General features: G+C 69.7%; 61 protein-coding genes (1 of these 61 running past the window's edge). 46 read left to right on the plus strand and 15 right to left on the minus strand.

Going from position 1 to position 54587, the window contains the following annotated elements; all coding sequences use genetic code 11:
* Window positions 1-421 precede the first annotated feature (421 nt).
* A complete protein-coding gene (locus VF632_RS14540; protein ID WP_331023634.1) occupies window positions 422-922 on the plus strand; it encodes a hypothetical protein in 501 nt (166 codons plus the stop codon).
* A 66-nt stretch (window positions 923-988) separates the two neighbouring features.
* Here VF632_RS14540 and VF632_RS14545 read toward each other — a convergent pair whose 3' ends face one another.
* Window positions 989-2029, minus strand: a complete 1041-nt coding sequence (locus VF632_RS14545; protein ID WP_331023635.1) for an inorganic phosphate transporter — start codon at window positions 2027-2029, stop codon at window positions 989-991.
* A gap of 7 nt (window positions 2030-2036) precedes the next feature.
* Window positions 2037-2726 carry a DUF47 domain-containing protein gene (locus VF632_RS14550; RefSeq protein ID WP_331023636.1) on the minus strand — a complete coding sequence of 230 codons (690 nt, stop codon included), beginning with the start codon at window positions 2724-2726 and terminating at the stop codon, window positions 2037-2039.
* A gap of 171 nt (window positions 2727-2897) precedes the next feature.
* On the opposite strand from VF632_RS14550, the gene pstS reads away from it, so the two are divergent.
* From pstS to VF632_RS14655, 21 genes are all read left to right on the plus strand, one after another.
* Window positions 2898-3992, plus strand: a complete 1095-nt coding sequence (gene pstS, locus VF632_RS14555) for a phosphate ABC transporter substrate-binding protein PstS (protein ID WP_331023637.1) — start codon at window positions 2898-2900, stop codon at window positions 3990-3992.
* A gap of 347 nt (window positions 3993-4339) precedes the next feature.
* A complete protein-coding gene (gene pstC, locus VF632_RS14560; protein ID WP_331023638.1) occupies window positions 4340-5335 on the plus strand; it encodes a phosphate ABC transporter permease subunit PstC in 996 nt (331 codons plus the stop codon).
* 20 nt (window positions 5336-5355) lie between these two features.
* Entirely contained in the window at window positions 5356-6237 is an 882-nt protein-coding gene (gene pstA / locus VF632_RS14565; RefSeq protein WP_331023639.1) for a phosphate ABC transporter permease PstA, read from the plus strand.
* A 67-nt stretch (window positions 6238-6304) separates the two neighbouring features.
* Window positions 6305-7093, plus strand: a complete 789-nt coding sequence (pstB, locus tag VF632_RS14570; RefSeq protein ID WP_349263907.1) for a phosphate ABC transporter ATP-binding protein PstB — start codon at window positions 6305-6307, stop codon at window positions 7091-7093.
* Complete coding sequence (gene phoU, locus VF632_RS14575) at window positions 7090-7806, plus strand: phosphate signaling complex protein PhoU (protein WP_331023641.1); 717 nt, start codon at window positions 7090-7092, stop codon at window positions 7804-7806. The genes pstB and phoU overlap by 4 nt, the downstream gene beginning before the upstream one ends.
* Window positions 7807-8414: 608 nt before the next feature.
* Window positions 8415-8978 (plus strand): type IV toxin-antitoxin system AbiEi family antitoxin domain-containing protein, encoded by a 564-nt coding sequence (locus tag VF632_RS14580; protein ID WP_331023642.1) that lies wholly within the window; start codon window positions 8415-8417, stop codon window positions 8976-8978.
* Window positions 8972-9835 carry a nucleotidyl transferase AbiEii/AbiGii toxin family protein gene (locus VF632_RS14585; protein ID WP_331023643.1) on the plus strand — a complete coding sequence of 288 codons (864 nt, stop codon included), beginning with the start codon at window positions 8972-8974 and terminating at the stop codon, window positions 9833-9835. The genes VF632_RS14580 and VF632_RS14585 overlap by 7 nt, the downstream gene beginning before the upstream one ends.
* Window positions 9836-9925: 90 nt before the next feature.
* Window positions 9926-10369 (plus strand): peroxiredoxin, encoded by a 444-nt coding sequence (locus VF632_RS14590; protein WP_331023644.1) that lies wholly within the window; start codon window positions 9926-9928, stop codon window positions 10367-10369.
* Entirely contained in the window at window positions 10362-11030 is a 669-nt protein-coding gene (locus VF632_RS14595) for an MBL fold metallo-hydrolase (protein ID WP_331023645.1), read from the plus strand. Before VF632_RS14590 ends, VF632_RS14595 begins: the two co-directional genes overlap by 8 nt.
* A 28-nt stretch (window positions 11031-11058) precedes the next feature.
* Window positions 11059-11655, plus strand: a complete 597-nt coding sequence (locus VF632_RS14600) for a hypothetical protein (RefSeq protein ID WP_331023646.1) — start codon at window positions 11059-11061, stop codon at window positions 11653-11655.
* 122 nt (window positions 11656-11777) lie between these two features.
* A complete protein-coding gene (gene purN / locus VF632_RS14605; RefSeq protein ID WP_331023647.1) occupies window positions 11778-12476 on the plus strand; it encodes a phosphoribosylglycinamide formyltransferase in 699 nt (232 codons plus the stop codon).
* 23 nt (window positions 12477-12499) lie between these two features.
* Entirely contained in the window at window positions 12500-14065 is a 1566-nt protein-coding gene (purH, locus tag VF632_RS14610) for a bifunctional phosphoribosylaminoimidazolecarboxamide formyltransferase/IMP cyclohydrolase (RefSeq protein ID WP_331023648.1), read from the plus strand.
* Between the two features lie 484 nt (window positions 14066-14549).
* Window positions 14550-15719, plus strand: a complete 1170-nt coding sequence (gene larC / locus VF632_RS14615; protein ID WP_331023649.1) for a nickel pincer cofactor biosynthesis protein LarC — start codon at window positions 14550-14552, stop codon at window positions 15717-15719.
* A gap of 73 nt (window positions 15720-15792) precedes the next feature.
* On the plus strand, window positions 15793-17055 hold the full coding sequence (locus VF632_RS14620) for a tetratricopeptide repeat protein (RefSeq protein ID WP_331023650.1): 1263 nt from the start codon (window positions 15793-15795) through the stop codon (window positions 17053-17055).
* A gap of 178 nt (window positions 17056-17233) precedes the next feature.
* Window positions 17234-17776, plus strand: a complete 543-nt coding sequence (locus VF632_RS14625) for a DUF2007 domain-containing protein (RefSeq protein WP_331023651.1) — start codon at window positions 17234-17236, stop codon at window positions 17774-17776.
* A gap of 133 nt (window positions 17777-17909) precedes the next feature.
* Complete coding sequence (gene der / locus VF632_RS14630) at window positions 17910-19235, plus strand: ribosome biogenesis GTPase Der (protein WP_331023652.1); 1326 nt, start codon at window positions 17910-17912, stop codon at window positions 19233-19235.
* Window positions 19232-19891, plus strand: a complete 660-nt coding sequence (plsY, locus tag VF632_RS14635) for a glycerol-3-phosphate 1-O-acyltransferase PlsY (protein WP_331023653.1) — start codon at window positions 19232-19234, stop codon at window positions 19889-19891. Before der ends, plsY begins: the two co-directional genes overlap by 4 nt.
* Entirely contained in the window at window positions 19888-20898 is a 1011-nt protein-coding gene (locus VF632_RS14640; protein WP_331023654.1) for an NAD(P)H-dependent glycerol-3-phosphate dehydrogenase, read from the plus strand. Before plsY ends, VF632_RS14640 begins: the two co-directional genes overlap by 4 nt.
* Window positions 20895-21233, plus strand: coding sequence for a MerR family transcriptional regulator (locus VF632_RS14645; protein ID WP_331023655.1), 339 nt, complete (start codon window positions 20895-20897; stop codon window positions 21231-21233). The genes VF632_RS14640 and VF632_RS14645 overlap by 4 nt, the downstream gene beginning before the upstream one ends.
* A 273-nt stretch (window positions 21234-21506) precedes the next feature.
* Window positions 21507-22391 (plus strand): outer membrane lipoprotein chaperone LolA, encoded by an 885-nt coding sequence (lolA, locus tag VF632_RS14650; protein WP_331023656.1) that lies wholly within the window; start codon window positions 21507-21509, stop codon window positions 22389-22391.
* A gap of 467 nt (window positions 22392-22858) precedes the next feature.
* Window positions 22859-23359, plus strand: a complete 501-nt coding sequence (locus VF632_RS14655; protein WP_331023657.1) for a YajQ family cyclic di-GMP-binding protein — start codon at window positions 22859-22861, stop codon at window positions 23357-23359.
* A gap of 75 nt (window positions 23360-23434) precedes the next feature.
* Here the strand turns inward: VF632_RS14655 and VF632_RS14660 are convergent, their stop codons facing one another.
* The gene (locus tag VF632_RS14660) at window positions 23435-23632 is read right to left on the minus strand and encodes a hypothetical protein (RefSeq protein ID WP_331023658.1); all 198 of its coding nucleotides are present in this window, start codon (window positions 23630-23632) and stop codon (window positions 23435-23437) included.
* 25 nt (window positions 23633-23657) lie between these two features.
* Between VF632_RS14660 and hemL the strand changes: the two genes are divergently transcribed.
* The 19 genes from hemL to VF632_RS14755 all read left to right on the plus strand — a co-directional run bounded on the left by hemL (window position 23658) and on the right by VF632_RS14755 (window position 42512).
* Window positions 23658-24974, plus strand: a complete 1317-nt coding sequence (hemL, locus tag VF632_RS14665) for a glutamate-1-semialdehyde 2,1-aminomutase (RefSeq protein WP_331023659.1) — start codon at window positions 23658-23660, stop codon at window positions 24972-24974.
* Entirely contained in the window at window positions 24946-26325 is a 1380-nt protein-coding gene (locus tag VF632_RS14670; RefSeq protein ID WP_331023660.1) for a SpoIID/LytB domain-containing protein, read from the plus strand. The genes hemL and VF632_RS14670 overlap by 29 nt, the downstream gene beginning before the upstream one ends.
* A 719-nt stretch (window positions 26326-27044) precedes the next feature.
* Entirely contained in the window at window positions 27045-27749 is a 705-nt protein-coding gene (locus VF632_RS14675) for a hypothetical protein (protein WP_331023661.1), read from the plus strand.
* Complete coding sequence (locus VF632_RS14680; RefSeq protein ID WP_331023662.1) at window positions 27749-28756, plus strand: Gfo/Idh/MocA family oxidoreductase; 1008 nt, start codon at window positions 27749-27751, stop codon at window positions 28754-28756. The genes VF632_RS14675 and VF632_RS14680 overlap by 1 nt, the downstream gene beginning before the upstream one ends.
* A gap of 49 nt (window positions 28757-28805) precedes the next feature.
* Window positions 28806-29234, plus strand: a complete 429-nt coding sequence (locus VF632_RS14685; RefSeq protein ID WP_331023663.1) for a ferritin-like domain-containing protein — start codon at window positions 28806-28808, stop codon at window positions 29232-29234.
* A 313-nt stretch (window positions 29235-29547) separates the two neighbouring features.
* The gene (locus tag VF632_RS14690) at window positions 29548-30642 is read left to right on the plus strand and encodes a hypothetical protein (RefSeq protein ID WP_331023664.1); all 1095 of its coding nucleotides are present in this window, start codon (window positions 29548-29550) and stop codon (window positions 30640-30642) included.
* Window positions 30639-31217: a hypothetical protein gene (locus VF632_RS14695; RefSeq protein ID WP_331023665.1), complete on the plus strand. Its 579-nt coding sequence runs from the start codon at window positions 30639-30641 to the stop codon at window positions 31215-31217. Before VF632_RS14690 ends, VF632_RS14695 begins: the two co-directional genes overlap by 4 nt.
* Before the next feature lie 56 nt (window positions 31218-31273).
* Window positions 31274-31468, plus strand: coding sequence for a hypothetical protein (locus tag VF632_RS14700; RefSeq protein WP_331023666.1), 195 nt, complete (start codon window positions 31274-31276; stop codon window positions 31466-31468).
* 269 nt (window positions 31469-31737) lie between these two features.
* Window positions 31738-31941: a 50S ribosomal protein L31 gene (rpmE, locus tag VF632_RS14705; RefSeq protein ID WP_331023667.1), complete on the plus strand. Its 204-nt coding sequence runs from the start codon at window positions 31738-31740 to the stop codon at window positions 31939-31941.
* Between the two features lie 125 nt (window positions 31942-32066).
* Window positions 32067-33137, plus strand: a complete 1071-nt coding sequence (gene prfA / locus VF632_RS14710; protein ID WP_331023668.1) for a peptide chain release factor 1 — start codon at window positions 32067-32069, stop codon at window positions 33135-33137.
* A 111-nt stretch (window positions 33138-33248) separates the two neighbouring features.
* Window positions 33249-34118 carry a peptide chain release factor N(5)-glutamine methyltransferase gene (prmC, locus tag VF632_RS14715; RefSeq protein ID WP_331023669.1) on the plus strand — a complete coding sequence of 290 codons (870 nt, stop codon included), beginning with the start codon at window positions 33249-33251 and terminating at the stop codon, window positions 34116-34118.
* A gap of 13 nt (window positions 34119-34131) precedes the next feature.
* Entirely contained in the window at window positions 34132-34488 is a 357-nt protein-coding gene (locus VF632_RS14720) for a YlbF family regulator (RefSeq protein ID WP_331023670.1), read from the plus strand.
* 17 nt (window positions 34489-34505) lie between these two features.
* Window positions 34506-35141: a CDP-alcohol phosphatidyltransferase family protein gene (locus VF632_RS14725; RefSeq protein ID WP_331023671.1), complete on the plus strand. Its 636-nt coding sequence runs from the start codon at window positions 34506-34508 to the stop codon at window positions 35139-35141.
* 34 nt (window positions 35142-35175) lie between these two features.
* Window positions 35176-36522, plus strand: coding sequence for an inositol-3-phosphate synthase (locus tag VF632_RS14730; RefSeq protein WP_331023672.1), 1347 nt, complete (start codon window positions 35176-35178; stop codon window positions 36520-36522).
* A 548-nt stretch (window positions 36523-37070) separates the two neighbouring features.
* The gene (locus tag VF632_RS14735; RefSeq protein ID WP_331023673.1) at window positions 37071-38432 is read left to right on the plus strand and encodes an amidohydrolase family protein; all 1362 of its coding nucleotides are present in this window, start codon (window positions 37071-37073) and stop codon (window positions 38430-38432) included.
* Window positions 38429-39352 carry a cation diffusion facilitator family transporter gene (locus VF632_RS14740; RefSeq protein WP_331023674.1) on the plus strand — a complete coding sequence of 308 codons (924 nt, stop codon included), beginning with the start codon at window positions 38429-38431 and terminating at the stop codon, window positions 39350-39352. The genes VF632_RS14735 and VF632_RS14740 overlap by 4 nt, the downstream gene beginning before the upstream one ends.
* On the plus strand, window positions 39349-40062 hold the full coding sequence (locus VF632_RS14745; RefSeq protein ID WP_331023675.1) for a methyltransferase domain-containing protein: 714 nt from the start codon (window positions 39349-39351) through the stop codon (window positions 40060-40062). The genes VF632_RS14740 and VF632_RS14745 overlap by 4 nt, the downstream gene beginning before the upstream one ends.
* On the plus strand, window positions 40059-41225 hold the full coding sequence (locus VF632_RS14750) for an NAD(P)/FAD-dependent oxidoreductase (RefSeq protein WP_331023676.1): 1167 nt from the start codon (window positions 40059-40061) through the stop codon (window positions 41223-41225). Before VF632_RS14745 ends, VF632_RS14750 begins: the two co-directional genes overlap by 4 nt.
* 369 nt (window positions 41226-41594) lie before the next feature.
* Complete coding sequence (locus VF632_RS14755) at window positions 41595-42512, plus strand: serine hydrolase (RefSeq protein ID WP_331023677.1); 918 nt, start codon at window positions 41595-41597, stop codon at window positions 42510-42512.
* 19 nt (window positions 42513-42531) lie between these two features.
* Here VF632_RS14755 and VF632_RS14760 read toward each other — a convergent pair whose 3' ends face one another.
* From VF632_RS14760 to VF632_RS14775, 4 genes are all read right to left on the minus strand, one after another.
* Entirely contained in the window at window positions 42532-43050 is a 519-nt protein-coding gene (locus tag VF632_RS14760; RefSeq protein WP_331023678.1) for a GNAT family N-acetyltransferase, read from the minus strand.
* 101 nt (window positions 43051-43151) lie between these two features.
* The gene (locus VF632_RS14765; protein WP_331023679.1) at window positions 43152-43325 is read right to left on the minus strand and encodes a hypothetical protein; all 174 of its coding nucleotides are present in this window, start codon (window positions 43323-43325) and stop codon (window positions 43152-43154) included.
* Window positions 43322-43516, minus strand: a complete 195-nt coding sequence (locus VF632_RS14770; protein WP_331023680.1) for a hypothetical protein — start codon at window positions 43514-43516, stop codon at window positions 43322-43324. The genes VF632_RS14765 and VF632_RS14770 overlap by 4 nt, the downstream gene beginning before the upstream one ends.
* Window positions 43513-43707, minus strand: coding sequence for a hypothetical protein (locus VF632_RS14775; RefSeq protein ID WP_331023681.1), 195 nt, complete (start codon window positions 43705-43707; stop codon window positions 43513-43515). Before VF632_RS14775 ends, VF632_RS14770 begins: the two co-directional genes overlap by 4 nt.
* 231 nt (window positions 43708-43938) lie before the next feature.
* Between VF632_RS14775 and VF632_RS14780 the strand changes: the two genes are divergently transcribed.
* From VF632_RS14780 to VF632_RS14800, 5 genes are all read left to right on the plus strand, one after another.
* Window positions 43939-45501, plus strand: a complete 1563-nt coding sequence (locus VF632_RS14780; RefSeq protein ID WP_331023682.1) for an amidohydrolase — start codon at window positions 43939-43941, stop codon at window positions 45499-45501.
* A gap of 32 nt (window positions 45502-45533) precedes the next feature.
* Window positions 45534-45905, plus strand: a complete 372-nt coding sequence (locus tag VF632_RS14785; protein WP_331023683.1) for a hypothetical protein — start codon at window positions 45534-45536, stop codon at window positions 45903-45905.
* Complete coding sequence (locus tag VF632_RS14790; RefSeq protein ID WP_331023684.1) at window positions 45902-46675, plus strand: NAD-dependent deacylase; 774 nt, start codon at window positions 45902-45904, stop codon at window positions 46673-46675. Before VF632_RS14785 ends, VF632_RS14790 begins: the two co-directional genes overlap by 4 nt.
* A gap of 255 nt (window positions 46676-46930) precedes the next feature.
* On the plus strand, window positions 46931-48418 hold the full coding sequence (locus tag VF632_RS14795) for a hypothetical protein (RefSeq protein ID WP_331023685.1): 1488 nt from the start codon (window positions 46931-46933) through the stop codon (window positions 48416-48418).
* A gap of 239 nt (window positions 48419-48657) precedes the next feature.
* On the plus strand, window positions 48658-49347 hold the full coding sequence (locus VF632_RS14800; RefSeq protein WP_331023686.1) for an aspartate/glutamate racemase family protein: 690 nt from the start codon (window positions 48658-48660) through the stop codon (window positions 49345-49347).
* A 73-nt stretch (window positions 49348-49420) separates the two neighbouring features.
* On the opposite strand, the gene VF632_RS14805 is transcribed toward VF632_RS14800, so the two are convergent.
* From VF632_RS14805 to VF632_RS14840, 8 genes are all read right to left on the minus strand, one after another.
* Window positions 49421-49693: a hypothetical protein gene (locus VF632_RS14805; protein WP_331023687.1), complete on the minus strand. Its 273-nt coding sequence runs from the start codon at window positions 49691-49693 to the stop codon at window positions 49421-49423.
* Window positions 49694-49908: 215 nt separating this feature from the next.
* The gene (locus VF632_RS14810; protein ID WP_331023688.1) at window positions 49909-50280 is read right to left on the minus strand and encodes a metal-sensitive transcriptional regulator; all 372 of its coding nucleotides are present in this window, start codon (window positions 50278-50280) and stop codon (window positions 49909-49911) included.
* 30 nt (window positions 50281-50310) lie between these two features.
* Complete coding sequence (trxA, locus tag VF632_RS14815; protein WP_331023689.1) at window positions 50311-50652, minus strand: thioredoxin; 342 nt, start codon at window positions 50650-50652, stop codon at window positions 50311-50313.
* A 99-nt stretch (window positions 50653-50751) separates the two neighbouring features.
* Window positions 50752-53163, minus strand: coding sequence for a heavy metal translocating P-type ATPase (locus tag VF632_RS14820; protein WP_331023690.1), 2412 nt, complete (start codon window positions 53161-53163; stop codon window positions 50752-50754).
* Between the two features lie 16 nt (window positions 53164-53179).
* Complete coding sequence (locus VF632_RS14825; RefSeq protein WP_331023691.1) at window positions 53180-53557, minus strand: cupredoxin domain-containing protein; 378 nt, start codon at window positions 53555-53557, stop codon at window positions 53180-53182.
* Window positions 53557-53766 (minus strand): heavy-metal-associated domain-containing protein, encoded by a 210-nt coding sequence (locus VF632_RS14830; protein WP_331023692.1) that lies wholly within the window; start codon window positions 53764-53766, stop codon window positions 53557-53559. Before VF632_RS14830 ends, VF632_RS14825 begins: the two co-directional genes overlap by 1 nt.
* A 154-nt stretch (window positions 53767-53920) precedes the next feature.
* A complete protein-coding gene (locus VF632_RS14835; protein ID WP_331023693.1) occupies window positions 53921-54166 on the minus strand; it encodes a hypothetical protein in 246 nt (81 codons plus the stop codon).
* Window positions 54167-54187: 21 nt separating this feature from the next.
* Window positions 54188-54587 carry the 3' end of a ribonuclease D gene (locus VF632_RS14840; RefSeq protein ID WP_331023694.1) on the minus strand. The gene runs 731 nt beyond the window's last position, so the window shows 400 of its 1131 coding nt (coding positions 732-1131); its start codon lies beyond the right edge, outside the window — the gene reads right to left on this strand; its stop codon occupies window positions 54188-54190.

The following is a 54587-nucleotide window of genomic DNA, read 5'->3' on the forward strand; positions in this document are numbered from 1 at the left end:
CCACCTGCCAGCAGCAGAAGGTGCACCCGCTCGACTTCATTGCTCTTTCCATCGCCGCCCTGCGCTCCGGCAACGCTGCACCCAAGCTCCTGGCTGCTGCCACCTGAACGGTTACGTCGCGGCAACAAAGGCCCAAAGTCCTCCTTCGCGGACTGCATCCGCGGCAGGGGTGCACGAGGCCAGCGGACGTGCAGGTCAGGTCTCCCCCTCCCCTGCGCAGCGGGGGACGGGGGCTGGGGGGAGGGGGCTCCCAGAGGAATGCACCGGCAGCCCGTCGAACCCCGACTGAAGTCTCCCCTCTCCCGGCGCAGTTTGCCGGGGGAGGGGCGGGGGAGGGGCCACCCGCGGCATGCACCGAGATCCATCGAAACGCCCCCGAACCCGCGAAGCCTCGCGCACCATCAGAAATCGACAAAGCTCCATGAGGCGGCCTCCCATCCCCCTAATCCTCCCACTCCTCGCGTTCACCCTGCTCGCCGGCTGCGGGCCCAGCGACGAACTCCGCGGTGGCGCGCCCTCCGTCGAAGCACTGGGCCGCGAGGTGGTCCAGGCGCTCGTGGCGGGCGACACGGCGGCCCTGGAAGCATTCCGCACGACGGAGCACGAGCACAACGCCGTGCTCTGGCCTCGCTTTCCCGCCGCGCGCTCGGGTGACCCCGTGCTGGCGTGGGACAACGTACAGATGCGCAACGCGGGAGCCCGGGCGGAGTGGATCGGCGCCTTCCGCGGCCGCCGCGTGCGGTACGACCGCGCCGAATGCTCGGGCAAGGTGGAGGAGTACGGGAGCTTCCAGATCCTGCGCGGCTGCTCGGTGACGGTGACGGACCTCGACGGGCAGCGCGCCTGGACCCCGCGGCCCTTCGACCGCGTGGTCCGCATGGGCGGGGTCCACAAGGTGATCCGCTACGTCGAGGTGGATTGAGGGCAGAACGAGCGGAGGCGCAGAGACCGGGTCTCTGCGCCTCCGCGTCCCTGCGATTCCGCCGGTCTACAGCGTCGGCGCGAACGTGGCCAGGATCAGGTAGCTGATCGCCGACATCAGCGCCGCCGCGGGAATCGTGAGCACCCAGGCCCACACGATCCGCCCCGCGATCCCCCAGCGCACCGCCGAAAGCCGCGTCGTGGCACCCACGCCCACGATGGACCCCGTGATGGTGTGCGTGGTGCTCACCGGAATGCCGAAGTTGGTGGCGATCAGGATGCTCATGGCCCCGCCCGTCTCGGCGCAGAACCCGCCCACCGGCTTCAGCCGGGTGATGCGCGACCCCATGGTGTGCACGATCCGCCACCCGCCGAACAGCGTGCCGACGGAAAGGGCGGTGTAGGCGCATACCTCCACCCACAACGGGATGGTCTCGGCGTTGGGCACGTAGAGCAGGTGCAGGAACCCCGTCTCCTGCGCGAAGATGTGGTTCACCGACACCAGCAGCGAAACGATGATGCCCATCGTCTTCTGCGCGTCGTTGGCCCCGTGCGAAAGCGAAAAGAGCGCCGAGCTGGCCAGCTGCGCGCCCTTGAAGAAGCGGTCCGCGGGGCCGCGCGGCACCCGGTGGAAGAGCCAGCTCACCAGCACCATCAGCCCGAAGCCCAGCAACATGCCGATCAGGGGCGAAAGCACGATGAACGCCAGCGTCTGGATCCACTTGGTGCCCCACTCGATGGCCCCCATCCCCGCCGCCGCCACGGCCGAGCCCGCGTAGCCGCCGATCAGCGCGTGCGAGGAGCTGCTGGGAAGCCCGTACACCCAGGTGATCAGGTTCCAGATGATGGCCCCGGACAGGCCGCCCAGGATCACCGTGGGCGTAACCACGTCCAGGTCGATCATCCCCTTGCCGATGGCCTTGGCCACGGCCGTGCCCACGATGAACAGGGCGGCGAAGTTGAAGAACGCGGCCCACAGCACCGCCGGGAACGGCTTCAGCACGCGGGTGCCCACGACCGTGGCGATGGAGTTCGCCGAGTCGTGGAAGCCGTTGATGAAGTCGAACGCGAAGGCGACCAGGACGATCAGGACGACGTAGGTGACCACGGCGGCCCTACCCGTTCTTCAGGGCGATGCTTTCCAGCACGTTCGACACGTTGTCGCACTGGTCGATCGCGTCTTCGAGCTTGTCGTACAGCTCCATCCACTTGATCACTTCCAGCGGGTCGGGGTGCCCGGAGAACAGCTCGCCCACGGCCTCGGCGTAGATGGCGTCGCCCTCCTCCTCCAGCGCCTTGAGAGCCCGGGTGTGGTCCAGCATCATCTTGGGCTTCTTCATGTTGCGCACGGCCGTCTCGATCTGGCTGGCCGCGCGCTTCAGCACGTCGGCCAGGCGCGCCGCGTGGACCGGGGCGGCCGTCAGGTGAAACATCTGCGCGCGGCGCACGGTGCCGTCCAGCAGGTCGATCACGTCGTCCAGCCGCGAGGTGAGCAGGTGGATGTCTTCGCGGTCCAGCGGCGTGATGAAGCTGCGGTCGATGCGCACGATCACGTCGTGGGTGATCTCGTCGGCCTCGTGCTCGCGCTTCTTGACTTCGGCCGCCAGCTCCGTGAGCCGCGCGGGATCGGCGAACAGCTGCGCGACCAGGTCGGCGCACTCGCACAGGAGGCGCGCGAGGTCGTTGAACATCGGGAAGAACTTTTCGTCACGCGGAATCAGGCCCACGTCGTCCTCCAGAAACTCGAGTTTTGTAACGGCCGCCGGCGGGTTCGCCGGATGCCGCGCGTCCGCGGCTGCCCACACGCCGCGCTCCGCCTCGCCAAACCGGCCTTGGGCCGGATGGCTGCGGGATGTTACAACCGTTACGGCGCCGTTACAAGTGTCGTGATGCCTTCTGTTACACTCGCGTTACGCTCGGCCGGTAGGTTCCGGCACGTCAGGTTTCTGTCCTGTCCCGAACCGGCCAGTGCACGGATGAAAAGAGCAACCGGAACCATCGCCGCGTTCGCGGCGTTTGCCCTTTCGGCCTGCGGAGGCGGCGACGCCAGCCCCGCGGCCATGAAGCAGAAGCAGCAGTCGTCCGCCGCGGGCGGAACCGTCACCCTCACCGGCGCGGGCGCCTCGTTTCCGCGCCCCATCTACGACCGCTGGTTCGCCGACTACGCGGGCGCCAACCCCGTGCGGGTGAACTACCAGGCCATCGGCTCGGGCGGCGGCATCCGCCAGGTCACCGAGGGCACGGTGGACTTCGGCGCCTCGGACGCGCCCATGAGCCAGGAGGAGCTGGCCAAGGCCCCGGGAACGGTGCACGTGCCCACCGTGCTCGGCGCGGTGACCATCGCCTACAACCTCCCGGGGCTCGCCCAGCCGCTGCGGCTGGACGGGGCTTCGCTGGCCGGCATCTTCGGCGGCACCATCAAGAAGTGGAACGACCCGGCCATCGCCGCGCTGAACCCGGGCGTGCAGTTGCCGGCCACCGACGTGATCCCGGTGCACCGCACCGACGGCAGCGGCACCACCTTCATCTTCACCGAGTACCTGGGCGCCGTCAGCCCGCAGTGGAAGCAGGGCGTGGGCGTGGGCAAGACGGTGAACTGGCCCGCGGGGCTGGGCGGCAAGGGCAACGAGGGTGTCACCGGCCAGGTGAAGCAGACGCCGGGCGCCGTGGGCTACGTGGAGCTGGCGTACGCGCGCGAGGGCAACCTGCCCACCGCCGCCGTGCGCAACGCCGCCGGCCAGTTCGTGCAGCCTTCCGTGGAGGCGACCACCGCCGCCGCCGCGAACCTGCAGCTGGGCCCCGACGGCGACCTGCGCGCCTCGCTGGTGAACCTGCCGGGTGCGCAGACCTATCCCATCGTGGCGTGGACGTACCTGCTGGTGCCGCCGCACATGCAGGACTGCACCAAGGCGCGGGCGCTCGCCGGCCTCGTCCGCTGGTCGCTGACCGAAGGCGCCGCCACCGCGCGCCAGCTTCACTACGCGCCGCTCCCCGACGCCGTGCGCGCCCCGGCCCTGGCGGCGATGGACGGCGTCACGTGCGGGCCGAACAAGGAGCGGGTGGGGCAGTAAGGGAGGGGGTTGCCCAAGGTCCGGTGCTCGGGCCGGCGCCCCCCATACCCAACCCTTCCCCCGCAAACTGCGCGGGGGAAGGGAGCCAGTAGAGTGCGCGAGGCCAGCCGGAGCGCGATTCAGGTCTCCCCCTCCCCTGCGCAGCGGGGGCCGGGGGCCGGGGGGAGGGGGCGGCCCCGGCATTCGCCACCGCCGGTCGACCCCGACCGAAGTTTTCCCCTCTCCCGGCGCGGTTTGCCCGGGGAGGGGCGGGGGAGGGGCCCGCCCTCGGCACATGAGCAAGCAGACACGCGAGGGCGCGGCGAGAAGGGTCGCCGCACCCTCCTTCATCAGGACCAAAGGAACGGATGCAACCCGTACCTGAGCAGGCGGGCGCACTGGCGACAGGCCCCCGCTCGTTCGCATCACGGCTGCTCCCTCGATACGCGCAGGGAAACGTCGCCGACCGCAGCTACGCGCTGGCGCTGGGGGCGTTCGGCCTGGCCATCCCGGTGCTCTTCGCGTTCATCGTCGTGCGCGTGGGCGTGGCCTCGTGGCCGGCCATCCAGCGCTTCGGCCTGGGCTTCGTGGGCGGGACCACGTGGGACCCGGTAGCCGGCCAGTTCGGCGCGCTGCCGTTCATCTTCGGCACGCTGGCCTCGTCGCTCCTTGCGCTGCTGATCGCCGTCCCGCTTTCCATCGGGCTGGCGATCTTCCTTACCGAGCTGGCGCCGCGCTGGCTGGCCGCGCCGATCGCCTTCGGCACCGAGCTGCTGGCCGCCATTCCCAGCGTGGTCTACGGCCTGTGGGCCATCTTCGTGCTGGTGCCCTGGCTGCGCACCGCCATCCAGGAGCCCGTCGCCAACGCCATCGGCGACAAGGTGGGGCTGTTCGCCGGGCCGGCGTACGGAAGCAGCATCATGGCCGGCGGCGTCATCCTGGCCATCATGATCGTCCCCTTCATCTCCGCCGTGTCGCGCGAGGTGCTGGCCGCCGTGCCTGTCGCCCAGCGCGAGGCGGCGCTGGCCCTGGGCGCCACGCGCTGGGAGATGACCTGGCAGGTGGTGCTTCCCTACGCCGTGCCGGGGATCATCGGCGCGATCATCCTGGGACTGGGCCGCGCGCTGGGCGAGACGATGGCGATTACGATGGTGATCGGAAACCGGGCCGAGGTGGCGACGTCGCTCTTCGCCCCGGGTGCGACGATGGCCAGCGTGCTGGCGAACGAGTTCGCCGAGGCCAGCGACGACCTTCACCTGGCGGCGCTGATGTCGATCGGCCTGCTGCTGTTCGGCATCACCATCGTGGTCAACTCCGTCGCGCGCTTCCTCGTCTGGCGCGTCAGCCTGCGGGGGGGCAAGTGAGTGGGCCGGCGATCGGGCCCATGACGGCGCCGCAGCACGCGGCGCCGCTTGACCAGCTGTCCTTCCGCGACCGGCGGCGGCGCATCTCCAGCCGGGTCTGGCTCGCGCTGACCGGGGTGGCGGCGGCGCTCACCGTGCTGCCGCTGTTGCTGATCTTCTTTCACCTGCTGCGCGCGGGGCTGGGCTCGCTGAACCCCGAGTTCTTCACCAGCGTCCCGGCCCCGGTGGGCCAGCCGGGGGGCGGGGTGGGGAACGGCGTGCTGGGCACCTTCCTGCTCGTGGGCCTGGCCGGGGCCATGGGGCTGCCCGTGGCCATCGGCGCGGGCGTCTACCTGGCCGAGGCCGAGGGCGGCCCGATGGCCAACGGCATCCGCTTCATCACCGACGTGATGAACGGCATTCCGTCCATCGTCATCGGCATCTTCGTCTGGGCGTGGGTGGTCGTAGCGATGGGCGGCTTCAGCGCCTTCGCCGGCGGCGTCGCCCTCGCCATCATGCTGCTGCCGATGGTTACGCGGACCACGGAAGAGATGGTTCGCCTGGTTCCCCGCGAGATGAAGGAGGGCGCCCTGGCGCTGGGCTTCACCCGCTGGCGCACCACGCTGGGCGTGGTGCTTCCCGCGGCGCGCAGCGGCATTCTCACCGGCGTGCTGATCGCCCTTGCGCGCATCGCGGGCGAAACGGCGCCGCTGCTCTTCACCGCGTTCGGCAACCCGTTCTGGTCCGCGGGGCTGAGCGAGCCCATCGCCGCGCTGCCCGTGCAGATCTTCCAGTACGCCATCAGCCCGTTCGAAGAGCAGCACAAGCAGGCCTGGGCCGCGTCGCTGCTGCTGATCGCGCTGGTGCTGGCCATGAACCTGGCCGCGCGATTCCTGATCCGCAGCCCGTACCGGAGCCGCTGACATGCAAGACCTTACCGCGCAGGCCCCCGTGCAGCGGGCGCCCGCGCTTCCCCTGAACGACGCCGCGATGCCCACGGAAACGCCCACGCAGGCCCCGGCGGAGCTGGCCATCCGCGCCGACGACTTCTCGTTCTGGTACGGCGGCACCCGGGCGCTGAACGACATCACGCTCGAGATGCCGCAGAAGCAGGTGACGGCGCTGATCGGGCCGTCCGGCTGCGGCAAGAGCACGTTCCTGCGGTCCATCAACCGCATGAACGACCTGATCCCCGGAATCCGCCACGACGGCGACATCACCCTGCGCGGCGAAAGCGTGTACCGCACCGGGCTCGACGTGGTGCAGCTGCGCAAGCGGGTGGGGATGGTGTTCCAGAAGAGCAACCCGTTCCCCAAGTCCATCTACGAGAACGTGGCGTACGGCGCGCGGGTGAACGGGCTGGCCAAGGGCCGCCGCGCGCTGGACGACCTGGTGGAGCACTCGCTGAAGCAGGCCGCGCTCTGGGACGAGGTGTCGGACCGGCTGGACCGCAGCGCGCTGGGGCTTTCCGGCGGGCAGCAGCAGCGCCTGTGCATCGCGCGGGCGCTGGCGGTGCAGCCCGAGGTGCTGCTGATGGACGAGCCGGCCAGCGCGCTGGACCCCATCGCCACACAAAAGATCGAGGAGCTGATCTACGAGCTCAAGGACCAGTACACCATCGTCATCGTGACCCACAACATGCAGCAGGCGGCGCGCGTGTCGGACTACACGGCGTTCTTCTACATGGGCTCGCTGGTGGAGATGGGGCGCACCAACACGCTGTTCACCAACCCGCGCGAAGAGCGCACCGAGGCCTACATCACGGGGAGGTTCGGATGAGCCCGACGCCGGGGTTCCGCCACTTCCACGAGGAGTTGGCCAAGCTCAAGAACCAACTGCTCGACATGTCGGGGCTGGCCGAAGACCTGGTCACCCGCTCGCTGCAGGCGCTGCGCGACCGCGACGGCGAGCTGGCGCAGGAGGTCATCCGCCGCGACAACGACCTCGACGCCATGGAGGTGGCCGTCGACGACGCCTGCATCCACCTGCTGGCGCTGCAGCAGCCGATGGCGCGCGACCTTCGCCTGATCACCATGGCGATGAAGATCAGCAACGACCTGGAGCGCGTGGGCGATCACGCGGTGAACATCGCCGAGGCCGTGCGCCACCTGGCCGAGCAGCCCATCTACCTGGAGTTTCCGGAGATCGAGGAGATGGGGCGGCTGGCGACGGAGATGCTGTCGGACGCGCTGGACACCTTCGTCCGCGCCGACGCGGCGGGGGCCCGCGAGGTGTGCCGCCGGGACGACCGCGTGGATGCGCTGCACAACTCGCTCTTCCGCATCCTGCTGACGCACATGATGGAAGACCCGCGGCGCATCGGCGCGTCGATGTCGCTCTTCCTGGTCAGCCGCAACCTGGAGCGCATCGCCGACCTGGCCACCAACATCGCCGAGGACGTGGTGTTCCTGGTGGAGGGCCGCAGCATCAAGCACGGCGCCGAACGCTCCCCCGACGAGCGCCGCTCCGGCGGGGAGCGCCGGGCGAGCTGACCCGGCGGCGCGCTCGACGCATAGGTTGACGCACGTTGTCCGGTCTGATACCTTTGTGGCGTGCCGAAAGCCTCGTGCTTACGGCACGCGCCCGCGCCGCAAGGCGTTCGGGCCGGCCTGCGCCTCGTGAGCCAAGTTTACAATCACGAGGCACGCATCACCCCGCCCATCGGCTCGATGGACGGGGTGATGTGTTTTTTCCTCTTTCCACTCCCAGATTTTTTCATCCGCACGGCCGTCCCGGGGCGTTCCTCGCGGTGGAGTGCAATTAGGCCTCGCAGATCTCTCCGATCCGCCTCCTGTCCCCAATTCGTCGCTTTTCGCGGACCGCGCACAGACCTCTTGTCGATGCGCCCGGAGTGTATATGTTTTCACTGTCGACAGCCTGACCCTTCCGCGTGTGAAAGGCTGGTCTGCACGCGAACTGATTCGTTTGAGAGTCTACGTTTCGTGGACTGTTAGGCGACATGATGTTCTTGGTCAACTCGTTGGATGCTTAAGAGTCTACAAAACGTAGACTCTTGTACAATGAAAACATGCTGAGTACAGTGGGGGGACAAATGAGCCGATAAAGCTCTTGGGTAAGAACAAGGTCACCGGAGAATAGTATGCCGGGAGAGCGATACAACGCTGTTTACGAACTTGCCGTCGAGAATTTTGGCTACTTCACAATTGAACAGGCGACGGAAGCGAATGTCTCGCGTAAAGCCCTCAACGCGATGACTCGGAGAGGTACCCTGGAACGGGTGAGCACGGGCTTGTATCGCGTCCCAGCGATTCCACTGTCTCCATTCTCGGAGTACATGGAGGCGAGCCTCTGGCCGCGTGGGCTCCAAGCGATCATCTCGCACGACAGCGCGCTCGTGCTCCACCAGTTGTCCGACGTGAACCCCGCACGGATTCATATTACCGTTCCAAAACGGCACCGGATTCAGCGGGCGGTTCCCAAGCTCTACAATGTACATCGAGCCGATCTGGATGCAGGGGATGTTGGGTTCGTGGAGGGAATCCCCGTCACTACGCCTGTTAGAACGATCGTGGATTGTCACCGCGCCCACCTCGGGGCTGCGCTGGTGGAACAGGCGATCGAGGATGGAATCCGGCGGGGGGTGCTCAAGCGTGCGGAGGCCCAGTGGCTCACCACCGAGTGCCTCGGCAGAAAGGAATGCTGATGACGGAGTCGGGGCGCCTGAGAAGGCCGACTACACCGAAAACAAAAACGGTGCTCGATCAAATGGTGGGCCGGTACTCAAAGCATTATCAGATCCCACAAGCGCGAATCCGGAACTGGATCTCGTTCATGGTAGTGGCTGGGGCGCTGGAGCGCGTGAGTGATGAGCGCGGTACCACAGCATTTGTGGTGAAGGGCGGCGTCGCGCTGGAGCTTCGGTTACGCATGCGAGCGCGTGCAACCAAGGACTTCGACGCGGTTTTCCGTCACGAGTTCGGCGAGTTGACCGACGTGCTGGACCGCGCCTTCGCGGAGCCATATGGTGACTTCCGCTTCGAACGCCTGGGCGAGGCACGCGATCTGAGAGGGAAGGCGACGCGCCTCGAAGTACGCGTCGAGTATCGCGGGAAAGCATGGGCGACGGTCCAACTCGAGGTTTCGGTGGCCAAAGGACACGTTGTCGAATCCGAACGGGTGCGAGCGACAGACCTCTCGGAACTGGGACTGGACGGTCCCGAGTTTATCCCCTGTCTTTCTGCACGGTTCCAGATTGCGCAGAAGATTCACGCGGTCACGACACCAGAGCGGGAGGGACGGGAAAATACTCGACATCGGGATCTTGTAGACTTGTGGCTGCTGCGGGAACTCGGAACCGAACTGAGCGATTTGCGGAGTGCCTGCGAGGAGGTATTCCTGACGCGAGGGATGCACTCGTGGCCGCCCGAGGTGCGAGTGCCGGAGGAGTGGGCAGAGCCGTTCTTTCGCCTTGCTCACGAGATCGGCATGCCGATACAGGACGTGCATGAAGCAGCGGCCGGCCTGCGGGAGTGGATTGCGGAGATCGATAGGGCGAAGTGACACCCCAGGCAAACCCGTTTGCCTCGCCGCCCACGCACCGCCATCTTGCCGATGCCGATTCGCGGCGCGTATGACAACGATGGAGGGACGATGGCCGAAGGACTGCTGCCGGTGGGGAGCGAGGCGCCGGTGTTCACGGCGGAAACGACGGAGGGCGGGCGCGTCGCGCTCCCCGACTTTCGTGGGAAGCAGGCGGTGCTGCTGATGTTCTATCCCCAGGACGACACGCCCGGCTGCACCCGGCAGATGTGCACCGCCCGCGACGAGGGCTCGCGCTACGCCGAGGCCGGAATCGTCCGCTTCGGGGTGAACCCCGGCAGCCTTTCCAGCCATCGCGAGTTCGTGACCAAGTACTCGCTGGATTTTCCCCTGATCGTGGACCAGGACGCGGAGATCGCGTCTGCGTACGGCGTCCTCCGAGCGGGCGACGAGGTGGGGCGAGCGACGTACCTGATCGACCGCGACGGGCGCATCGCCTACGCGGCCGCCGGCGCGCACGGGGCCGACGAGGTGCTGGAGGCGCTGCGTGGCTGAGGGCCGCGGCGAGGTGGCGGTCCGCTCCTTTACCGGCGGCGCCTTCGCCCAGAACACCTACCTGGTGTACTGCGCACGGACCCATGCCGGCATCCTGGTAGACCCGGGAGCCGCCACCGCCCAGGCGCTGCAGGCCGCGCGTGCCGCCGGGGTGACCATCGAGCAGATCGTGCTGACCCACGCGCACCTGGACCACGTGGAGGGCATCCCCGTCGCCCGGGCGGAGATCGACGCGCCCATCCTGCTGCATCCCGACGACATGATGCTGTACGGCGCGGCCCCCACGCAGGCTTCCTGGTTCGGGATGAGGATGGACCCCCTGCCGCCCGTGGACGGAGAGCTGGCTCACGGCGGAGTGGTTTCGTTCGGCGACTGCAAGATGGCGGTGCGCCTGGCGCCGGGACATGCGCCGGGGCACGTGATCCTGGTGGGCGACGGCGTGGCGGTCGTGGGCGATGTGATCTTCAACGGCTCCATCGGCCGGACGGACCTTCCGGGGGGCGATCTTGGTACGCTGATGACGTCCATCCGCGAGCAGGTGCTGACCCTGCCGGATGAAACCACGCTGCACACCGGCCACGGCGACGACACCACCGTGGGCCACGAGCGCCGAACCAACCCGTTCGTCACCGGCGTGTACGGCGGCGGCGGGTTCGCCTGATCCGCCGATTCCCCTGATCGCATCTGACATGCGTCGACTCCTGTTTGCCGCGGCGCTCCTCCTGGCCGCCCCGCTCCAGGCCCAGGTGGTCCTGGCCGACACGCTCGTGCGCGATTCCGTCCGCGCGCAGGCTGACTCGGTATGGGTGGTGGACGAGGAGCGCGTCAACGCATACCTCGGCGACTTGGTGAGCATCGAGGGTGTGGCGTGGATCGCGGCACTGGGGCTTTGGGACCACGTGCGCACCGAGCCCGACGAGTGGGGCGGCGGCGCCGATGCGCTGGCCGCGCGCATCCTGTCTCGCAGCGGCGGGCACGTGGTCCGCACGTCGGTCCACCACGGCTTGGCTGCGGCGCTGGGACGTACGACGGAGTACCGCCCGTGCGGCTGCGACGGGCCGGAGCGGCGGATCGCGTACGCCATCACCGAAACGTTCACCGACTACGACGTGCAGGGGCGGCGGCGCCTTTCCACCCCCTTCCTGGCCGGCACCTACGCGGGCGCCCTCGCCCCCGTCCTCTGGCACCCGGACGCCGACGCCGCGGAAGCGCTTCAGTCGGGCACCATCTCCCTCGTCTGGGCCATCGCCAACAACATCCTGAACGAGCTATGGGCATCGCCCTGAGCCCGGCGACCTGCATCCGCTCAGCGCACTTTCGTCCCGCCTCGCCCGCCACTCCCGCTCGTTGACGGCTCCGGACGCCCGGTCTACATTCGCCGCGCAATTTTCCCGTTCCGGAGAGCCACTTGCCCGATCCCGCACGCCTCGCCGTTCTCGCTAGCGGCGGGGGCAGCAACCTGCAGGCGCTGATCGACCGCTTTCACCGCGACCCGGCCAGGGCCCCGGCGCGTGTGGAACTGGTGGTCGGCAGCCGCGCGGGGATCGGCGCGCTGGCGCGGGCGGAGCACGCGGGCGTGCCGCACGTTGCCCTGGACGCGCGCGAGCTCGGCGCCGACGCATTCCGCGATCGGCTGCTGGACGCGCTGGATGCGCACGGCATCGGCCTGGTGGTCCTCGCCGGGTGGCTGACGCTGCTTCCGGCCGAGGTGGTGGCGCGCTACGCGGGGCGGATGATCAACGTGCATCCCGCGCTGCTGCCGGCCTTCGGGGGCCACGGGATGTACGGGATGCGCGTTCACCGCGCCGTCATCGCAGCCGGCGTGCGCGTTTCGGGCGCGACGGTGCACCTGGTGGACGAGCGCTACGACGAGGGCGCCATCCTCGCACAGTGGCCCGTCCCCGTGCTCCCCGGCGACACGGCGGAAACCCTTGCCGCCCGCGTCCTGGCGGTGGAGCACCGCATCCTGCCGCTGACCGTCGCGGCGCTCACGGGGGGACGCACGGCTGCGAGTCCGACCGCTCCGCTGGCGTTCGACCTGGTGCCTTCGCTGATTCCCGTCGACGGCTCCATCGCCAGGACGATGCACCTGCCCGACGGGCACTGATCCAGATCCAGAGGACCTACGAAATGCCGCGGGCACTGCTCAGCGTATCCGACAAGACGGGCGTGGTGGACCTTGCCCGCGAGCTCCACGGGCGGGGATGGACCCTGCTTTCCACCGGCGGCACGGCGCGCGCTCTTCGCGATGCGGGGCTGCCGGTCACCGAGGTCAGCGAGGTGACCGGCCACCCGGAGATGATGGACGGCCGCGTGAAGACGCTGCACCCCGCCGTCCACGCCGGCCTGCTGGGCCGCCGCGGCCACGCGGACGACGCCGCGCAAATGCAGGCGCACGGCTACGAGCCCATCGACCTCGTGGCCGTGAACCTCTACCCCTTCCGCGAGACCGTCGCCCGGCCCGACGCCACGCTCGACGAGGCGATCGAAAACATCGACATCGGCGGCCCGTCCATGCTGCGCTCCGCCGCCAAGAACCACGCGGGCGTCTGGGTGGTCATCGACCCCGCCGACTACGCGCGCGTGCTCGCCGCGATCGACGCGGGGGGCGAGGAGCTGGCGCTTCGCCGCGAGCTGGCGGCAAAGGTCTACGCGCACACCTCGGAATACGACCGCGCCATCACGGAGTACCTGGCCCGGACGATGGCGGGAGAGGGCGGGGGATCGGCCGATGCGTTCCCGTCCGCCGTCCAGCTGCGGCTGACCAAGGTGCAGGACCTTCGCTACGGCGAGAACCCCGACCAGCCCGCCGCGTTCTACCGCGAGGAGGGGGCGAGCGGGGGACTGGCGGAACTGCGGCAGATCCACGGCAAGGCGCTGTCGTTCAACAACCTGCTGGACGTGGACGGCGCCCTGCTGGCCATCTCGGCGTGGGAGGGCAGCGGGCTGGCGGCGTGCGCCATCATCAAGCACACCACGCCGTGCGGCATCGCCGTCGGTGCGGACGCGCCCGAGGCCTACCGCAAGGCGCTGATGACGGATCCCACCAGCGCCTTCGGCTCGGTGATCGCCTTCAACGTTCCCGTGACGGAAGAAGCGGCCGTGCTGCTGCGCCCCAACTTCGTCGAGGCCATCGTCGCCCCCTCCTTCGTGGAGGCTGGACTGCGGCTGCTGACGGAAAAGAAGAACCTGCGCCTGCTCGAGATTCCGCGCCTCGCATCCAACGCAAACGAGCTGGACTGGAAGCGCGTTCGGGGGGGATTCGTGGCGCAGACGCGGCTGGGGATGGGCTTTCCCGAGGACGGCTGGCGCGTGGTCACGCAGCGGCAGCCGTCGGCGGGCGAGATGGACGACCTGCGCTTCGCCTGGCGCGCCGTGGCCTCGGTGAAATCGAACGCGATCCTGCTGGCGCGCGACGGCATGGCGCTGGGGATCGGGGCGGGGCAGATGAGCCGCGTGGATTCGTCGCGCATCGCGGTGATGAAGGCGCGCGACAACGGGTTCGATTTTCAAGGCGCGGCGCTGGGCTCGGACGCGTTCTTCCCCTTCCGCGACGGCGTGGACGCCGCGGCCGAAGCGGGGGTGCGCGGCATCATCCAGCCGGGCGGCTCCGTGCGCGATGCGGAGGTGATCGCGGCGGCGGACGAGCACGGCATCGCGATGGTGTTCACCGGGCGCAGGCTGTTCCGGCACTGAGCTTTGGGCTGAGGTGCGACGCGGGGACAGAGCAGGGCCTCGGTCCCGCTGGGCCCTCACCGGCCGCGCTGACACGCGTGCCACCCTCTCCCACAAACAGCGTGGGAGAGGGGGTATACTTCTGGCTCGAGGCGTGGGTGGGCAGGTCCGGTGCTCGGGCCGGCGCCCCCCATCCCCAGCCCTTCCCCCGCAAACTGCGCGGGGGAAGGGAGTCAGTTGAGCGCGCGGGGCCAGCCGGAGCGCAATCGAATTCTCCTCTCCCCCACGGGGTTTATGGGGGAGAGGCCGGGAGTGGGGGGCGGCCGTGGTGTGCGCCCGTGTCAGCCGCGCCGCAACAAAGGCCTCTCCGTCCGCTGCGTGGAGGGGCCCGAGGCGGGGCGCGTTTGACGCCGCATGGCCCGCGCCCTAGAATGCGCGGCGTTTTTCCACCGCCGAGCCCGCGCGAAACCCGCGCGCCGCGAAGCGCCGAACGGACGGGCAACGAGTGCGCGGACTGATCTTCGACCCCTTCGCCGGGGTCAGCGGCGACATGACCGTCGCCGCGCTGCTGGACCTGGGGCTGCCGCTGGAGTGGCTCCAGCGCTTCGTCGCGGACCTGAACCTGGGCGACATCGGCGTGAGCGCCGAGCGCGTGGACCGCAAGGGGATCGCTGCGACCAGGCTGGTGCTGAACCTGCCTCACGAGCACGCGCACCGGCACCTGCACCACGTCGTAAAGATCATCGAGGGCACCCGCGTGAGCCCCGAGGTGCGCGACCGTGCGGTGCACGCGTTCACGCTTCTTGCTGAGGCCGAAGCCGCGGTGCACGGTACCACGGTGCAAAAGGTGCACTTTCACGAGGTGGGGGCGCTGGACGCCATCATCGACGTGCTGTGCGCCGTTGCCGGGTGCCACGAGCTGGGCGCGACCGAGTTCTACACCCGCCCGGTGGCGCTGGGGCGGGGGTGGGTAGACATGGCGCACGGAAACTTTCCCGTGCCGCCGCCCGCGGTGCTCAAGCTGCTGGCGGGCATCCCCGTGCGCGACCCCGAGTTCGAGGGCGAGTGCACCACGCCCACGGGCGCCGCGCTGGTCAAGGCGCTGACCAACGGCGCGCCGCCGCCCGTGACCTTCACGCCGCTGGCGAACGGGTTCGGCGCGGGAACGCGCGACCCGCAGGACCGGCCCAACGTGCTGCGCCTGATCCTCGTCGAGCCGCAAGCCGGGGGCGAGGACGCGGTGATGGTGGTGCAGTGCGACGTCGACGACCTGCCCCCCGAGTACGTGCCCGCGCTGCTGCAGGCCGTGCTGGACGCGGGCGCGGCCGACTGCTCGGCGCAGCCGCTGGTGATGAAGAAGGGGCGCACGGGCGTCCGCATCGAGGCGCTGTCCGAGCCGGGGGCGCTCGACGCGGTGCAGGCCGCTCTCTTCCGGGCGGGAACCACCATCGGCCTGCGGTTCTGGCCGGCGGCGCGGCGCACCCTGCCGCGGCGGATGGAAGCAGTGACGTGGCGCGGGCAGGAGATCCGGGTGAAGCGTTCGGCGCTCCCCGGTGGCGGCGAGCGCGCCAAGCCGGAGTTCGACGACGTGGCGCGCGCCGCCGCGAACCTGGGGATCACTCCCCTGGAGGCGTACCGGGGCCTGCTGGCCGACGGCGTGGCCCGGGAACAGTGAACCGGCCGGATGCGTCCGGCCCGTATCGGCCCGCTCCCGGCGGAGCGGGCTTTTCCACCAACGGAGGATGCTGATGAAGATCGATCGTGGCCTGGCCGTGGTGCTGGGCGGCGTGCTGGCGGCGGCTGCCTGCGCCCCCGCCGCCGGAACCGGTGGGGGCGCGGGCCCGCGTATCACGGTGCCCGTTCCGAGCGTCACCTGCGCGAGCGGGCCCCTGACCAGCTTTGCGCAAGCCGACTCCGCGGCCAGCTCCATGGCCCTGGTGGGCACCATGGCCGACTCGGCACAGGGCCCGGCGTACGCCTCGGCACTGGCGCAGGCGCGGCGCGCGGTCGCAGCGCAGCCCGAGAACGCTTACGCGCAGTACCTGGCGGGCCAGGCGGCGCTCCTGACGGGCGACTTCGCCGCCTCCGCCACCTATCTCGCCCGCTCGGAGCAGCTCTGCCCCGAGCTGGGCGTGTACGACATCAACCGGCTGCAGGCGGCGGGGGCGGGCAACGCCTTCAACGCCGCCACCGGGCTGCTGCAGGCGGGTGACACCACGGCCGCCATCGGCAGCCTGGAAACGGCCATCGCGCTGGACCCCAACGCCTACGCGGCCGAGTTCTACCTGGGGCTGATCAACTTCCAGCGCCAGAACACCGGCGAGGCCGTCACGCGCTGGCGCCGGGTGCTGCAGCTGCTGGAAACGATGCCGGCCGACACGTCGGCGGCGGAAAACCAGCAGCGCCTGGACGTGCGCGGCAACGTGGTGAACGCCATGGTGCTGGCCGGCGTGCAATACCTGCAGCGGGAGCAGAACGAGCCCGCCATCCCGCTGCTGCAGGAGCTCACCCGGACGGTGCCCAACAGCGCCGATGCCTGGTACCACCTGGCGCTTGCCCAGTACAACCTGGAGCGCTGGAGCGACCTGGTGGCGTCCGGCCAGCGCGCCGTAGAGGTGGCGCCGCTCAGCTACGGCGCGTGGCTGCTGTATTACAACGCCTACGCGGGCCAGGCGCAGGCCGCCTCCGAGGCCAACCAGACGGCGCGTGCCAACGAGCTCAGCCGGCAGGCCACGCAGGTGCGCACCCGCAGCGAGGCACTTCCGCTGCGCATCGAGGGGCTGTCGATCGACGTGGGAGACGAGGCCACCGCCATCACCGGCACCGCCGTCGGCACGGGGCGCGCGGCCCCGGTCACGGTGGAGTTCACGCTGTACGGAGTGACGGGAACGCTGGGCACGGGACAGGTGACCATCACCCCGCCCGCGAAGGACCAGCGCGCCCCGTTCAACCTCACGGTCGCCAACACCCGCCCCATCACGGGCTACAGCTACCGGGTCGTGGGGCAGTAACCAGTACCGGCAGCAACGAAAGCAGCCGCGGCCGGTGGGGAACGAGTCCCCGCCGGCCGCGGTCGCTTTCTTTCCGATTCTCCGCGTTCGGGTTCCCTCCTACCTCTCTGCACGCTTCTTGCGCCTCCGGACGCCCGCGGCACCGTCGCCGCGGCCCCCACGTCCGGAGACCCGATCCTTGTCCGTCGAAAGCCCCGAGATTCCCGAGCAGGCGTTTCAGTGCGAGCGCTGCGGCGCCGAGTACGCCGGCGGCGAAGGCTGCCCCATCTGCGGCCTGCTGCGCGCCCCCGTCGCCTGCGAAGACGGCAGCCAGACCAACTTCCGCTGCGTCATCTGCGAGGCGCCCGTCTGCGGCAGCGAGCCCGAAGGCACCCGCCCCGTCACCTGCCAGCTGCACGAAGGCATTCCCGTGATGGAGGCGTGGGCCCAGGTGTACACCACCTCCGACGAGATCGAGGCCGGCCTGATCGTGCAGAACCTGCAGTCCGAGGGCGTGGACGCGCAGCTCTTCTCGCAGAAGGACGGCATCTTTCCCGTGGACCTGGGCGAGCTGGCCATCGTGCGGGTGATGGTGCCCACGTGGGAGTACGAGGGCGCCATCGAGATCATCCGCGCCCACATGGACACCAGCGGCGAGGTGAGCTTCGCCTGCCCGGCCTGCGGCGAGGCCTACGAGCCCGGCGACACCGCCTGCACCAGCTGCGGCGCGCCGCTGGGCTGAACGGCGGTTCCGGAAGTCACGAAAGCAACGGATGCACGGAAAGTGACGGCCTCGCGGATTCGCGGCCGTGGGTCCGGGCTGTTACTTTTGTGGCTTTCGTGCCTTTCCCTACTTTCGTCCGTCAAGAGCACTCGTGAAGCTACCCGTGGTGGCCGTCGTCGGCCGGCCGAACGTCGGCAAGTCCACCTTTTTCAATCGCGTCCTCGGCGAGCGCATCGCCATCGTCGAGGACCGCCCGGGCGTGACCCGCGACCGCAACTACGCCCGCACCGAGTGGAACGCGCGCGAGTTCTACCTGGTCGACACCGGGGGGATGGTCGAAAACTCCGACGAGCCCATGGACCGCCTGATCCGCGACCAGGTGCTCACCGCCATCGCCGAGGCCGACGTGCTGGTGCTGATGGTGGACGGCCGCGCCGGGCCCCACCCGCTGGACTACGCCGTCTCCGAGCACCTTCGCCGGGCCGCCAAGCCCAACGTGCTGCTCGTCAACAAGATGGACAACCTGGGCGCGCCCACCGCCACCGGGCACCACGACTTCTGGGACCTGGGGCTGGGCGAGCCGCACCCCGTCAGCAGCCTCAGCGGCAAGGGGAGCGGCGACGTGCTGGACCTGATCGTCGAGCACCTTCCCGACATCGAGGGCGAAGAAGAAGAGGCGCTGCGGGTGGCCGTCATCGGGCGGCCGAACGTGGGCAAGTCGTCGTACGTCAACCGCCTGCTGGGTGAGGAACGGCTGGTGGTGTCGGACGTGGCGGGTACCACGCGTGACGCCATCGACACGCCCATGCGCTACCAGGGGCAGAAGCTGGTCTTCGTCGACACGGCGGGGCTGCGGCGGCAGGCCAAGATCGATGAGGGCGTGGAGTTCTACAGCTCGCTGCGGACGGAACGCGCCATCGAGCGGGCCGACGTGTGCCTCCTGCTGCTCGACGCCACCGAGCCCATCGCCGTGCAGGACCTGAAGATCGCCGAAAAGGCGTGGGACACGGGGAAGGGGCTGATCATCGTCTGCAACAAGTGGGACCTGGTAGAGAAGGAGACCATGACGGCGCCGCGGTACGAAAAGGAGATCCGCGAGCGCGCGCCGTACCTGCAGTGGGTTCCCATCCTCTTCACCAGCACCCTTACCGGCCAGCGGGTGCACCGCGCGCTGGAGCTGATCGTCGAGGTGCAGGAGCAGCGGCAGCGCCGCATCTCCACGCACGAGGTCAACGAGGTGATGCGGGCGCTGACGATGCGGACCAAGCCGCCCGCCTCGCACGGCCGCCCGGTGAAGTTCCTGTACGGCACCCAGGTGGCCGTCACGCCGCCCACGTTCATCCTGTGGGTGAACGATCCGGACGGCGTTCCCGAGAGCTACGAGCGCTACCTGATGAAGGGTTTCCGGGAGGCGTGGGGGTTCCAGGGCTCGCCGCTGGTCATCCGGCTGCGCCGCCGCGAGGAGGAGCGGGAGTGACGCCCGCCCTGCTCGTCCTGGCCGCGTACCTGGTCGGCGCCATCCCCGCCAGCTACATCGCCGGGCGGCTGGCGAAGGGCATCGACCTGCGCAAGCATGGCAGCGGCAACCTGGGCGCTACCAACGCCTTCCGCGTCCTCGGCGCGAAGGTGGCGGCTCCCGTGGTCGTCTTCGACATCCTCAAGGGCACGCTTCCCGTCATCGCCTTCAGCCGGTGGGACGGCTCGGGGGATTGGCGCTGGGAGCTGGCGTACGGCGCGGCGGCCATCGTCGGCCACGTCTTTCCCGTGTACATGCGCTTCCGCGGCGGCAAGGGCGTCGCCACCAGCGCGGGGGTGTTCCTGGCCCTGGCGCCCGAGGCCGTGGGGCTGGGGCTGCTCACCTGGCTGATCGTTCTCAAGCTGACGCGCATGGTGTCGGCGGGGTCCATCGCCGCGGGCGTGGTCGTGGGCGTGCTGCTGGGCTTGAACGTGCCCGCCGAACGGCTGGAGGTGCGGATCCTGGGCGGCCTGATCGTGGCGTTCATCATCTTCGCCCACCGCGCCAACGTCGGGCGGATCCTACGGGGCGAGGAGCACCGCTTCGGGATGAAGAAGGAGCCGCGGGCCACGGTGGCCGCCGCGGCGGTGACGGCGGACGCAAAGGGGCCCGAATGACGTCGCGCGCGGCGGTGATCGGCGCGGGAAGCTGGGGCACCGCCCTTGGCAACCTGCTGGCGGGCAAGGGCATCGACACGGTGGTCTGGTCGTACGAGCCCGACGTGGCGGATTCCATCAACCGCGAGCACGTCAACCGCAAGTACCTGGACGGTATCGAGCTCGCGCCGTCGATGCACGCCACGCCCGACATGGCCGAGGCGGTGCGAGGCGCCGACCTGGTGCTCTCCGTCTCGCCCTCGCACGTGGTCCGCCAGGTGATGGCGCAGGCGGCCGAGCACATGGAGGACGGTGCCCTGCTGGTCAGCGCGTCGAAGGGCATCGAGAACGATTCGCTGAAGACGATGGACGGCGTACTGGCCGACGTGCTTCCCGAGCGGGCGGCGCGTTCGGCCTGCTTCCTTTCCGGGCCCAGCTTCGCCATGGAGGTGGGGCGCGGATTTCCCACCGCCGTGACCATCGCCTCGCACGACGCCGATGCGGCCGTGCGCGCGCGGGACGCGTTCCAGACCGCCCGCTTTCGCGTGTACACCAGCGCCGACGTGGCCGGGGTGGAGCTGGGCGGGGCGGTGAAGAACGTCATCGCCATCGCGGCGGGAACGGTGGAGGGGATGGGGTTCGGCTTCAACACGCAGGCGGCGCTGATTACCCGCGGGCTGGCGGAAATCACGCGGCTTGGGCAGGCGATGGGGGCGGACCCGCGGACGCTTGCGGGGCTGGCGGGCATCGGCGACCTGATGCTCACCTGCATGGGCGGGCTCAGCCGCAACCGAACCGTGGGCGTGGAGCTCGGACGCGGACGCAAGCTCGACGACATCCTGGGCGGGATGGTGATGGTGGCCGAGGGGGTGAAGACGGCCCGCTCGGCGCGCGACCTGGCCCGGCGGATGAACATCGAGATGCCCATCGTCGAGGCCGTCTACTCCATGCTGTTCGAGGAGCTGGACCCGCGTCGCGCCGTGGAGCAGCTGATGCTGCGCGAGCCCAAGGCGGAGCACCACGGATGAAGCGCCCGCAGCGCGAGTTCTATTCGATCGGCGAGGTCTGCGAGCTGTTCGACGTGAAGCCCCACGTGCTGCGCTACTGGGAAACGCAGTTCCCCGCGCTGTCGCCGCCCAAGAACCGCTCCGGAAACCGCGTGTACCGCGCACGCGACCTGGAGCTGATCGCCCTCATCCGTCACCTGGTGCACGACGAGCGCTACACGCTGGAAGGCGCCCGCAAGCGCATCGACGAGCTGCGCCAGGAAGGCGCCGCCTCCGAGGCCGCCTCGCGCGCGCTGGAGCGCTCGTTCGTCCGCTCGCTGCGGGCGGAGCTGGAGGAGATTCTGGAACTGCTGTGAACGGCAGTGAGTGCGTGAGTGCGTGAGTGCGGGCCGATCGAAACGCCCGCCGCCCGCGCGATGTCATCCCGACGGAGCGGCCACGGCGAACCAGCCGCTGCACCGTCGACGGCAGCGACCGAGGGATCCGCCACACATTCCGCTCGGTGCACCGTCCCCGCCCGCGCACCGCATCCAGGCTCTCCGAACTGCGGACAGGAACGCTCGTTGCTTCGGCCGGGTATCCTACAACCAGCGTCACGACCCCGACTTCACCGAACGCGTGGACGATAGATGATGATGAACCACCTCCGAATTCCCCTGCTCGCGCTGACGGCCGCCCTGGCGGCGTGCGGCGGCCGCGGTGAGCCGTCGACCGCCAGGACGGACGCGCCGAAGCAGGCCCCGGCCGATGGACAGGCCCCCGCCGCGCGCATCCAGCGCCCGGCGCCCGGCACCGGCCAGCCGGTGGACGTCACGAATCCCGCGCTCCCGGCGCCCCGCCGCGACGGCACGGCGCAGCCAGCAGCGGCCCCGGGCCAGCCCGCGCCTGGACAGGCGGCGCCGGCCCCTGCGGCGGGAGCGCGGAGCTCGGACCGCGCGGCGGAGATCCTGACGCGGGTGGAGCAGGCGGCCTACGGCATCCGCTCGCTGGAGGCCGACTTCACGCAGACGCTGAACGTCCCCCTGCTCGGCAGCAACCAGCGCAGCTCGGGCAAGCTGTACCAGCGCAAGCCCGACCGCTTCCTGATGCGCTTCAGCGACCCGGACGGCGACGTGATCGTGGCGGACGGGCGGTACTTCTGGCTGTACTATCCCAGCAGCGACCGCACGCAGGTCATCCGCACCAGCATCGCCGAGGGCGGGCAGAGCGTAGACCTGCAGCAGCAGTTCCTCAGCAACCCCAACCAGCGCTTCGTCGCCACGCTGGCGGGCGACGAGTCAGTCGCGGGGCGGTCGTCGTACGTGCTGACGCTGGTGCCGCGCGGCGCCTCGGCGTACAGGATCCTCAAAATCTGGGTGGACAAGGAGGACTACCTGGTCCGCCGCTTCGAGATGACCGAGGAGAACGAGTCCGTCCGCCGGGTGGAGCTGCGGAACGTCCGCACCAACCACGCGCTGGCCAATAGCCTGTTCACCTTCACGCCCCCCGCCGGCGCGCAGATCATCCAGCAGTGACGTGATCGGCGGGTGGTGAACACGAGGCCCTCTCCCGGATGCGGGGGAGGGCCGCGTCGCGTGTCCGGGAGTGGGTAGACCCGTCGCACGCCACACCTGCCGAGGCGCGATCGAAGTCTCCCCTCCCCGCATGCGCAGCATGCGGGGAGGGGCCGGGGGAGGGGCCACCTGCGGCATGCACCGGCAACCCGTCGCAGTGCGCCCACGCCTCGGCGGGACCGGTCCAGGGTCTCCGTGACCGCTGCCGCGCCCAGGTTTGTACGTGTCCGCGGTTAGATCCTTCGGCCCGCGTGGTGTCGCGCCAGAGCGAGTGCGATGCGCTTGGGCCTCACAGGATGACAGGGTTGGATTGCGCGACCCGCGGCTGGCGGCCCGGCGGGATTCCGGCCTTCGGTCCGCTTGCCTCACGCGCGCCACTCGGCCTACATTGGCGCCGAGACAATGAACTGCTACGGGGCGACTTACGTATGGCCAAGACATCCAGCTTCGACATCACCTCCAGCGTAGACCTGCAGGAGGTGGACAACGCCGTGAACCAGGCGACCAAGGAAGTCGCGCAGCGCTACGACTTCAAGGGCGCCACGGTAGAAATCGACTTCAGCAAGAAGGACGGCACGCTCAAGCTGCTGGCCGACGACGAGTACAAGATGACGGCGCTGATCGACATCATCCAGAGCAAGTTGATCAAGCGCGGCGTGCCCATCCGCAACCTGGACTACGGCGAGGTGGAACAGGCGTTCGGCGGCAAGGCGCGCCAGACGATCACCCTGGTGCAGAGCATCAGCACCGAAAAGGGCAAGGAGATCGTCAAGTCCATCAAGGAAGCGGGCTTCAAGAAGGTGAACGCGCAGATCCAGGACGAGCAGGTGCGGGTTACGGCGCCCTCCATCGACGACCTGCAGGCCGTGATCGCCCACCTGAAGAAGCAGGACTTCGGGCTGGAGCTTGCGTTCGGCAACTACCGCTAGCCGGTGGTGGGGAAGAAGCGACGCGTGCCGTCCCGAGCTCAGTCGGGACGGCACGCGTTCATCCACGAGGAATGGTCAGTTCAGGCCGTCGGTGTGGTCGCCCTGCGCGGAGTCCTGGCGGGCCTCGGCCTTCTCCTCGGCGGCCTCTTCGGTGTCGCCCGAGCGGGCCTCTTCGGCCGCTTCGTTGTTGTGGTCTTCGGCGTTGTCGTTGCAGGCCGCGGCGCCCAGCGAGAGCAGGGCGAGCAACGCGGCCATCCAGAATCGGTTCTTCATTCGTACCAGTCCAGGTGTATTTGAGATGTCTGTAACCCCAGTGGCACGAGAAAGCAATAACGCGGCCAGCGCCGCCCTGTTCCACCGCGCGTGCGAGGTGATTCCCGGCGGCGTCAACTCGCCGGTGCGCGCGTTCCGGGCGGTCGGCGGCGAGCCGTTCTTCGTCGACCGCGCCGCGGGCTCGCGCATCTGGGACGTGGACGGAAACGAGTACATCGACTACGTGCTGTCGTGGGGCCCCATGATCCTGGGCCATGCGCATCCCGCCGTCATCCAGGCCATCACCGAGGCGGCGGGGCGCGGCACGTCTTATGGCGCGCCGACGGAGGCCGAGGTGCAACTGGCGGAGGCGGTGCGGGAGTTCTTTCCCTCGATGGAGCGCATCCGCCTGGTGAACAGCGGCACCGAGGCGACGATGAGCGCCGTCCGGCTGGCGCGCGGGTTCACCGGGCGCGAGATGATGCTGAAGTTCGAAGGCCACTACCACGGCCATGGCGACTCGTTCCTGGTCAAGGCCGGCTCCGGCGTGGCCACGCTGGGCCTTCCCAACTCGCCCGGCGTGCCGGCGGACCTTTCCAAGCTGACGCTGACGGCGCCGTTCAACGACTTGGAGGCGGTGGAGACGGCGTTCCGCGCGCACCCGGAAAAGATCGCCTGTGTGATCCTGGAGCCGGTCGTGGGCAACGCGGGCTTCCTGCCGCCGGACGAGGGCTTTCTCCACGGGCTCCGGCGTATTACCGAGGAGCACGGCGCCCTGCTGATCTTCGACGAGGTGATGACGGGCTTTCGCGTGGCCCCCGGCGGCGCGCAGGAGCTGTTCGGCATCCGGCCGGACCTCACCACGCTGGGCAAGGTGATCGGCGGCGGCCTTCCCGTCGGCGCGTACGGCGGGCGGGCGGACGTGATGGCGCACGTGGCGCCGGTGGGACCCGTCTACCAGGCGGGGACGCTCTCGGGCAATCCCCTGGCGATGGCCGCCGGTCTGGCGCAGCTGAAGATCCTGCGCGACGAGAACCCCTATCCCGAGCTGGAGAGGAAGACGAAGCGGCTCGTGGAGGGTCTGCTGGCGAACGGCGCGGAGATGGGCGTGCCCATGTGCGGAGGCAGCTACGGCTCCATGTGGGGCGTATTCCTTGCGGCGGGGCCGGTACGCACCTTCGAGGACGCGAAGGGCTCCGACGTGGACACGTTCCGCCGCTTCTTCCATGCAGCGCTGCAGCGGGGCGTGTTCTTCGCGCCCTCCGCGTTCGAGGCCGGGTTCCTGTCTACCGCCCACACCGATCAGGATGTCGAAGAAACCATCTCCCGCGCCCGTGACGCCCTCCGCTTTGCGCTGGCGTAAGCTGGCGGGCGCCCTGGCGCTCGCCGTCCTTGGCGCATGCGCGCCGCGCGGCCCGCGGGTGCCGACGGTGCCCGTCGTGGTCATCCGCGACACGGTAGTGACGCCCACCCGTCCGCCACGCGACACGGTGTCCATCCCCGCGACGCCCACGGCGGACACGGCCGCGTTCCCCGAGGCCCTGCTGGCGCCGCGGGTGCGCGTGGGCCTGGTGGTCGACACGTCGCGCATCGAGATCACCTCCGCCGGCGCGTTCTCCGTGCTGACGGACGCGGGGCAGGAGGTCGCCCGCCTTCCCGCCGGCGGCACGGCCACGTTCGCGGACGCGGGAGGCACCATCACGCTGGCGAGCCGCACGGGTGCGAGCGCGGGCGGGCCGGGCGGCGCCGGGCTTCGCGCGCCGCTGGTCATCCGCCCCGCCGCGCCGCACGGCACGCTGTCGGTGAAGGGCCAGGCGTACCGCGGAGAGCTGGTGGTGCAGGACGCGCCGCGCGGCGGGCTGACCATCGTCAATCGCCTGGACATGGAAACGTACCTGCTGGGCGTGGTGCCGCGCGAAATCGGCAACGTGCAGGCGGACGTGTTCGAGGCGGTGAAGGCGCAGGCCGTAGCGGCCCGCACCTACGCGGCCATCTACATGGGGCGGCGGTCGGCGCAGGGGTTCGACGTGTACGCCACGGTGGAGGACCAGGTGTACGGCGGACAGGCGGCGGAGTACCCGCTGGCGTCGCGCGCCGTTCGCGAAACCGCTGGCGAGATCATCACGTACAGCGGCCAGCCGATCACCGCCTACTACCACAGCACCTGCGCGGGGCAGACGGCGGCCATCCACGAGGTGTGGAACAACGCGCCCATCCCGTACCTGGTGGCGGTTCGCGACGTGGACCCGCGCACGGGCGAGGCGTACGACAAGGTGAGCAGCCGCTTCCGCTGGACGGAGCGGTGGACGCACGAGCAGCTGGTGGGCATTCTGAACCGCACGATGGCCGATTCGCTGCGCGGCCGGCGCATCACCCGCATCGACGACATGCGCGTGCTGGAGCGCACCCCGTCCGACCGCATCCGCGCGATGCGCCTGGCGACGGACGCGGGCACGTTCACGCTGGGCAAGGACCGTATCCGGTGGATCCTGACGCCCGCGTCGCGCGCCGGCATCCTGAACAGCAGCAAGTTCGACGTTAGGCTGGTGCGCGAGGGCGGGCGGGTGACGGAGATCGTGGCGGAGGGTGGCGGCTGGGGGCACGGCATCGGCATGTGCCAGGTCGGCGCCATGGGCCGCGCCCGCGCCGGGCAGGACTACCGGACCATCCTGCGCGCGTACTATCCGGGCACGCAGATCGTCGATCAGTATTGAGGCGCGACGCAACGGTGTCATCCTGAGGCCCAAGCGCACCGCATCCGTCCGCAGCAGAACCGTCGCGGGCCGAAGGATCTAGCCGCGGACGGGTAACAAGCTCGGGCGCGGCAGCGGTCACCGAAGCTAGGGCCTCGGCTGCCGTGGGGCCCTCACCCGGCCGCGCTGACACGCGTGCCACCCTCTCCCACAAACAGCGCGGGAGAGGGGGTACACTTCGAGATTTCGGTGATCAGGGCAGGTGAGGAGCGCGCCCTGAACTCGCTGGGGCGAATGAATTCGCGGCAACGACGGCCCGAAGTCCGCCTTCGCGGACTGCATCCGCGGCCGGGGTGCACGACCCCAGCCGACGTGCAGGTCAGGTCTCCCCCTCCCCTGCGAAGCGGGGGATGGGGGCCGGGGGGAGGGGGCTCCCGCGGATGCGCAGGCAGCCCGTCGAACCTCGACCGCGAAGTTCTCCCCTCTCCCGGCGCAGTTTGCCGGGGGAGGGGCCGGGGGAGGGGCCCCCGCAACGGAGGCGTCTCGGGCTCGGGTGCTCGCTACCGCGCCCAAACTGGAAGTGGCGCAGGCTAGATCCTTCGGCGCGCGCGGGATGAGGCACGGGCGGGTTCGGTGCGCCTGCGCCTCAGGATGACAGACCGAAGTTCCCCCCTCTCCCGCGCCGTTTGCGGGGGAGGGGCCGGGGGAGGGGGAACCGCAACCATACGAACAAGCCCGAGATGCCCCGCAGCACATCGATCTGGATCGTCCTGGCCGCGGCGCTGCTCGCGTGGCCCGCTCACGCGCAGGACGCGGCGGACTACGACTACGAGAACCTGGTCCTGACGGGCGTGGGGGCCCACGTGAGCGTGGTGTTCCCCTCGCGCTCCGAGGCCACGCTCGGGTTCAACCTGCGCGCCGATCTGGGGCTGCTGGGCCCCAACCTGCGCATCGCCCCCGGCCTCACCTACTGGCAGTCGACGTTCCGCGCCGGCGAGGTAGACCGCATCGAGGAGCGGATCGAGGCGTCGTGCGAGCGGGGGGGAAGCCCGTGCACGGGCATCGACCTGGGCACCATCCAGATCAGCGACCTCTCGATCGATCTCGATGCCCACTACCTGTGGACCACCGCGCTGGGGATCGAGCCGTACGCCGGCGCGGGCGTGTCGCTGCACCTGCAGAACGGGAGCGGCGAGTTCATCGAGAACACGTTCGTCGAAGAATTGCTGGACCAGGTCGCGCCGGGGCTGAACCTGGTGGCCGGCGCGGAGATGCCGCTGGCCGGCAACCTGCGCGTGCTCGCCGAGGCCCGCGGCGTGCTGACCAGCAACCTGCGATCGTTCAGCGTGGGCGTGGGGGGCAGCTGGGCGTTTCCGTCGGACATGCGCCGCCCCGTGATGCCGCCCCCCGCCGCGCCGCCGACCTCTACCTCGACCATTCGCTGATGGCCATCTCCCGTCCCCCCGTCCGGCTGGCCGTGCTGGGCGCCGGCTCCGTCGCCCAGGTGGTGCACCTTCCCATCCTCACGCGCATGCGGGGCGTGGAGGTGGTCGCCGTGGCCGATCGCGACGCGCACACCGCGCGCACCATCGCCAGCCGGTTCGCGATTCCCACCGTCTCCACCGAGGCCGAGCAGGTGCTCACCGACGACGTGGACGGCGTGGTGGTGTGCACCCCCAGCAACCGCCACGAAGAGCAGGTTCGCGCGGCGCTCAGGGCCGGCAAGTTCGTGCTCTGCGAAAAGCCCCTGGCGCTCACTGCCGACGGCGTGGCGCGCATCATGGACGAGGAAGGCGCGCAGGGGCGGCTGATGGTGGCCATGAACCAGCGCTACCGGCCGGACACCACGGCGCTTCACCAGTTCGTCTCCGGCGGCGAGCTGGGAGACGTGTACTACCTGAAGACGGGGTGGCTCAACCGGTACCGTCCCAAGGGCCGCACGTGGCGGGAAAGGAAGTCCACGGCGGGCGGCGGCGCGTTCATGGACCTGGGGCTGCAGATGCTGGACCTGGCCCTGTGGACGCTGGGCTATCCGAAGCCGGAGCGGGTTTCGGCGCACATGCACTCGACAGCGGGGAGCGAGGTGGAAGACTCGGCCGCGCTGGTGCTGCGGCTGGAGGGCGACCGGCTGATCAACCTGGACTGCACCTGGAACCTGCTGGCCCGCAAAGACCGCCAGTACCTTCACGTGATGGGCACCGCCGGGTCTGCCTCGCTGTCGCCGCTCGCCGTCTACAAGGACATGCCGGCGGGGCTGGTAGAGGTGACGCCTCCCGTGCAGGCGTCGCGCGAGAACGCGTTCACCGCCAGCTACCGCAACGAGCTGCAGGCGTTCGTGGAGCTGGTGCGCGGTGACCGGACGGTGGGTGCGCCGGGGGAACACCTTGTGCTGATGCGCCTGGTGGAGGCCGCGTACCGCTCCGCGGCCGAACGGCGCGAAGTCGCGCTGTAGGGCCGCGTACGCGTGGCCTGAAGACATCCGGAACAGGGGGACGAAGAGAATGGCGGACCTGAAGGCGTTGATTGACGGATTGAACGAGGACCTCGCGGCCGAGTACCAGGCCGTGATCATGTATCGCACCTTCGCCAGCCTGGTGACGGGGCCGTGGCGGATGGACCTGCGGCCGTTCTTCGAGAACGAGATCCCGGACGAGCTGGGGCACGCCGCGTTTCTGGCCGACAAGATCGTGGCGCTGGGCGGCATTCCCACCACGCAGGCGCAGCCGGTGCCCATCCCCCGCGACAACCGCCAGATGCTGGAGATCGCGCTGCAGGCCGAAATCGACACGATGGAGCGCTACAGCCGCCGCATCCAGCAAGCCGAGGAGGCGGGCGAGATCTCCATCAAGCTGCAGCTGGAGAACCTGCTGGTGGACGAAAGCAAGCACCGCGACGACATCCGCCGCATGCTCGAGGGCTGGAAGGAGTAGTCATCGCCACACGGACGGGCACCCTGCCCCGTCCGCGCAACTGCCGAACCGGGGCCGACAGGCGTTTCTCCTGTCGGCTCCGTCTGTTTACAGGTTCTTTTTCAGCCCTCCTCTATCTCCAAAAAGCTGGATAGTCCGGCGCTTTCTCTCTTTCCTCCGAAGCGCCGGGTAATCTGATGTTCCAGGAACACTTGACGCGGGACTGCTGCGTGGTTATCCTGTCTTCAAGAGATAATCGTCACTTCCGGACGAGTCTTGTGAATGGGGCGCCGTCCGGCTGCCCTGTCTTCTCTCCCACCCGCCAGGATCTTCGATGGCGAAGAAGCTTGTCCTCCTCCTGCTGGCCGGCGCCGTGGCGGCGTGCGCCAGCGACGGCCCCGGCCCCGCGGGCCGCACGCCTGCGATGCGCCAGCTGGTGCTGGAGCCGGTCGTGGATCTCCGGGACGACTCGGCGGCCATCCTGGCGCGGCCCGAGTGGGTCTCCGTCGATCCGCAGGGCCGGTTCGTGATCGCTGACATCTCCGACAAGAACGTGAAGGTTTACGATGCCGCGGGGCAGCGCCGGGGCACCGTGGGCCGCGTGGGCCACGGCCCTGGCGAGTTCGTGGGGCTGATGACCGCGCAGGCGTACGGCGACTCGGTGATCGGTTACGACCTGAACGGCGCCCGTATCTCCGTATTCGGCCCCGATGGCCGGTACCGCCGCGCCCTGGCGATCACCGATCGCAAGGTTCCGCTGCCGTTTTACGTGCGCGTGGTGGACGACTCGCTGTTCCTGCTGGTGGCGGCCGTGCCGGGCGGGGCGGGGCGCAACCTGCTCTCGCTGGTTCGCCCCGACGGAACGCCCGTGGCCTCGTTCTTCGACCCCTCCGAGTACCTGGGCAAGGACCCCAAGCTCATCCAGCGCACGATGGTGATCGCCGACGCGGCGGGCGGCGTGGTGTTCGCCGCACTCGTCGGGGGCGACAGCGTGTATGCCTTCGATTATCGCGGCCGGCGCCTGGGCGCCCACCCGATCGACCCGCAGCAGCCGCTGGTGACCACGCGCACCCTGCTGGCCCGAAATGGCGGACGCGAGCGGCTGGCCAGTGGAAAGTCCGTCGTCGACGGCAACCGCAACGTCATCGGGCTGGTGGCCCTGGACAGCGCGACGGTGGCCATGCAGGTGGCGGAATACAATGCCGAGACCGGGATCGACCCGCTGGACGGCGGCACGGTCATCGTTCACACCCTGCAGCCGGGTGGACGGCTGATCCCCATCGCGCGCTCCGACGAGCGTGGGGCGGTGATCGGCCGCGACCGGCAGGGGCGCCTGCTGATGCTTCGCTACACCTCTTCCGCGGCCGACAGCTACCAGGTGGTGCGTGCGACCACGCGTCCCCTGACCACCGCCCGGAGGACGCCGTGAACGCCCGCGGGGGACGGCTTCGCGCCACGCTGGGTGTGCTGGGGGCGTTCGCCCTCGCCTGGGGTGCCTCGCGCGCGCTGGCCAAGGGATGGGACGGAGCGCCCGGCCGCATGCGCACGCAGATGGCGCCGCCCACGGCCGCGGGCCTCGATTCGGCCACGATCGCCGTGCAGGGCGCGCTGACCACTGGGGCGGCCTCGGCGACGGCTGCGTCCATGCCGCGAGGCATGGGGCTGCTGGTGGTGCTGCGCAGGGCCGACATCCTTACCTGCGAAGACCTGGGCCGGCAGCTGCGCGAGCTGGAGTCGCGAGGCGGCGGCTTGCCGCTGGTGGTGATGGCCGACACGGGGGCGGCGGAGGAGCTTCGCGCCTTCGTGCGCCGCGAGCGGGTGAAAGCCGCGGTGGTAGAGGTGGAAACCCGCCAGGTGCTGAACGACACGCCGGCGCTTTTCACCCCCGCGGTGCTGGTGGTGCGTGATGGCGGCGCCCGCGTGGCGGGCATCGTCCATCCCAAGCGGTTTTCCAATGCACGGGTGCGCTCGTTCGCCGACGAACTGGGCGCACACCTGGACTGATGGCAGGAGTACCACACGGGGCCGGGAACCCTACTTACCAACCAGGAGACGATCTCATGACCATTCGCAAGGCCCTTACCGTTGGCGCGCTGATCTTCGGCGGCGTGCTGGGCAGCACCAACTTCAGCGTGGCTTCGGAGGGGAACCAGCAGTGCTACTACCGCCCCGGTACCGACGTCGAGAACTCGTGCACCGCCTGCGCCGACACCTGTGGCGGTGCGGGCTACCGCTGCTGCACCATCATAGGATAAAGTCGGCAAACAGCTCAGCCATCTCGCGGCGACAGCCGCGCGATCCCATTCGTATCGCTTCACGCCTTTCCCGGGCCCGTGCCACGCGGCGGCGCACCTACTCCCCCGGGAGAGGTGCGCCGTTGCTCGTTCGCTCCCAGGATTCCGCGGGTTGCCCGAATCCGCCACATCCGCTATTTTTGATGATTCTCCGGCTGCCCGTATCGCGCGAACCGTCGCGCGGGGGCGAGCCACTGTTTCAAGCCGACGAACCGACAGGTGGTGGCGATATGAAGGCCGACATTCATCCGACGTACAACATGGCGAAGGTGCACTGCGCCTGCGGCAACACCTTCGAGACCCGCTCCACCAAGGGCGACATCGGCGTCGAAGTGTGCAGCAACTGCCACCCGTACTACACGGGCAAGCAGAAGCTGATGGACACCGCGGGACGCGTGGAGCGCTTCCGGCAGCGCTACGCAGCCGCCCAGTAAGCAGACGAAAGAGAGCCGGGGCCGCGCCCCGGCTCTCCGACTATCCAGGCCCAACGATGCGCGCCGCGGCCGCGCAACGGTGAACCACCGCGCGCGTCTGCACCCGCGCACTCACGCACGACCCCATGGAAGACCGCATCTTCGACGCGCAGCGCAGGTACGACGACCTGTCCGTTCAACTGGCCGACCCGTCCATTCACGCAGACCCCAAGCGGCTGCGCGAGGTGTCGCGCGAGCATTCGCGCCTGTCCGCCATCGTCGAGGCCGCCGCCCGGCTGCGGCGCGCCCGCGAGGAGCTGGAGGGCGCGCAGGCCATGCTCGCCGATGCCGCGGGCGATCCCGAGATGGCCGAGATGGCCCGCGCCGAGGCCGACCACCTCACGGGCGAGGTGCGGCGGCTCGAAGGCGAGCTGAAGCTGCTTCTCATTCCCCGCGACCCGCTGGACGACCGCGACGCCGTGGTGGAGGTGCGCGCCGGCACCGGCGGCGACGAAGCCGCCCTGTTCGCGGGCGAATTGTTCCGCATGTACTCCCGCTTCGCCGACCGGCAGGGCTGGAAGCTGGAGGTGCTCAGCGTGTCGGAGGGCACGGCCGGCGGCTACAAGGAAGCCGTCTTCATCGTCCGCGGGGCCCACGCGTACGGCGACCTTCGCTACGAGTCGGGCGTGCACCGCGTGCAGCGCGTCCCCGCGACCGAAACGCAGGGGCGCATCCACACCTCCGCCGCCACCGTGGCCGTGCTGCCCGAGGCGGAGGAAGTGGACGTGCAGATCAACCCTAACGAGCTGAAGATCGACGTCTACCGCAGCTCGGGGCCTGGCGGGCAGTCGGTGAACACCACGGACTCCGCCGTGCGCATCACCCATCTCCCGACGGGGCTGGTGGTCACCTGCCAGGACGAGAAGTCGCAGCACAAGAACAAGGACAAGGCCATGGGCGTGCTCCGCTCGCGCCTGCTGGACATGCGCATCGCCGAGCAGGAGTCCGCCCGCGCCCGCGACCGCAAGTCGCAGGTGGGCACGGGCGACCGCTCGGCCAAGATCCGCACCTACAACTATCCGCAGAGCCGCGTGACCGACCACCGCATCGGCTTCACCACCCACGCGCTGCAGCAGTTCCTGGACGGCGCGATCGACGAGGTGATCGAGAACCTGAAGCTGGCTTCGCAGGAAGAGCGCGAGGACCGCGCGGCCTGACCGTGCCGGCGCGCCGCATTGACGGGGCGGCGGGAACGCACGAGTTTGCGCGCCGCGGGCCCCAATGGGTCCGCGGCGCTTTTCCGTGCCGCACACCGAGGCGAACGGCCGTTGCAGACCGAGACCAAGCGCTGGACCCTCGTGGAGATGCTCCGCTGGACGGCGGAGTACCTGGGCGGCAAGGGCTTCCACAACCCCCGGCTGAACGCCGAGCTGCTGCTGGCCGGCATGCTGGGCCTCAAGCGGCTGGACCTGTACCTTCAGTACGACCGCCCGCTCAGCCCCGAGGAGCTGGCCGAGTTCAAGGCCCGGCTGCGCAGGCGTGCGCGCCGCGAGCCGTTGCAGTACATTGACGGAACAGCCGCGTTTCGTGACCTTGTGCTCAAGGTGGACCCGCGCGTGCTGATCCCCCGGCCGGAAACGGAGCGCCTTGTCCAGGAGGTGCTGGACTGGGCGGCCGGGCGGGAAGGACTGGAGGCCATGGACCTGGGCACGGGCTCCGGCGCCATCGCCCTGGCGCTGGCGACGGAAGGCCCGTTCGCCCGGGTGGTGGCCACGGACCTGCGCGAAGGCACGCTGGCTGCGGCGCGCGCCAACCACGAGGCCGTCGCGCCTTCGGCATCGGTGCAGTTCCGCGCGGGCGACCTGTTCGAGCCGGTTCGCGGCGAGGCGTTCGACGTGATCGTCTCCAACCCGCCCTACATCGGCGAAGAGGAGCGGCCGGCGCTGGACGCGGAGGTGGTTGACTGGGAGCCGCGGGCGGCGCTCTTCGCCGGGGTGGGCGGACTGGAGGTCATCCGCCCCCTCGTGGCCCAGGCTCCCGGGCACCTGCGCCCCGGCGGGCTGCTGGCGCTGGAGATCGGGGCAGGGCAGGGCGTTGCCGTGGCGGAGCTGATCGAGCGGACGGGCGCCTTCAACACGGCGCGGGTAAAGCAGGACCTGGCGGGGCGCGACCGCTTCGTGCTCGCCGAGCGACTATGACAAGGACGTTGGGATGGAACCGATCTGGGAACGGGCGCGCGAAGTAGGCAGGCAGATCGCGCACAGCAGCGAGTACGGCGCCATGAAGCGCGCCAGCGAAACCCTGCAGAACGACCGCGAGGCCGTAACGCGCCTCAACCGGCTTCAGCAGCTGGAGGCCGGGTTCGCGCGCGCCATGCAGGGCGGCAGCGAGCCGCCGCTCGAGGAGCAGGACGAGTACGAGCGGCTGGTGGGCGAGGTGCAGACCATCCCCGCGTACCAGGCGTTCGAGGCGGCCCGCGCCAACCTCGACCAGTTGATGGCGCGGGTGAACGAGGAGATCGAAAAGGGGATTCAGGCGGGCGAGCAGAGCCGTATCATCCTGGCCTGAGCCGGACACTCCGCCCCATGAACCTTCAGCCCAGCGCGCTGCGCGACCAGGGAACCCGGCTGCTGCAGCCGGTGATGGACCTGTTCGTCCGCACGGGGCTTACGCCCAACGGCGCCACCACCATCGGCTTCGTGGTGACGGCGGGAGCGGGGATCGCCTACTTCTTCGGGCACCTGCAGCTGGGCGGCCTGCTGGTGCTGCTGGGCGGCTTCTTCGACATCGTCGACGGCTACATCGCGCGCCGCCGGTCGATGTCCACCACCTTCGGCTCGTTCTACGACTCCACCCTGGACCGCGTGTCGGAGGTGGTGGTGCTGATGGGGGTGATGTCGCTGTACGTGGGCGACCGGCCTACGCTGGGCGTGTGGTGGATGGTGTACGTGGTGGCGGCCGCGATCGCCGGGTCGCTGCTGGTTTCGTACACCCGCGCCCGCGCCGAGGGGCTGGGGATCGACTGCCGGGTGGGCTTGATGCAGCGCGCGGAGCGAATCCTGCTACTTGGAATCGCCACGCTGTTCTTTGGCAGCTGGCGCAGCGGCGTGGTGCTCACTTGGGTGATGCTGGCCATGGCGGCGCTCACCAATTTGACGGCGCTGTACCGGGTCTACTGGGTATACAAGTACACCAACGCCGCCCCGGCGGCGCGGCCGTAGGCCAAAACACCAGTTTGAAAGGGTCTGTCCGACCGTGCGGAACGAACAGTACACGCCGCGGCCCGCCGAGGGGCGCCTGGGGATTTTGCTTCCCGGGCTGGGAGCCGTGTCCACCACCTTCATCGCGGGGGTGGAGCTGGTGCGCCGCGGGATCGCGCGCCCCATCGGCAGCCTCACGCAGCTGGGCACCATTCGCCTGGGCAAGCGCACGGAGCACCGCGCGCCGGCCATCTCCGAGTTCGTTCCCCTGGCCGGGCTGGACGACATCGTGTTCGGCGCCTGGGACCCGTTCCCGGCCAACGCGTACGAGAGCGCCATGGTGTGCGGCGTGCTCAACAAGCACGAGCACGTGGAGCCCATCTCCGACTTCCTGATGGGCATCGAGCCCATGCAGGCCGTCTTCGACCAGAGCTACGTCAAGAAGCTGCAGGGCACCAACATCAAGCCCGGCAGCAGCAAGCGCGACTGGGTGGAAAGCCTTCGCGACGACATCCGCTCGTTCAAGGCGCGCAACGACTGCGACCGCCTGGTGATGGTGTGGTGCGGCAGCACCGAGGTGTACATCGTTCCCGGCGCGGTGCACCAGACGCTGGAGGCCTTCGAGCGGGCCATCGACGAGAACCACGTCGAGATCGCCCCGTCCATGCTGTACGCCTACGCCGCGCTGATGGAGGGCGTGCCGTACGCCAACGGCGCGCCCAACCTGTCGGTAGACATCCCCGCGCTGCAGGAGTTGGCCGAGGAGCGGGGCGTGCCCATCGCCGGCAAGGACTTCAAGACCGGCCAGACGCTGCTGAAGACCATCATCGCGCCCGGCCTCAAGGCGCGGATGCTGGGGCTGGACGGCTGGTTCAGCACCAACATCCTGGGCAACCGCGACGGCGAGGTGCTGGACGATCCGCAGTCGTTCCGCACCAAGGAAGAAAGCAAGCTGTCGGTGCTGGAGCACATCCTTCAGCCCGTCACCTATCCCGAGCTGTACGGCAAGTTCAGCCACGTGGTGCGGATCAACTACTATCCTCCACGCGGCGATGCCAAGGAGGGGTGGGACAACATCGACATCCGCGGGTGGCTGGACTACCCGATGCAGATCAAGGTCGACTTCCTCTGCCGCGACAGCATCCTGGCGGCGCCCATCGTGCTGGACCTGGCGCTGTTCCTGGACCTGGCGTCGCGCGCGGGGATGGGCGGCATCCAGGAGTGGCTCTCGTTCTACTTCAAGAGCCCCATGCACGGCGAAGGATTGTACCCGGAGCACGACCTGTTCATCCAGCAGATGAAGCTGAAGAACACGCTGCGCTGGATGATGGGCGAAGACCAGATCACGCACCTGGGGCTGGATTACTACCTGGATGAGGCGGATACGCTCGCTGGAGTGTAGGGAAGTGCGTTAGTGCGTGAGTGCGGAAGTGCGAAAGCAGGGAACCCGGTCCTCGTTGGGGGCCGGGTTCTCTCGTTCGGGCCGCTGGGGCGACTGAAGTCGCGGCAACAAAGGCCCAAAGTCCGCCTTCGCGGACTGCACGCGCAGTCGCGTGCACGACCCCAGCCGGAGCGCAGTTCAGGTCTCCCCCTCCCCTGCGAAGCGGGGGACGGGGGCCGGGGGGAGGGGGCTCCCAAGGCATGCGCCGAAGCCCGTCGAACCCCACCCGACGTTCTCCCCTCTCCCGGCGCAGTTTGCCGGGGTAGGGGCCGGGGGAGGGGCCCGCCCGAGGCATGCACGACAGCCCGTCGCCCCGTGCCCGAAGTTCCCCCCTCTCCCGCGCTGTTTGCGGGGGAGGGGCCACGGGGGGAGGGGGACCCGCGCCTGCTTGTTGCATCGCTCCCCCGCCCACGACGCCGACGGCCATCGTTAGGAGTTGGCCATCATAGGTGTTGAGAGAATTCGCGTCTGCCGACGATCCCCCTGAGCAGCGACTCTGACCGAGCCCGATGCCGGACCTGCCGCTGACCCTGTACCGCGCCGCCTGGGTGCTTCCCGTGTGCGCCGCGCCCATCCGCGACGGCGCCGTGCTGGTGGGCACAGACGGCCGCATCGCCGCCGTGGGTCCGCGGCTGGCCATCGAGCCGCCCGAGGGCGTGGTGATCGAAGAGCTGGGGCCGGTGGCGCTGATGCCCGGGCTGGTGAACGTGCACGCCCATCCCGAGCTCGCCATGTACCGCGGCGCGCTCGAGGACCTGAACTTCCGCGACTGGATCCTTCGCCTGGTCGGCTCCAAGCGCGCCGCCCTCACCGAGGCCGACTTCCACGCCGCCGCGCGCTGGACGATGGTCGAGGCGGTGCGCTCCGGCATCACCACCCTCGCCGCCACCGAGTCGTCCGGCGCCTCTGCCGCCGTACTGTGCGAGTCCGGTCTGCGCGGCGTCGTCTACCAGGAGGTGTTCGGGCCCGATCCCGCGCAGGCGGACGAGTCCATCGCCGGCCTGCGCGCCGCCGTCGACGGCCTTCGCGCGTACGAGTGCGACCGGGTGATGATCGGCGTGTCGCCGCACGCGCCGTACACCGTGTCCGACGCGCTCTTTTCCGCTACCGCCGACTTTGCGCTCGCGGAGGGGCTGCCGATGGCGGTGCACGCGTCGGAGTCGCGCATCGAGCAGATGCTGGTGCAGGCCGGCGAGGGCGACTTTGCGCCCGGGCTGCGGGCGCGAGGCATCGATACGCCACCGCGGGGACGGACGACGGTGGAGATGCTGGACCGCCTGGGCGTCCTTCGCGCGCGTCCGCTGCTGATCCACTGCGTCCTGCTGGACGCGGACGACATCCGTCGCGTGGCGGATACGGGCTCCGCCGTGGCCCACTGCCCGGTGGCGAACGCCCGGCTGGGCCACGGGCTGGCGCCGTATCCGGAGATGATCGAGGCCAACGTGCGCGTGGGGCTAGGCACGGATTCGGTGGGCAGCAACAACCGGCTGGACCTGCTGGAAGAAGCCCGCATCGCCTCCATCCTGCACCGCGCGCGCGTCGCCCGGCCGGACGTGCTGTCCCCCGCCGACCTGCTGAAGCTGGTGACCATCGACGGCGCGCGGGCCTTGGGGCTGGATGGCACGATCGGCACGCTGGAGCCCGGAAAGGCGGCGGACCTGTGCGCCGTCTCCCTCGCGGCGCCTCACGTGCAGCCGGTGCACGATCCCCTCGCGGCCGTCTTTCACGCCGCCCGCGGCTGCGACGTGGTGATGACGGTCGTGGACGGGCGCGTGCTGTACCGCGACGGGCAGCTCTCCACGCTGGATCCGGCCGGGCTGGAGCCGCTGCTGGCGGATGCCGCGCGGCGGCTGCGCGAGGTGATGACGTGAGCTCGGTGGCGGCGGGCAGCCTGGATGAGCGGGCGCGGGAGGTACGCCGCGTCCTGAACATCATGCTGGCCGTCAGCCTGGTGCTGGTCACGGCGAAGACGGCCGCGGGCGTGGCGACCGGCTCGCTTTCCATCCTGGGCGGCGCGTTCGACTCGGGGCTGGACGTAATGACCACGCTGGCGGCCATCGCCCTGGCGCGCGTGGCCGCCGCCGAGCCCGACGAGCAGCATCCCTACGGCCACGAGAAGTTCGAGGCACTGGGCGCGCTGGCGATGGTGGCCTTCCTGTCCATCTCGGTCTTTGAGCTGGTGCAGAGCGCCGTGGGCCGCCTTCGAGAAGGTGGGCACGAGGATGTGGATTCTTGGCTGGGCGTCGCTGTGATGAGCGGCTCCCTGGTGCTGGGGCTCGCCGCCTCGCTGTTCGAGCGGCGGAAGGGCAGGGCGCTGAACTCCGAGCTGCTCCTGGCCGATGCCGCGCACCTGCGGGCGGACGTGTACGTGACGCTGGCGGTGCTCGCGGGGCTGCTCCTGGTAAAGCTGGGGTGGCGGTCGGGCGACGCATGGACGGCGCTTCTGGTGGCCGTGCTGATCCTGCGCACCGGCTGGGAGATCCTGCGTGAGACGGTGCCGGTGCTGGTGGACGAGGCCGCGGTGGAATCCACCGAAATCCGCCGCATGGCCGAGGCGATGCGCGGCGTGGAGGCCGCCTACGACGTGCGCAGCCGTGGCCGCCCCGGCGCCCGCTTCGCCGAGCTGACGATCGTTGTCCCCACGGAAATCGGCCTGGAGGCCGCGCACGACATCGCCGACCTAGTGGAGGAAGAGGTGAGACGGCGTCTGGGCGCGCGCCGCGTGGTCGTGCACGTGGAGCCACGCTCCGCCGCGCCGGGGCCGGCGCTGAACCCGGGTGCCCGCGCGTGACCTCGCTCCCACGCGCCACCGGCGAAGAGCTGATGGACGAGCCCGGCCAGGACGCGGCGGAGCTGGCCCGCAGCCTGGCGGACCTGCGGGGCGTCAACCGCTGGCTGGGAGGCACGCGCATCGTCCTCCACCACCTCTCGCGGCTGGTGGCGGGCGATGCGAACCGCACCTGGCGCATCCTGGACGTGGGAACCGGCTCTGCAGACATCCCGCTCGCGATCGCGCGCTGGGCCCAGTCGCGGGGCGTCACGGTCGAAGTGGTGGCGACGGACCTTCATCCCACGACGCTGGACGTGGCGCGCGCGCGGATCGCCGGGCATCCCAACCTGCGCGCCGAAGCCGCGGATGCGTTGGACCTGCACTACCCCGACTCATCGTTCGACGTCGTCCTCTGCTCCACGGCCCTCCACCACTTCAACGAGCGCGACGAGGTTCTGCGCGTGCTGCGGGAGATGGACCGTGTGGCGCGCGTGGGCGGCATCGTGAACGATCTCCGGCGGTCGCGCCCGGCGCTCGTGGGTGCCAACCTGCTTGCTGCCAGCGTCTGGCGCACGCATCCCGTGACGCGGCACGACGGCCCGCTCTCCGTCCGCCGCTCCTTTACGCCCGCGGAGCTGCGCGAGCTGGCGGCGGAGGCCGGGCTGCGTGGCGCCCGTGTGCACGCACACGTGCCTTTCCGCGTGGCGCTCGTGTGGAACGGGGAGGGGTGAAGGTGGGCGCCTGGGACGTGGTGGTCGTCGGCGCGGGGCCGGCGGGGAGCGCGACGGCGGCGCGGCTGGCCCGCCGCGGCCACGCCGTCCTGCTGCTGGACCGCGCCGCGTTCCCCCGCCGCAAACCGTGCGGCGAATGCGTGAACCCCGCGGGCGTCGCGGCCCTGCGCCGGCTGGGTGCACTAGACGCGGTCCTCGCCGCCGGCCCCGCGCCGCTGGACGGGTGGCGCATCGCCGCGGACGACCACGCGTTCGAAGGCCGCTTTCCTAAGGGCGTGCGGGGACTGGGGCTCCCCCGTGAGGTGCTGGATACGATCCTCCTGGGCCATGCGCACGATGCCGGCGCGGAGGTCCGCACGGGGCTGAAGGTGACGGACCTGGTCCGGCGGTCGGGACGCGTCGCGGGCGTGGTGACGGACGCGGGTGAGATCCACGCGCGGATCGTCGTCGGCGCGGATGGGCTGCGCTCGGTGGTCCTGCGGCGGCTGGACCTGCTGCGGCGCGGCCCCAAGCTGCGGAAGCTGGCGCTGACGGCGCACGTGCAGGGGATCGCGGGGCTGCGCGGGCGCGGGGAACTGCGGGCGCGCGGGTGTGGGTGCCTGGGCGTGGCGGAGGTCGGCGGGGGGCTGGCGAACGTGACGGTCGTGGCCTCCGGACACGAGATGCACGAGGTCGGCGGAGGGCGCGAGGCGTACTTCGACGCAGCGCTCCGTAGCTACGGCCTCCGCGGCGCTCAGCGCGTCGACGAGGTGCTGGCGACCGGCCCGTTCGACTGGCCCGTGCGCCGGGCCGTGGCGGATGGCGCCTTGCTGGTCGGCGACGCGGCCGGCTACTTCGACCCGTTCACCGGCCAAGGCATCTACCGCGCCCTTCGCGGCGCCGAGTTGGCAGCCTCGGTGATCGACCACGCACTCCGCAGCGGGGACGTTTCCGCAAACGCCCTCGGCTCGTACGAGCGAGCCCGCCGCCGCGCCTTCGGGCCGGGGGAGCGGCTTCAGCACGTGATCGAGGCCTTCATCGCGCGTCCGGAACTGCTCCGGTGGGCCGCGGACCGCTTCGCCCAGCGCCCGGCGCTCGGAAACGCGATCATCCGAGCGACAGGCGACGTCAATCCGATCCGCTCGCTGCTCCGTCCGTCGCTTCTCGCGCAGTTGGTGGCGTAGCCGGCCGACGCCGCGTCCACCGGTGAATGAGAGTGGGTGAACCCGCCGCTCGGACAGCGCGCGCCGTACCTGCCGAAGCGCGATCGAATTCTCCCTTTCCCCCGCTTGCGGGGGAGAGGGCCGGGGAGAGAGGGCTGCCAGGGGCATGCGCCGGGATCGGTCGAAACGCACCTACCCGTCTCCCTTCGGTTCAGGCGCCGCACCCGCCGGAGCCCACGAAGCTGACTCCCTTCCCCCGCGCTGTTTGCGGGGGAAGGGTTGGGGATGGGGGGCGCCCGCGGCATGAGCGGTCCCCATCGAAACGCCCCAGGCAGCCGCGATCTGCTCCGAATCGATTCGACGATCCAGACCACCTCCACCATGACACCAATGAAGCCCACCCCCACGCTCGCGCTCCTGCTCGTCGCCGCCTCCTGTGCCCCGGGTCCCGCTGCGACACCCAAACCGAGCGCCGTTCCCGCATCCACCCTGGAATCCGACGTCCGCGCGCTGGTCCGTGCGGCGGCGGGAGATACGGCGGAGGTTTCGGTCGCGTTCCTGGACCTGCAGACGGGCGACTCGCTGCTGGTGGATGCTCATGTCCGGATGCACGCGGCCAGCACCATGAAGGTGCCCGTGATGATGGAGCTGTTCCGCCGCCGCACCGCGGGCGGGCTGGCGATGGATCGGGGTATGGTGCTCCGCAACGCCTTCACGAGCATCGCCGATGGCCAGACCTACTCGCTCACGGCCGGCGACGACAGTGATCCCGCGCTGTACGAACGGGTGGGCGGGGAGGTGACCGTCGGCGAACTGATGGAGCGGATGATCACGCGGTCGAGCAATTTAGCCACCAATGCCCTCATCGCCCTCGCCGAGCCCGCGCGTATCGCGCAGCTGATGGAGCGCATCGGCGCGCGCGACATGCACGTGCTGCGCGGGGTGGAGGACAACGCCGCATACCAGCGGGGGATGAACAACTCCACCACGGCGTACGCGCTGATGCGGGTGATGCGCGCGGTGGCGGACCCATCGGTGCTGGGGGAGGACGCGTCGCGCGAGATGCAGGCGATCCTGCAGCGGCAGGAGTTCACGGAGATGATCCCGGCCGGACTGCCCGCAGGCACGCGCGTCGCCAACAAGACGGGCAACATCACGCGCATTGCCCACGATGCCGCCATCGTGTATCCGCCCGGCCGCGCGCCCTACGTGCTCGTCGTCCTCACCCGTGGCTTCGCCGACCAGAACGCCGCCGCCGCCGTTGGCCGCGACATCTCCGCCGCAGTCTGGCGCCACGTCGTGCGATAGGCAGAACATCGGGGGTACATCAGACCTCCCGCAGGTCGAAGCGCATGCTCACCGGAATGGCCGATGCACCGCGGCGAGCGGCCGCTTCTTCGCGTGCTCGTTGCTCGACCTTGTTGATTACGAAGCCCTGCCGCTCGTACCACTCGACCAACTCCGGCCGGGCGTCCAGGACGACGTACCGGCACGCGACCATTGCCGAAACAGCGGTGGCGAGATCGATCACGGCGGCTACGACCATCCTGCCCAGCCCCTTGCGTTGCCAGATTTCATGGACGCCCAACTGGGCCAGCAGCAAGGCCGCGATTGTCCTGTATCGCACGCCGAAGGGCTTTTCGCGAGTGCCCAACAGTATGGACCACATGCAGATCGTAGAGTACGCTGCGACGGATCGATCGATGTGGTACAGATACGTAGTCGAAAGCCTTTGCTGCTGGTCCCGCCAGGCTCGCTCCCGTAGGAACATGTCCTGATCGTGCCGCCCGGATTTGAAGTCTAGCGGGACGGAGCTGTCGAGCCGGCGGCATTCGGGTAGCATCATCGCGTCATCCAGTCCGTCCGTAGGTCCACGTGTGGCGGAAAAGGGCTAATGAAAACGGGCGAGCCCGACCTTGGCTCGCCCGTTCACGATTTCGCTCCGGCTCAGCGTGCTTCGGTACATGCACGTTCTTCCCGCTCAAGGCGTTCGCGAACCGCGCGCATCGTCCGGACGCGCTCGAAGGTTGCCCGGCGCTCCGGCGTATCGGCGGGTGGTTTGCTCATCTCGTCCATGAGCTCCATCCACCCTTCGAGGCTGAGAATCGTGGGTTCGTTCATGGGCGCTTCGATGTGACGGTGATGGACCCGACCACCTCGTCGTCGGGAAACTCCATATCGTCGAGCAACGCTCTCCGGGCACGGATTCGCGCGAAGGTTGCCCGGCGCTCCGGCGTATCGGCGGGCGGTTTGCTCATCTCGTCCATGAGCTCCATCCAGCCCTCAATAGTGAGGATCGTGGGTTCGATCATGGGTGCTTCGACGTGATGGCGGTGGACCCAACCGCCTCGTCGTTGGGAAACTCCATACCGTCGAGCAGCGCTCGTCGGGCACGCATCCGCTCGAAGGTGGCGCGGCGCTCCGGCGTCATCGGCGGCGGATTCTCGATCTCGTCCATGATCTCGAGCCATCCCTCCAAGCTCAGCGGCGGCGTAGGTTCCATGCTCCTTCGCATCTCCCAAACGGTGTCGGATCCAGCAGAACGATGACAAAGATCCACAACCATGTCAAGGGTGTCCAGAATACGCCATCGTTGGTACATCCAGTGCCGCTGCAACGCCTTGCATCGGCTGCAATCCAGGCCCGGGTTCCGTCCGCCCCTAGCCCCAGCCGCCACGACTGCCCATCTTCGCTCGATGTCCCGTAACCCTGATTCCCCGACCGCGCGTGCTCGATGTCCGACCTGATCCTTTCCGCCCGGCGCATTCACGTCTTGGGCGCTCACCCGCCGGTGCAGGCGCTGCTCATCCGCGACGGGCGGATCGTCGTTGCGGGGACGGTGGACGAGGTGCGTGGGGCGGCGCTGCCGGGCGCGGTGACGGAGCACGTTGACGGCGTGGTGACGCCGGGGCTGACGGACGCCCACGTGCACCTGACCACGTGGGCGCTCGCCAGGCGGCGCGTGGACCTGAACGCCGCGCCGACCCTGGGCGACGGCGTCTCCGCCGTCGCGGATGTCGCGCGCGCGGGCGAGGGGTGGGTGCGGGGGCTGGGATGGGACCGGCATCGCTGGGGCACCCTGCCGACGAAGGAGCCGCTGGATCGGGTTTGCCCACGGCGTCCCGTGTTCCTGCAGAGCCACGACCTGCACGGCATCTGGGTGAACAGCGAGGCCCTGCGCCGCTGCGGTATCACCCGGGACACGCCGGACCCGGATGGCGGCGAGATCGTTCGCGACCCCGCCACGGGCGAGCCCACCGGCGTGCTGCTCGAAGAGGCGATGAAGCTCGTGTCCGCGCACCTGCCCCCGGATTCGCCGGAGGACGTGCGCGACGCGCTGCTGGATGCCCAGCGGGAGTGCCATGCGCTGGGCCTCACCGGCGTGCACTCGGTGGAGGTGACGGGGCTCCAGGACTTCAGCACGATGGAGCAGGATGGCGTGCTGCGCCTTCGCGTGCTGCAGGCTATCCAGCTCAACCAGTTGGCGAACGCCATCGGCGTGGGGCTGCGCAGCGGGTTCGGCGGGGAATGGATCCGCATCGGCGGGCTGAAGATGTTCCTGGACGGAGCGCTGGGCTCGCGCACCGCCTGGATGCGCGAGCCGTACGAGGGCACGCCCGGCAACCTGGGCATCAGCACGTTGCCCCCCGACGAGTTCCGCGCGCACGTCCGCCGGGCCGCGGAGGCGGGGATCTCGTCCACGGTTCACGCCATCGGCGACGCGGCGGTGGAGCTGGCGATCGACGTGCTGGGTTCGGCGCCGCGGGTGGGCGCGATGCCGCACCGCATCGAGCACGTGCAGCTGTGCCCGCCCGACCTGTGGGAGCGGGCCGGGCGGTCGGGGCTGATCGGGTCGATGCAGCCGATCCACCTGATGACTGACATCCCTACCGCCGAGCGCAACTGGGGGCACGAGCGGTCACGGGGCGCCTACCCGTTCTCGCACCTGCTGCGGGCCGGGATGACGCTGGCCTTCGGCTCGGACGTGCCGGTGGAATCGTGCGATCCGCGGCTGGGGCTGTTCTCCGCCGTCCATCGCGTGGGGTGGGATGGCGAGCCGGCGGATGGATGGTGGCAGGAGAATGCCGTTACGCCAGAGCAGGCGCTGCGGGCATACACCGAGGGCCCCGCCGCCGCCGCGGGGCTGGCCCACCGCACCGGCCGGCTGCTTCCCGGCTACGACGCCGACCTGGTGGCGTGGGACGTCGATCCGCTGGCGTGCACGCCTGACGAGGTGCGCGGCATGACCTGCCTGCTGACGATGGTGGCGGGCGAAACCGTCCACCGTGCCGCCTGACCGCGTCGGCATCGCCTTCGGATCGACACCTCATGGTTGCCGAATCGATCGTCCTGTACCGCCCCGTCGGCGTCGCGGAGCTGGAGTTGATCGAGCGGAGCGGATGGCGTGCGTTTCCGCCCCGCCTCGCGCATCAGCCGTTCTTCTATCCCGTCGCCAACGAGGCGTACGCCGTGCAGATCGCGCGTGACTGGAACACGAAGGACGCGGCGTCGGGATACGCGGGCTTCGTAACGCGGTTCCACGTGCGTAGCGAGTTCCTGGCCCGCTATCCGCTCCAGACCGCGGGCGCGGCGGTGCACCAGGAATACTGGATTCCCGCGGAAGACATGGATGCGTTGAACGCGGCGATTGTCGGCACCATCGACATCGTGGCCGAGTTCCGCGGCGAGGTTCCCGCGTGACGCCGGAAGGATTGGCGCGCGCGGCGGAGATCCTGGCGCGGGCGGAACGAGTGGTGGTGAGCAGCGGGGCGGGGATGTCGAAGGAGAGCGGCATCCCCACCTTCCGCGACGCCATGGAGGGGCTGTGGGCCAACTTCGACCCGCAGGAGCTGGCGACGGAGCAGGGATTTCGCCGCGACCCGCGCCGCGTGTGGAGCTGGTACGCGTGGCGGCGCCAGCGCATCGCCGAGGCGCGGCCCAACGCGGGCCACTTCGCGGTCGCGGAGATGGCGACGGTGATTCCCTCGCTGGCGGTCGTGACGCAGAACGTCGATGGGCTGCACACGGACGCGGGATCGGCGGATGTCATCGAGGTGCACGGGAGCATCCGCCGCGTAAAGTGCCTGGACCGCGGGCACCTCTTTTCCGGCGAGCTGCCTCCGTACGCAGACGGCGAGGAGCAGGACCCGCCCGCGTGCCCCGTTTGCGGATCACCGCTGCGGCCCGACGTGGTGTGGTTCGGCGAGATGCTGCCGGCCGCCGCAGTCGAACGCGCGTGGTCGCTCGCCGGGCGTTGCGATGCCATGCTGCTGATTGGCACCAGCGGCACCGTCTGGCCCGCGGCCGAGCTGCCGCTGGTCGCGCGCCGGGCGGGGGCACGCATCATTGAGGTAAACCCCGCGCCCTCGGAGCTCACCCACGCGGCGGACGTGTTCCTGCAGGGTCCAGCCGGCCAGGTGCTTCCCACGCTGCTGGACGAAACCCGTCGGCGGAAGACCTCGGCGAGTTGATCTGTTCAAGTCCTTCCTTCCGCGGAGATCTTTCGGCAGTCGTGCTAGACAGGACGTATTCATAGACCGAGGGTGTAGCTGGCCCTGCTGCATAAACTTAGGTGTAGCTGTCTGTGGATTCGCCCGGGAATTCACACGAACTGGACCTGATCAACAACCATTGCCGACTTGTGTGCGGACCCGCATGTTTCGCGGGTAGAGTTCCCGGGCGTTCACGCGCCTGTTCGATTGGTCCCACCCGCCGCGGCTCTTCCAATGTCCATCCATCACACGTTCATTCGTGCCGCCACGTTCGCGGCGCTTGCGCTGTGCGTCGCCGTTCCCGCCGCCGCGCAGCCGACGCTTCCGGTGGAGGTGTTCGCCGGGCGGATGGACTTCGGCTCGCGGACGGGGCTTCGCGACCAGGATCTGGCCGGCGTACGGCTGGGGCTGGACATCCGCGACTACGCGGGGATCAGCGGCTTCTACTGGCGGGGCGTGGACCGCGAGAACAGCAAGGCCGCGCCCGTGCAGGCGTTCGGCGCCGAGGCGCAGCTGAACCTGAACTCCGGCCGCGGCCTGACGCCCTTCCTGGTGGGCGGCGTGGGCCGGATCGACTTCCTGGAGGGCTACGCCGATTCCGCCGCCGCCATGCCGGAAGACATCAACGCGCTGATCGCGGGCGGCGGGGCGCGGCTGGACCTGGGCCGCGTGGGGCTGGTGGGCGCGGTGCGCAGCTACCTCTTCGAATCGCGGGACGAGGATTCCGAGGACCTGCGCAGCAACCTGCTGTGGAGCGCCGGGTTATCGTTCCGGCTGGGTTCGTCCGGCCGGCGTGCCGCCGTGGCCGCCGCGCCCGCCGTGATCCGGCAGACGCCCGACACCGTGTACGTGTCTCGTGAGGGCGCCGCGCAACCCGCTCGTGGAGAGGCCGCACGCGACGAGTCGGAGCGCTTCATCACCATTCCCATCCCCAAGGAAGGCGAGATCTACCTGCGCTACGGCCCGGCGGATTCGTCAGCGGTCAACCGTCGCCCGGCGGTGAACGGCCCGCCGATGACGGATGCGCAGGTGAACGACATCCGCCGCCAGGTGCTGGCGGACCTGGAGCCCGTGCTGCGCGGGCTGATGGCCGAGCAGCGCGAGCAGATGCGCGACCTGATCCGCGACGAGGTGGCGCGCGTGGGCGCCGCCGGCCTGTCGCCCGCCGAGGAGGCGCGAATGCTGGAGCTGGTGGAGGCCCGGCTGGCGCTGCGCCTGCGCGACGAGCTTGCGCGCGCCGGGGTGGAGCCGGGCGTGGCGCCCGCGCCTGAACCGGACGGGAACGGCTTCGATCCGCGTCCCCGGGCGTGGTGGCCGTACGCCGGCGGCAACCTCGACCATCCGGGCCAGTTCGTGATGGGCATCCGCACGGACCTGGGCCCGCTGAGCGCCTCGCGTCCCGCGCTGCGGCTGGTGCCCGAGGCCGCGATCGGCTTCGGCGAGGCCACCAACTCGGTGATGATCGCCGGGCACTTCCAGTACGACCTGGACACGGTGAACCTGCGCGGCACGTCCATCATCCCGTACGGCTACGCGGGACCCGGCTTCCTGTTCCTGGGCGATCCGCCGCGCGGCCGCGCCAAGACGGAGGCCGTGCTGAACTTCGGGTACGGCATCGTGGTGCCGGTGCCCAACCGCGGCTCGAGCCCGCGCGTGTTCATCGAGCACCAGGGCGTGGACCTGTTCGACCTCAACCGCCTGATCATCGGCCTGCGCCTGTAACTGACCGCGAATCCTTCTGTCATCCTGAAGAAGCGGCCACGCGGAACCTGCCGCTGCACCGTGGACGGCAGCGACTGAAGCATCCGCCACATACTGCGGCTGGAGGCACGGCTCCCGCGGCTTCACGGCAGCTGTGTCGTCCTTCAGTCGCTGCGGAAAATGGTGCAGGGGAGAGTGCGATGGGGCCGCTCCTTCAGGATGACAACCCGGGGTTTTGTGGCGACGAACAGGAGAGCGGGATGCGCGTGATCGGGCTGCTGGGCGGGATGAGCTGGGAGTCGACGGCCGAGTACTACCGCATCATCAACCAGGAAGTACGGCGGCGGATTGGCGGGCAGCACTCTGCGCGCATCGTGATGTACAGCGTGGATTTCGACGATGTCGCACAGCTGCAGCACGCGGGTGACTGGGATGGCTGCACCGACCTGCTGGCGGACGGCGCCCGGCGGCTGAAGGCGGGCGGAGCGGACTTCGCGCTGCTCTGCACCAACACCATGCACAAGGTGCTGCCGCAGGCGGAGTCGGACGTCGATCTGCCGTTCGTGCACATCGCCGATGCTACGGCGGACGCGATCCGGGCGGCGGGGCAAACGCGGGTGGCGCTGCTGGGAACGCGCTTCACGATGGAGCACGACTTCTACCACGCCCGCCTGGCGGATTCCGGCATCGAGACGCTGATCCCCGGCGACGCGGATCGCGAGACGGTCCACCGTGTGATCTACGACGAGCTGGTGCGCGGCGTGATCTCCGGCGAGTCCCGCCAGGAGTACGTCCGCATCATCCGCGCGCTGACGGATCGCGGGGCCGAGGGCGTGGTCCTGGGCTGCACCGAGATCCCGCTCCTTGTCGGCCCAGCCGATTGCCCGGTTCCCCTCTTCGACACGACGCGCATCCACGCGGAAGCGGCGGTGGACCGGGCGCTCGCGTAGACGTCGCAGAAAAAGAAGCGGGGGGCAGGGCACCAGGTGCCCTGCCCCCCGCTTCATCCATCCAGCCCCGTAATTACGGGGTGGTCGTCTCGGCGGCCTCGGGCGTGGTGTTGCCACCGGCCGAGTCCATCGGGGCGGCGGTCGCGCCGGCGGCGCCGGCCGCGGCACCGGTGGAATCCATCGGCATGGTCGACGGCATCGGCGTGGTCGCGGCCGGGTCGGTCACGGGCATGGTGCTCTCCGTGGTCGTCGTGGTCGCCTCGGTCGCGGGCTCCTGGGCGGCTTCGTCGCCACCGCCGCAGGCGGCCAGGGCGGAGAGGGCGAGCACTGCAAGCAGCTTCTTCATGATGAGCCTCTTTCGGAGTTTCGGTTCGCCGGGTGCTTCCATCGCCCCGGTTCGGCTCTCCATAAAGCACTCGCCGTGCCGCATCTCGACCCGCGAAAAAACCCAGCAAACATGCGGCTTTTTCCTGATCGCACCTCCCGCGGCGAGCCGTTCACGCCGGTTCCGAACACCGTACCGAACACGCGGAACTGTTCACTGAACAATCCTTGTACAAGCTAGCGGACGTTCTTGTACATCATGTCGATCAGCTCGTCGTACATCTTCTCGGCACCGTCGCCGCCGCCCGTGATGGCGCCGGCGGCGCAGTGCTTCAGGTGGTTGCGCATCAGCTCGCGACCTACGCTGCGCAGCGCCTCGTGCACGGAGGCGATCTGGGTCATGATGTCGGCGCAGTAGCGGTCTTCTTCCACCATCCGCTGAAGGCCGCGCACCTGGCCCTCGATGCGCCGCAGGCGCTTGAGATTGCGGTCCTTGATGGCGCCGTCCACCGCGACGGCGTGCCGGTCGCCCTCGCCACCCGTGCCGCACCCGCAGCCGCAAGTGGCGGCATCCGCCTCCGTCGCTCCCTCGCCGATGTTCGTCGCCATCTCTCGTCCCGGTTCGCGCGTGGAAGCGGCCTACAGCAGCGCCGCCAGCTTGTTCTCGATGGCCTGCCGCGGCACGGCGCCGATCACCTGGTCTACCACCTTGCCGTCGCGGAAGAGCAGGAAAGTAGGCAGCGACCGGATGTTGAAGCGCGTGCTCACCTGCAGGTTGGCGTCGGTATCCACCTTGGCCACCTTCACCCGACCGGCGTAGTCGCCGGCGATCTGCTTGACCGCCGGGTCCATCATCCGGCACGGCCCGCACCACGCGGCGCCGAAGTCCACGAGCACCAGCCCTTCTGCACCCTCCACTTCGGCCGCGAAGGTCTGGTCCGTCACCTCCAGCACGCCCGCCTTCGTCGTATCAGCGCTCATCTCCGCCTCCCTTTAACGGTGTCCGCGCCCCGGCTCCAAAACCGGGGCGACACACCGAATGTAGTGTGCGGACCGTGATTGGTCCACATCATGTTGTACTCAGGCCAGCTTTACGCCACGCAGGCGCAGGCTGTTGGCCACCACGCTCACCGAGCTGAACGCCATCGCCGCGCTGGCCAGGATGGGGCTCAGCAGCAGCCCCCACACCGGGTACAGCAGCCCGGCGGCGATGGGAATGCCGACGACGTTGTAGATGAAGGCCCAGAACAGGTTCTGCTTCATGGTCCTCATCGTCCGGCGCGACAGGTGGATGGCCGCCGCCACGCCGCCCAGGTCGCCGCGCATCAGGGTGACGTCGCTGGCCTCCATCGCCACGTCCGTCCCCGTGCCGATGGCGATGCCCACGTCGGCCTGGGCCAGCGCGGGAGCGTCGTTGATGCCATCGCCCACCATCGCCACGACCTGTCCCCCCTCCTGCAGCCGCTTGATCTCCGCCACCTTGCCCTCGGGCAGCACCTCGGCCACCACGCGGTCGATCCCCGCCTGCCGGGCGACGGCCTCGGCGGTCGCGCGGTTGTCGCCGGTGAGCATCACCACCTGCAGCCCCATCCGCTTCATCCGCGCGATGGCGGCTCTTGAGGACGGCTTGATGGGATCGGCGACGGCGACCAGGCCGGCGAGCTGTCCGTCGACCGCCACGTACATCGGCGTCTTTCCCTCACCCGCCAGCCGCTGCGCATCCTCGCGCAGCGGGTCGGCGGATATGGAGTAGTCCGACATCAGCAGCGCGTTTCCGATGGCCACCGCGCGCCCATCCACCACGCCCAGCGCGCCGCGCCCGGTGACGGACTGGAAGCTCTCCGCGTCCGAAAGCGCCAGCCCCAGCTCCTTCGCGCGATTGACGATGGCGTCCGCCAGCGGGTGCTCGGACGACGCCTCCACCGACGCCACCAGCCGCAGCAGCTCGCCCTCGCTCGCGACGGGCGATCCAGAAGCCAGCATCAGCTCCGTGACCGTAGGGCGCCCCTCGGTGACGGTTCCCGTCTTGTCGAGCACCACCGTGCGGACGTCGCGTGCCCGCTGCAGCGCCTCGCCGCCCTTGATCAGCACGCCGGCTTCGGCACCCTTGCCCGTGGCCACCATCACGGCCGTGGGTACGGCCAGCCCCATGGCGCAGGGGCAGGCGATGATCAGCACCGCCACCGCCGCGGCGAAGGCGCGGACCCCGGGTGCCGCGTCAGCCGCCACGAACCAGACGACGAAGGTGGCGATGGCGATGGAAAGGACCACGGGAACGAAGATGGCGCTGATGCGGTCCGCCAGCCGCTGGATGGGCGCCCGCGAGCCCTGCGCGTCGCGCATCAGCTTTACGATCTGCGACAGCACGCTGTCCGCGCCCAGCGTGGTCGCCGTGTAGCGGAACGCGCCCGTGCGGTTGATGGTACCGCCGATCACCCGGTCGCCCGGGCCCTTCTGCACCGGCAGCGACTCGCCGGTGAGCATCGACTCGTCCACGGCGCTCTGCCCGGAGGCCACCTGGCCATCCACGGGAATGCGCTCGCCGGGGCGCACCAGCACCAGGTCGCCGTGCAGCACCTCGTCCACCGGCACGTCGGCCTCGGCGCCAGCGCGGAGGACGCGCGCGGTCTTCGGCTGCAGGTTGGCCAGCGCGCGCAGGGCCGACGAGGTCTGCCGCTTGGCGCGCGCCTCCATGGCGTTGCCCATCAGGATGAGCGCGATGATGAAGACCACCGCCTCGTAGTACACGTCGGGCTGCACGCCGCGGGCGATGAAGAAGCCCGGCGCCACTGTAGCCGCCACGGAGTAGACGAACGCCGCCCCCGTGCCGACCGCGATCAGCGTGTTCATGTCGGCCGAGTGGTGGCGGAAAGCGGCCCAGGCCCGCGTGTAGAAGTGCCGCCCGGCCCACGCCATGATCCCCACCGTCAGCGCCAGCAGCCCGTAGGCGATCACGCCGCGGGGAAGCTGGTACAGCCAGGGCAGGGCACTGGAAAGCGCGGGGTTCATCCACGCCATCGCCCAGCGCATGAACGGGTCTACCGTGGCCCCGTGCCCCGCGTGTGCGTCCGCCGCCATCAGCGGCATGGAGGCGACCATCGCGATCATCGCCACGGCGAAGCTGGCGAGCGCCTTGGTCCGCAGCTCGCGGAACTCCTCGTCCTGCGCGCGGTCCTGCGCCTCCTGCTCTTGGAACGCGGTCTGGTCGTCGCGGGCCAGGTCGGCGCCGTAGCCGGTGCCGCGGATGGTATCCACCAGCGCCTCGGGCGAGGTGGCGCCCGGGTCGAAGTGAACCGTGGCGTTCTTCGTCATCAGGTTCACGGCCGCGGCCTGCACGCCGGGCTGCTTCTCCAGCGCCCGCTGCACGCGGCCGGAGCAGGCGGCGCACGTCATTCCGCTGACGGGAATCGTCACCTTGCCGGCCGCCGGCCGCGTCGTCGACGGCGTCGGCGGTGTCCCGGCATGCGTGTGGTGCTCGTGAGTGCTCTGCATCCTGTCCCTCACCCTTCTACTCGACCGTGAGCTTGCCGCGAAGCATGCTCATGCCGCAGGTGAACTCGTAGCTGCCCGCGCGCTCGGGCGTGATCTCGACGGTGGTCTGCTTGTGCGCCGGCAGGAACTTGCGGATGCCGAAGTCGGGAAAGACCACTTCCTCCGAGCACCCGGAAGTCTCCTGCCGATCGAACACCAGCCGCACGGGCGCCCCCTGCTTCACCTTCACGTGCGCGGGCTGGTAGCCACCCTGCACGGTGATGGTCACCTGCTGCACGCCCGCCGCACCGACGGCTGCCTCCGCCGTGGTGCGACCCGCGAGAAAGAAGTACCAGTTGACCCAAACGATGGCGGCCAGCCCGCCCACCACCACCATCCACTCGGTGGCGTTCATCACGCACCTCGCGGCTGATAGCCCTCGTCCGCGATGGCCGAGGCGATTGCATCCGTGGTGACGGTACGCGGATCGTATTGCAAGGATGCCTCGCCCACGCGAACGCTCTCCACCTGCACCCCGTCGATTCCCTCCAGCGCGCGCCTGACCGCTCCCACGCAGTGCCCGCAGCTCATCCCGTCGATTTCCAGCGTCAGCCTCTCCATCATACCCTCCCGTGCAGGACGATCATGTTACCCCCCACGGGTACCAGTTTATATACCCCCACACCCTATGTCAAGTGTCGGTTGCCGGTCACGAAAACAGCCCCCGACGCCGCTGGCGCCGGGGGCTGTTCTGACACGATTCCCTACTTCCTGCCGTTCAGGCGATTCCCGCCGCCGTCTTGGCCCACTCCAGCCGCCGGCGCAGCTCCTTCTCGCTCATCGTGCCGATGGCCAGGTGCGCCGCGTCGATGCTGTTGAAGTCGATCGGCGCCGTCACGGGCTCCGTTCCGGGCTCGTCAGGCAGGCGAAAGGCCAGCAGCGCGCCGTTGCGCAGGTGCGCCACCTTGGTGGGCAGGGCGACCGCTTCCCACGTGCGGCCATGATCGTCGATGATGCTCCTCATCCGTTCTATCCTCCAGGTTCGTCAGCCGCGGTTGATGGCTTTCAGCAGGCCCTGGCCCACCGCCTCTACCTGCCAGGTGCGCACGCCGGGCACCTGCGCCAGCTCGTCGATGGTGCGGGGCTGCGCCCGGGCGATTTCTTCGAGCGTGGCGCGTGGAATCAGGAATCCCGCGTCCAGGTTCAGCTGGTCGGCCAGGCGGGTGCGGGCGTCGCGCAGGGCCTCGAAGCGGGCCTCCTGCTCGGGGTCGCGCTCGAACCGCTGTCCCCGCGGCCAGCGCGGAAGCTGGTCTTCGGGAACGTCAAGGCCTCGCTGCACGGCGGCCAGGATGTCGCGCCCGCGGCGCTGCGCCAGCCCTTCGGAAATGCCGGTGACGGAAGGCAGGTCGCGCATGCTTCCCGGCGGCGCGGCGCTCATTTCCAGC

Source organism: Longimicrobium sp., from assembly GCF_036388275.1.
Lineage (GTDB): Bacteria > Gemmatimonadota > Gemmatimonadetes > Longimicrobiales > Longimicrobiaceae > Longimicrobium.

Excerpts from the sequence above, each read along its gene's own strand:
- VF632_RS14540 (WP_331023634.1), top strand. The coding sequence starts at position 422 with ATGAGGCGGCCTCCCATCCCCCTAATCCTCCCACTCCTCGCGTTCACC.
- pstS (WP_331023637.1), top strand. The coding sequence starts at position 2,898 with ATGAAAAGAGCAACCGGAACCATCGCCGCGTTCGCGGCGTTTGCCCTT.
- pstC (WP_331023638.1), top strand. The coding sequence starts at position 4,340 with ATGCAACCCGTACCTGAGCAGGCGGGCGCACTGGCGACAGGCCCCCGC.
- pstA (WP_331023639.1), top strand. The coding sequence starts at position 5,356 with ATGACGGCGCCGCAGCACGCGGCGCCGCTTGACCAGCTGTCCTTCCGC.
- pstB (WP_349263907.1), top strand. The coding sequence starts at position 6,305 with ATGCCCACGGAAACGCCCACGCAGGCCCCGGCGGAGCTGGCCATCCGC.
- phoU (WP_331023641.1), top strand. The coding sequence starts at position 7,090 with ATGAGCCCGACGCCGGGGTTCCGCCACTTCCACGAGGAGTTGGCCAAG.
- VF632_RS14580 (WP_331023642.1), top strand. The coding sequence starts at position 8,415 with ATGCCGGGAGAGCGATACAACGCTGTTTACGAACTTGCCGTCGAGAAT.
- VF632_RS14585 (WP_331023643.1), top strand. The coding sequence starts at position 8,972 with ATGCTGATGACGGAGTCGGGGCGCCTGAGAAGGCCGACTACACCGAAA.
- VF632_RS14590 (WP_331023644.1), top strand. The coding sequence starts at position 9,926 with ATGGCCGAAGGACTGCTGCCGGTGGGGAGCGAGGCGCCGGTGTTCACG.
- VF632_RS14600 (WP_331023646.1), top strand. The coding sequence starts at position 11,059 with ATGCGTCGACTCCTGTTTGCCGCGGCGCTCCTCCTGGCCGCCCCGCTC.
- purH (WP_331023648.1), top strand. The coding sequence starts at position 12,500 with ATGCCGCGGGCACTGCTCAGCGTATCCGACAAGACGGGCGTGGTGGAC.
- VF632_RS14620 (WP_331023650.1), top strand. The coding sequence starts at position 15,793 with ATGAAGATCGATCGTGGCCTGGCCGTGGTGCTGGGCGGCGTGCTGGCG.
- VF632_RS14640 (WP_331023654.1), top strand. The coding sequence starts at position 19,888 with ATGACGTCGCGCGCGGCGGTGATCGGCGCGGGAAGCTGGGGCACCGCC.
- VF632_RS14645 (WP_331023655.1), top strand. The coding sequence starts at position 20,895 with ATGAAGCGCCCGCAGCGCGAGTTCTATTCGATCGGCGAGGTCTGCGAG.
- lolA (WP_331023656.1), top strand. The coding sequence starts at position 21,507 with ATGATGATGAACCACCTCCGAATTCCCCTGCTCGCGCTGACGGCCGCC.
- VF632_RS14655 (WP_331023657.1), top strand. The coding sequence starts at position 22,859 with ATGGCCAAGACATCCAGCTTCGACATCACCTCCAGCGTAGACCTGCAG.
- VF632_RS14660 (WP_331023658.1), bottom strand. The coding sequence starts at position 23,632 with ATGAAGAACCGATTCTGGATGGCCGCGTTGCTCGCCCTGCTCTCGCTG.
- hemL (WP_331023659.1), top strand. The coding sequence starts at position 23,658 with ATGTCTGTAACCCCAGTGGCACGAGAAAGCAATAACGCGGCCAGCGCC.
- VF632_RS14675 (WP_331023661.1), top strand. The coding sequence starts at position 27,045 with ATGCCCCGCAGCACATCGATCTGGATCGTCCTGGCCGCGGCGCTGCTC.
- VF632_RS14680 (WP_331023662.1), top strand. The coding sequence starts at position 27,749 with ATGGCCATCTCCCGTCCCCCCGTCCGGCTGGCCGTGCTGGGCGCCGGC.
- VF632_RS14685 (WP_331023663.1), top strand. The coding sequence starts at position 28,806 with ATGGCGGACCTGAAGGCGTTGATTGACGGATTGAACGAGGACCTCGCG.
- VF632_RS14690 (WP_331023664.1), top strand. The coding sequence starts at position 29,548 with ATGGCGAAGAAGCTTGTCCTCCTCCTGCTGGCCGGCGCCGTGGCGGCG.
- VF632_RS14700 (WP_331023666.1), top strand. The coding sequence starts at position 31,274 with ATGACCATTCGCAAGGCCCTTACCGTTGGCGCGCTGATCTTCGGCGGC.
- rpmE (WP_331023667.1), top strand. The coding sequence starts at position 31,738 with ATGAAGGCCGACATTCATCCGACGTACAACATGGCGAAGGTGCACTGC.
- prfA (WP_331023668.1), top strand. The coding sequence starts at position 32,067 with ATGGAAGACCGCATCTTCGACGCGCAGCGCAGGTACGACGACCTGTCC.
- VF632_RS14720 (WP_331023670.1), top strand. The coding sequence starts at position 34,132 with ATGGAACCGATCTGGGAACGGGCGCGCGAAGTAGGCAGGCAGATCGCG.
- VF632_RS14725 (WP_331023671.1), top strand. The coding sequence starts at position 34,506 with ATGAACCTTCAGCCCAGCGCGCTGCGCGACCAGGGAACCCGGCTGCTG.
- VF632_RS14735 (WP_331023673.1), top strand. The coding sequence starts at position 37,071 with ATGCCGGACCTGCCGCTGACCCTGTACCGCGCCGCCTGGGTGCTTCCC.
- VF632_RS14755 (WP_331023677.1), top strand. The coding sequence starts at position 41,595 with ATGAAGCCCACCCCCACGCTCGCGCTCCTGCTCGTCGCCGCCTCCTGT.
- VF632_RS14760 (WP_331023678.1), bottom strand. The coding sequence starts at position 43,050 with ATGATGCTACCCGAATGCCGCCGGCTCGACAGCTCCGTCCCGCTAGAC.
- VF632_RS14765 (WP_331023679.1), bottom strand. The coding sequence starts at position 43,325 with ATGAACGAACCCACGATTCTCAGCCTCGAAGGGTGGATGGAGCTCATG.
- VF632_RS14770 (WP_331023680.1), bottom strand. The coding sequence starts at position 43,516 with ATGATCGAACCCACGATCCTCACTATTGAGGGCTGGATGGAGCTCATG.
- VF632_RS14775 (WP_331023681.1), bottom strand. The coding sequence starts at position 43,707 with ATGGAACCTACGCCGCCGCTGAGCTTGGAGGGATGGCTCGAGATCATG.
- VF632_RS14780 (WP_331023682.1), top strand. The coding sequence starts at position 43,939 with ATGTCCGACCTGATCCTTTCCGCCCGGCGCATTCACGTCTTGGGCGCT.
- VF632_RS14785 (WP_331023683.1), top strand. The coding sequence starts at position 45,534 with ATGGTTGCCGAATCGATCGTCCTGTACCGCCCCGTCGGCGTCGCGGAG.
- VF632_RS14795 (WP_331023685.1), top strand. The coding sequence starts at position 46,931 with ATGTCCATCCATCACACGTTCATTCGTGCCGCCACGTTCGCGGCGCTT.
- VF632_RS14800 (WP_331023686.1), top strand. The coding sequence starts at position 48,658 with ATGCGCGTGATCGGGCTGCTGGGCGGGATGAGCTGGGAGTCGACGGCC.
- VF632_RS14805 (WP_331023687.1), bottom strand. The coding sequence starts at position 49,693 with ATGAAGAAGCTGCTTGCAGTGCTCGCCCTCTCCGCCCTGGCCGCCTGC.
- VF632_RS14810 (WP_331023688.1), bottom strand. The coding sequence starts at position 50,280 with ATGGCGACGAACATCGGCGAGGGAGCGACGGAGGCGGATGCCGCCACT.
- trxA (WP_331023689.1), bottom strand. The coding sequence starts at position 50,652 with ATGAGCGCTGATACGACGAAGGCGGGCGTGCTGGAGGTGACGGACCAG.
- VF632_RS14820 (WP_331023690.1), bottom strand. The coding sequence starts at position 53,163 with ATGCAGAGCACTCACGAGCACCACACGCATGCCGGGACACCGCCGACG.
- VF632_RS14825 (WP_331023691.1), bottom strand. The coding sequence starts at position 53,557 with ATGAACGCCACCGAGTGGATGGTGGTGGTGGGCGGGCTGGCCGCCATC.
- VF632_RS14830 (WP_331023692.1), bottom strand. The coding sequence starts at position 53,766 with ATGATGGAGAGGCTGACGCTGGAAATCGACGGGATGAGCTGCGGGCAC.
- VF632_RS14835 (WP_331023693.1), bottom strand. The coding sequence starts at position 54,166 with ATGAGGAGCATCATCGACGATCATGGCCGCACGTGGGAAGCGGTCGCC.